This is a genomic window from Bacillus sp. EB106-08-02-XG196 (assembly GCF_013396335.1).
Classification (GTDB): Bacteria; Bacillota; Bacilli; order Bacillales; family Cytobacillaceae; genus Neobacillus.
In genome coordinates, this window is the sequence record NZ_JABWSY010000017.1 from 1 (window position 1) to 57,671 (window position 57,671).

45 protein-coding genes, 1 rRNA gene and 2 riboswitches (1 of these 48 running past the window's edge) are annotated in these 57,671 nt (G+C 39.0%); of the genes, 5 read left to right on the plus strand and 41 right to left on the minus strand.

All coding sequences use genetic code 11. From position 1 onward, the window contains the following. The 40 genes from MLOOGBEN_RS22930 to MLOOGBEN_RS23125 form a co-directional block, all read right to left on the minus strand. Positions 1-150, minus strand: a 16S ribosomal RNA gene (locus tag MLOOGBEN_RS22930); the annotation flags it as partial. Positions 151-751: 601 nt separating this feature from the next. Next, positions 752-2,821 (minus strand): glucose-specific PTS transporter subunit IIBC, encoded by a 2,070-nt coding sequence (gene ptsG / locus MLOOGBEN_RS22935; RefSeq protein WP_179160605.1) that lies wholly within the window; start codon positions 2,819-2,821, stop codon positions 752-754. 184 nt (positions 2,822-3,005) lie between these two features. Continuing rightward, the gene (gene glcT / locus MLOOGBEN_RS22940) at positions 3,006-3,848 is read right to left on the minus strand and encodes a glucose PTS transporter transcription antiterminator GlcT (protein WP_179160606.1); all 843 of its coding nucleotides are present in this window, start codon (positions 3,846-3,848) and stop codon (positions 3,006-3,008) included. Between the two features lie 88 nt (positions 3,849-3,936). After that, positions 3,937-5,064, minus strand: coding sequence for an ABC transporter permease (locus MLOOGBEN_RS22945; protein WP_179160607.1), 1,128 nt, complete (start codon positions 5,062-5,064; stop codon positions 3,937-3,939). Further along, positions 5,057-6,229: an ABC transporter permease gene (locus MLOOGBEN_RS22950; protein WP_179160608.1), complete on the minus strand. Its 1,173-nt coding sequence runs from the start codon at positions 6,227-6,229 to the stop codon at positions 5,057-5,059. Before MLOOGBEN_RS22950 ends, MLOOGBEN_RS22945 begins: the two co-directional genes overlap by 8 nt. A gap of 11 nt (positions 6,230-6,240) precedes the next feature. After that, the gene (locus tag MLOOGBEN_RS22955; protein WP_179160715.1) at positions 6,241-7,179 is read right to left on the minus strand and encodes an ABC transporter ATP-binding protein; all 939 of its coding nucleotides are present in this window, start codon (positions 7,177-7,179) and stop codon (positions 6,241-6,243) included. A 162-nt stretch (positions 7,180-7,341) separates the two neighbouring features. Continuing rightward, the gene (locus MLOOGBEN_RS22960) at positions 7,342-8,667 is read right to left on the minus strand and encodes an NCS2 family permease (protein WP_179160609.1); all 1,326 of its coding nucleotides are present in this window, start codon (positions 8,665-8,667) and stop codon (positions 7,342-7,344) included. Positions 8,668-8,772: 105 nt separating this feature from the next. Next, a riboswitch (purine riboswitch) is annotated at positions 8,773-8,874 on the minus strand. A 106-nt stretch (positions 8,875-8,980) separates the two neighbouring features. After that, positions 8,981-10,501: a glutamine-hydrolyzing GMP synthase gene (guaA, locus tag MLOOGBEN_RS22965; RefSeq protein WP_179160716.1), complete on the minus strand. Its 1,521-nt coding sequence runs from the start codon at positions 10,499-10,501 to the stop codon at positions 8,981-8,983. A 131-nt stretch (positions 10,502-10,632) separates the two neighbouring features. Continuing rightward, a riboswitch (purine riboswitch) is annotated at positions 10,633-10,733 on the minus strand. A gap of 37 nt (positions 10,734-10,770) precedes the next feature. Beyond that, complete coding sequence (locus MLOOGBEN_RS22970; protein ID WP_179160610.1) at positions 10,771-12,969, minus strand: transglutaminase TgpA family protein; 2,199 nt, start codon at positions 12,967-12,969, stop codon at positions 10,771-10,773. Next, positions 12,966-14,186, minus strand: a complete 1,221-nt coding sequence (locus MLOOGBEN_RS22975; protein WP_306430765.1) for a DUF58 domain-containing protein — start codon at positions 14,184-14,186, stop codon at positions 12,966-12,968. The genes MLOOGBEN_RS22970 and MLOOGBEN_RS22975 overlap by 4 nt, the downstream gene beginning before the upstream one ends. Then, positions 14,186-15,127 (minus strand): AAA family ATPase, encoded by a 942-nt coding sequence (locus MLOOGBEN_RS22980; protein ID WP_483296401.1) that lies wholly within the window; start codon positions 15,125-15,127, stop codon positions 14,186-14,188. Before MLOOGBEN_RS22980 ends, MLOOGBEN_RS22975 begins: the two co-directional genes overlap by 1 nt. A 270-nt stretch (positions 15,128-15,397) precedes the next feature. Beyond that, positions 15,398-20,284 (minus strand): Ig-like domain repeat protein, encoded by a 4,887-nt coding sequence (locus tag MLOOGBEN_RS22985; protein ID WP_179160612.1) that lies wholly within the window; start codon positions 20,282-20,284, stop codon positions 15,398-15,400. A 15-nt stretch (positions 20,285-20,299) separates the two neighbouring features. Beyond that, positions 20,300-20,743: a hypothetical protein gene (locus MLOOGBEN_RS22990; RefSeq protein ID WP_179160613.1), complete on the minus strand. Its 444-nt coding sequence runs from the start codon at positions 20,741-20,743 to the stop codon at positions 20,300-20,302. A gap of 14 nt (positions 20,744-20,757) precedes the next feature. Continuing rightward, a complete protein-coding gene (locus MLOOGBEN_RS22995; RefSeq protein WP_179160614.1) occupies positions 20,758-22,701 on the minus strand; it encodes a protein kinase domain-containing protein in 1,944 nt (647 codons plus the stop codon). A gap of 18 nt (positions 22,702-22,719) precedes the next feature. Continuing rightward, positions 22,720-23,487 carry a PP2C family protein-serine/threonine phosphatase gene (locus tag MLOOGBEN_RS23000; RefSeq protein ID WP_179160615.1) on the minus strand — a complete coding sequence of 256 codons (768 nt, stop codon included), beginning with the start codon at positions 23,485-23,487 and terminating at the stop codon, positions 22,720-22,722. Positions 23,488-23,501: 14 nt separating this feature from the next. Then, the gene (locus MLOOGBEN_RS23005) at positions 23,502-24,344 is read right to left on the minus strand and encodes a DUF6382 and FHA domain-containing protein (protein ID WP_179160616.1); all 843 of its coding nucleotides are present in this window, start codon (positions 24,342-24,344) and stop codon (positions 23,502-23,504) included. Between the two features lie 113 nt (positions 24,345-24,457). Then, on the minus strand, positions 24,458-24,760 hold the full coding sequence (locus MLOOGBEN_RS23010; protein ID WP_179160617.1) for a pore-forming ESAT-6 family protein: 303 nt from the start codon (positions 24,758-24,760) through the stop codon (positions 24,458-24,460). Between the two features lie 32 nt (positions 24,761-24,792). After that, a complete protein-coding gene (locus MLOOGBEN_RS23015; protein ID WP_179160618.1) occupies positions 24,793-25,095 on the minus strand; it encodes a WXG100 family type VII secretion target in 303 nt (100 codons plus the stop codon). 40 nt (positions 25,096-25,135) lie between these two features. Next, positions 25,136-25,327 carry a hypothetical protein gene (locus MLOOGBEN_RS23020; protein ID WP_179160619.1) on the minus strand — a complete coding sequence of 64 codons (192 nt, stop codon included), beginning with the start codon at positions 25,325-25,327 and terminating at the stop codon, positions 25,136-25,138. A 17-nt stretch (positions 25,328-25,344) separates the two neighbouring features. After that, positions 25,345-26,724 (minus strand): Mbeg1-like protein, encoded by a 1,380-nt coding sequence (locus MLOOGBEN_RS23025; protein WP_179160620.1) that lies wholly within the window; start codon positions 26,722-26,724, stop codon positions 25,345-25,347. A gap of 4 nt (positions 26,725-26,728) precedes the next feature. Beyond that, positions 26,729-27,484 (minus strand): hypothetical protein, encoded by a 756-nt coding sequence (locus tag MLOOGBEN_RS23030; protein WP_179160621.1) that lies wholly within the window; start codon positions 27,482-27,484, stop codon positions 26,729-26,731. A 66-nt stretch (positions 27,485-27,550) separates the two neighbouring features. Next, positions 27,551-27,802 carry a methyltransferase gene (locus MLOOGBEN_RS23035; protein WP_179160622.1) on the minus strand — a complete coding sequence of 84 codons (252 nt, stop codon included), beginning with the start codon at positions 27,800-27,802 and terminating at the stop codon, positions 27,551-27,553. Then, a complete protein-coding gene (essC, locus tag MLOOGBEN_RS23040; RefSeq protein ID WP_179160623.1) occupies positions 27,795-32,414 on the minus strand; it encodes a type VII secretion protein EssC in 4,620 nt (1,539 codons plus the stop codon). Before essC ends, MLOOGBEN_RS23035 begins: the two co-directional genes overlap by 8 nt. A 269-nt stretch (positions 32,415-32,683) precedes the next feature. After that, positions 32,684-33,487, minus strand: a complete 804-nt coding sequence (locus MLOOGBEN_RS23045; RefSeq protein ID WP_179160624.1) for a hypothetical protein — start codon at positions 33,485-33,487, stop codon at positions 32,684-32,686. 105 nt (positions 33,488-33,592) lie between these two features. Further along, on the minus strand, positions 33,593-33,928 hold the full coding sequence (locus MLOOGBEN_RS23050; protein WP_179160625.1) for a hypothetical protein: 336 nt from the start codon (positions 33,926-33,928) through the stop codon (positions 33,593-33,595). Between the two features lie 114 nt (positions 33,929-34,042). Then, entirely contained in the window at positions 34,043-35,209 is a 1,167-nt protein-coding gene (locus MLOOGBEN_RS23055; RefSeq protein ID WP_179160626.1) for a hypothetical protein, read from the minus strand. Between the two features lie 29 nt (positions 35,210-35,238). Beyond that, positions 35,239-35,640, minus strand: coding sequence for a hypothetical protein (locus tag MLOOGBEN_RS23060; RefSeq protein ID WP_179160627.1), 402 nt, complete (start codon positions 35,638-35,640; stop codon positions 35,239-35,241). Between the two features lie 285 nt (positions 35,641-35,925). Beyond that, complete coding sequence (locus tag MLOOGBEN_RS23065) at positions 35,926-37,242, minus strand: MmgE/PrpD family protein (RefSeq protein ID WP_179160628.1); 1,317 nt, start codon at positions 37,240-37,242, stop codon at positions 35,926-35,928. Further along, positions 37,235-38,368: an amidohydrolase gene (locus tag MLOOGBEN_RS23070; protein ID WP_179160718.1), complete on the minus strand. Its 1,134-nt coding sequence runs from the start codon at positions 38,366-38,368 to the stop codon at positions 37,235-37,237. Before MLOOGBEN_RS23070 ends, MLOOGBEN_RS23065 begins: the two co-directional genes overlap by 8 nt. 11 nt (positions 38,369-38,379) lie before the next feature. After that, on the minus strand, positions 38,380-39,120 hold the full coding sequence (locus MLOOGBEN_RS23075; RefSeq protein ID WP_179160629.1) for an amino acid ABC transporter ATP-binding protein: 741 nt from the start codon (positions 39,118-39,120) through the stop codon (positions 38,380-38,382). Positions 39,121-39,132: 12 nt separating this feature from the next. Next, a complete protein-coding gene (locus tag MLOOGBEN_RS23080; protein WP_179160630.1) occupies positions 39,133-39,810 on the minus strand; it encodes an amino acid ABC transporter permease in 678 nt (225 codons plus the stop codon). Positions 39,811-39,825: 15 nt separating this feature from the next. After that, the gene (locus tag MLOOGBEN_RS23085; protein WP_179160631.1) at positions 39,826-40,623 is read right to left on the minus strand and encodes an amino acid ABC transporter substrate-binding protein; all 798 of its coding nucleotides are present in this window, start codon (positions 40,621-40,623) and stop codon (positions 39,826-39,828) included. A 5-nt stretch (positions 40,624-40,628) separates the two neighbouring features. Continuing rightward, positions 40,629-41,141 (minus strand): GNAT family N-acetyltransferase, encoded by a 513-nt coding sequence (locus tag MLOOGBEN_RS23090; RefSeq protein ID WP_483296399.1) that lies wholly within the window; start codon positions 41,139-41,141, stop codon positions 40,629-40,631. Further along, positions 41,134-42,498: an adenylosuccinate lyase gene (gene purB, locus MLOOGBEN_RS23095; RefSeq protein WP_179160632.1), complete on the minus strand. Its 1,365-nt coding sequence runs from the start codon at positions 42,496-42,498 to the stop codon at positions 41,134-41,136. The genes MLOOGBEN_RS23090 and purB overlap by 8 nt, the downstream gene beginning before the upstream one ends. 264 nt (positions 42,499-42,762) lie before the next feature. Beyond that, entirely contained in the window at positions 42,763-44,094 is a 1,332-nt protein-coding gene (locus MLOOGBEN_RS23100) for an amidohydrolase (protein WP_218781305.1), read from the minus strand. Beyond that, the gene (locus MLOOGBEN_RS23105; RefSeq protein ID WP_179160633.1) at positions 44,091-45,803 is read right to left on the minus strand and encodes an adenine deaminase C-terminal domain-containing protein; all 1,713 of its coding nucleotides are present in this window, start codon (positions 45,801-45,803) and stop codon (positions 44,091-44,093) included. Before MLOOGBEN_RS23105 ends, MLOOGBEN_RS23100 begins: the two co-directional genes overlap by 4 nt. 82 nt (positions 45,804-45,885) lie before the next feature. Further along, the gene (locus tag MLOOGBEN_RS23110) at positions 45,886-46,941 is read right to left on the minus strand and encodes an ABC transporter substrate-binding protein (RefSeq protein ID WP_179160634.1); all 1,056 of its coding nucleotides are present in this window, start codon (positions 46,939-46,941) and stop codon (positions 45,886-45,888) included. 26 nt (positions 46,942-46,967) lie between these two features. Continuing rightward, on the minus strand, positions 46,968-48,008 hold the full coding sequence (locus MLOOGBEN_RS23115; protein WP_179160635.1) for an ABC transporter ATP-binding protein: 1,041 nt from the start codon (positions 48,006-48,008) through the stop codon (positions 46,968-46,970). Positions 48,009-48,050: 42 nt separating this feature from the next. Continuing rightward, positions 48,051-48,830 (minus strand): ABC transporter permease, encoded by a 780-nt coding sequence (locus MLOOGBEN_RS23120; protein WP_179160636.1) that lies wholly within the window; start codon positions 48,828-48,830, stop codon positions 48,051-48,053. Next, positions 48,823-49,659 (minus strand): ABC transporter permease, encoded by an 837-nt coding sequence (locus MLOOGBEN_RS23125; RefSeq protein ID WP_179160637.1) that lies wholly within the window; start codon positions 49,657-49,659, stop codon positions 48,823-48,825. The genes MLOOGBEN_RS23120 and MLOOGBEN_RS23125 overlap by 8 nt, the downstream gene beginning before the upstream one ends. A 1,223-nt stretch (positions 49,660-50,882) precedes the next feature. Here MLOOGBEN_RS23125 and MLOOGBEN_RS23130 point away from each other — a divergent pair. The 5 genes from MLOOGBEN_RS23130 (at position 50,883) to MLOOGBEN_RS23150 (ending at position 57,326) form a co-directional block, all read left to right on the plus strand. Further along, positions 50,883-51,530 carry a GntR family transcriptional regulator gene (locus tag MLOOGBEN_RS23130; RefSeq protein ID WP_179160638.1) on the plus strand — a complete coding sequence of 216 codons (648 nt, stop codon included), beginning with the start codon at positions 50,883-50,885 and terminating at the stop codon, positions 51,528-51,530. A gap of 213 nt (positions 51,531-51,743) precedes the next feature. Further along, entirely contained in the window at positions 51,744-52,859 is a 1,116-nt protein-coding gene (locus tag MLOOGBEN_RS23135) for a M20 metallopeptidase family protein (protein WP_179160639.1), read from the plus strand. 80 nt (positions 52,860-52,939) lie between these two features. Next, a complete protein-coding gene (locus MLOOGBEN_RS23140) occupies positions 52,940-54,208 on the plus strand; it encodes an MFS transporter (protein ID WP_179160640.1) in 1,269 nt (422 codons plus the stop codon). A gap of 81 nt (positions 54,209-54,289) precedes the next feature. After that, entirely contained in the window at positions 54,290-55,534 is a 1,245-nt protein-coding gene (locus tag MLOOGBEN_RS23145) for a M20 metallopeptidase family protein (protein ID WP_218781306.1), read from the plus strand. Between the two features lie 106 nt (positions 55,535-55,640). Further along, on the plus strand, positions 55,641-57,326 hold the full coding sequence (locus tag MLOOGBEN_RS23150; protein ID WP_179160641.1) for a beta-N-acetylhexosaminidase: 1,686 nt from the start codon (positions 55,641-55,643) through the stop codon (positions 57,324-57,326). A 139-nt stretch (positions 57,327-57,465) separates the two neighbouring features. On the opposite strand, the gene MLOOGBEN_RS23155 is transcribed toward MLOOGBEN_RS23150, so the two are convergent. Then, positions 57,466-57,671 carry the 3' portion of a 3-hydroxyacyl-CoA dehydrogenase family protein gene (locus MLOOGBEN_RS23155; protein ID WP_179160642.1) on the minus strand. 730 nt of this gene lie beyond the right edge of the window, so only the last 206 of its 936 coding nucleotides appear in the window; the start codon falls outside the window, past its right edge; its stop codon occupies positions 57,466-57,468.

Consider the following 57,671-nt stretch of genomic DNA (forward strand, 5'->3'; position numbering starts at 1 on the left):
GTTATCCCAGTCTTACAGGCAGGTTGCCCACGTGTTACTCACCCGTCCGCCGCTAACCAAGAGGTGCAAGCACCTCATGATTCGCTCGACTTGCATGTATTAGGCACGCCGCCAGCGTTCGTCCTGAGCCAGGATCAAACTCTCCAATAAAGTTGATTAGCTCAAAATGTTACGTTGGCTTAGCTTTTATATAAAGCTAAAAAATTGTTTGTTGACGTTCTTGTTTGTTTAGTTTTCAAAGAGCAATATTTCTTCGTTTACTTCGTGAACAACTTCGCTCAGAAGCAACTCTATTACTATATCATTTCGTTAACTTCGCGTCAATACTTTTTTTGAAAAGTTTTTAACGCCTGCGTGTTGTTAATCCGTTATTAACGACTGCTAAAATATAATAACACCATTACCAACTAACGTCAACAATATATTTAAATTAATTTCACCTCATTCGTTTAACTTCTTTATATAGAAGAAAGCCGACTCTCAAAATTGAGCTCCGGCTTTCTTTTGCTGAATACCGAGGAGTCAGAGCTAAAATCACCCTAATGAGTGACAACTTCTTCTCTTTTTATAAGGTTATGAGTTCTTATCACCCTTATGAATGACCGCTTCTTCCCTTTTTATAAGGTTACGGGCTCTCATCGCTCTTATGAATGACCGCTTTCTCCCTTTTTATAAGGTTACGGGTTCTCATCCTTTAAGATCTATATAACAAAAAATGCCGGCTCTCAAATCTCGAGAGCCGGCATTTTGCTTATTTCGTAATTTTAATAATCCCTGTTTGTTTCAGATCAACTTGACCTGGCTTTTCAATCACTACCTTTTCACCTTCTGCTAAGTTTGTGAAGACAATCGGCGTAATAATTGATGTTGCATGTTCTTTAATATAATCCAGATCAACTTTTAGTAATGGCTGACCTTGTTCAACAACGTCATTCTCAGCTACTAAGGTTTCAAAGCCTTGACCTTTTAGGTTTACGGTATCAATTCCAACATGGATGAGAATTTCGCGTCCTGTATCAGAGAGAATTCCAATGGCATGCTTAGTCGGGAACAGGTTAACGATTTTCCCATTTACAGGTGATACAATTGTACCCTCTACCGGAACAATCGCAAAGCCATCGCCCATCATTTTCCCAGCAAACACTTGGTCTGGAACTTCTGTGATTGGTTTTAGTTCACCTTTCAACGGTGCCATAAACCCTTCATCTTCTGTACTGCGTGCATTTTGAAGTGCATCTGGATTAATTTCCTCGATTTGCTGTTCCACACCCTTTTCTGGTGCTTTCACAGTGGTACGAGGTTTTTTACCATCCATAATGTCTTTCATTTGTCCTTTAATGGTTTCTGAACGCGGTCCAAAGATCGCTTGGATGTTGTTCCCTACTTCAAGCACACCCGCAGCGCCAAGCTTTTTAAGCTGTGCTTTATCAACTTCTTTAATATCATTAACAGAAACACGAAGGCGGGTAATACATGCATCTAAATGTGCAATATTTCCTTTACCGCCCATCGCATCTAAAATATTGGTAGCTAAATCACTTGACCCCGCTTTACCAGTTGGAGCTTGGTTTTCTTCTTCCTCTAATTCACGTCCTGGAGTTTTTAAATTAAAGGTACGAATCGCAAAACGGAAACCAAAGTAGTATACAACCGCAAAGACTAAACCTACAGGAATAACAATCCAAGCATTAGTTTGTGGGTTAATTAATCCGAATAGGATATAGTCAATTAATCCGCCAGAGAAAGTCATCCCGATTTTAACATCTAACATGTGCATAATCATAAAAGAGAAACCTGCAAAGATGGCGTGAATACCGAATAAAATTGGTGCTACGAATAAGAATGAGAATTCAATTGGTTCTGTAATACCTGTTAAGAACGATGTAAGGGCAGCTGACGCCATTAAACCTCCTACGAGAACTTTCTTTTCAGGCTTTGCTTCATGATAAATCGCTAAAGCTGCTGCTGGAAGTCCAAACATCATGAATGGGAACTTCCCTGTCATAAATGTTCCAGCTGTTAAATTTTGAACATTATCTGTGATTTGTGCCATGAAAATACGCTGATCTCCACGAACTACTTCTCCTGCTTTTGTAGTGTATTCTCCGAATTCATACCAGAAAGGAGAATAGAAAATATGGTGTAATCCGAATGGAATTAGTGAACGTTCAATGACTCCGAAAATAAAAGCAGAAATTGTTAAGTTTGCATGTACCATGTTTTGAGAGAACGCATTTAGACCATTTTGAATTGGCGGCCAAATGAATATCATCAACAGTCCTAAAAGTAGAGCAGTAGCTGCCGTAATAATTGGTACAAAACGTTTTCCTGCGAAGAATCCTAAATAAGATGGTAATTCAATTTCATAAAACTTATTGTACATTGCTGCTGCTAGTATACCAACGATAATACCGCCAAATACTCCTGTTTGGAGAGTAGGTATCCCTAGAACATTTGCATAGTTTAGTCCATTTACATCTTCTGGTGTAATCCCAAGGACCGTGCCCATCGTTACATTCATGATTAGGTAACCAATAATCGCTGCAAGACCAGCTGTACCTTCTCCTCCAGCTAAACCAACTGCTACCCCAACCGCAAACAAGAGCGGAAGGTTTCCAAAGATGATATCTCCAGCTTTTTGCATAACAGCTGCAATCATATCAACTGTGCTGTTATCTAAGAATGGAGCTAATTCTAGTAGTGCTGGGTTTCTAAGCGCTGCTCCCAAAGCAAGTAAGATACCTGCAGCAGGCAAAAGAGCAACCGGCAGCATTAACGCTTTACCGACTTTTTGCAAGACGCCAAAAGCTTTTTTAAACATAATATATACCTCCAATTTATTCATGGCTCATTAAGCGTTTTCATTTACCTGAGAAAAACAAAAAAAGGCATGAGTAAAAGTTCAATTGAATAAGGCTACGGGTATAGATTACCCAAAAACCTTTGTTTCAATTAATACTTTTCACTCATGCCTGATCGAATCAGTAACACGTAAAAAATAATAGCTATTTAAATTTTTTCTGTATTCGTTGCAAATGCATAGTTAAATATACCGCTTCTGCATCAAATACTTTCATTTTTAATGTTTGTTGCATCACTTTAATGAGCTTCCATGAGAGATTATAGCACACAGGATATTCTTGTTTCAATAGGGAATTTATTTTTTCTGGTTCTTCTACTTTTTCCCCTTTAATGACTCTCTCAATGGTAAATCGAAGGTGACGCACAAGCCTCATATAATCAATGCTTTCTTTATCAATATCAATTTCAAACTGCTCTTCGACCATCTTTACCAGCCTGCTGACGAGCTGGGAATGTTGATTTACGTCAGATAGGTTCCTTTTAGTCATTGCACTATGAATATGAAGCGCAATAAAACCAATTTCACCAATAGGCAGGTTCGCTCCGGTCTTTTCATTAATGAGCCGGACAACCTCTGTTGCAATTTCATATTCATGCCGATAAAGTGTTTTTGTTTCAACCAAAAATGGATTACTTATTTCCATTCCATTTCTTGCTCTTGAAATCGCAAACATTAAATGATCTGTTAATGCTACATGAATATGCTCATCTAGAAGCGTATTTGTTCTTTGCTTGATCAGACCAATAGCAGAGATAATTACTTCTAATAATTCATTATCTATAAAAGGAAGCAATTTAATATAATTTTGCTGTTCCTTTTCGTTTTTAAGTACAAATAGTTTTTCAACTGAATCCGTTTCAATAAATTCTCCATGTTTCCGATTGAAACCAATTCCTTTTCCGATCAAAACAACTTCCTCGTAGGAAGGGTGTTCAGCTATTAAAACATTGTTATTTAACACCTTATCAATCAACAGCTTTACCATAACCCTTCCCCCATTTCGTACCGATTATCTTTGTATTTCCATGTTATAAGAGACAAATCAAGAAGTCAACGACAATATTCGACAACCTTTATTTATACGTAATTCCCCTTATCGCTATTAAAAAGAATCCCACTGTAAATCCAAGCAACGCTAGTGTATCCTTTAGCAGTGTAGTGGGATGCAGGCTGCCACTGATGATTTCTTTAAACCCAGACATCGCCCAGCTTTGGGGTACAGCCAAAGAAATCTTTTGCATAAATTCGGGAACAAGGTCAATTGACCAATACACACCGCCAAGCATACATGTACTAACAATTAACACCGCTCCTATAGCGCCTGCTTGCTGTTTCGTTTTAACAATTCCAGCAATCATAAGACCAAAACCAACCACACATAATATCACCAATGAGGCAAAAGGTATCATGTAGGTTAAATTCCCCCAAGTGGTGTCAAACAACAGGTTCATAGCAGTCATTAATACAGCAAACTGAAACCAGCCCATTAAAAAATAAGCAATTAAATAACCTAAACTAATCTGCAGCTTACTTGCTGGGGTAACCATCAATCGACTCCACGTACCACCGATTCGTTCATCTAGAATAGTGGAAGCAGCACCCGAGAGACCAAACATCATAAACATGATAGCAAAACCAACAAACATTAAATTTATTTCCACTGTGTTGTTATCATCCCTTTGAATCGTTTGTTTTTCGATGGCAACTCCTTTACTGGATGCGACTTCTTCCAGTAAATCCGGTAAAGCAGCAGAATCGTTTTCCTCCGCAATCTTAAGGATGCGAATAATTAAGTTTGCTGTTCCTTGCAAATGGTGCTCTAAAGCAAGGTAATCTTCTGTTTTACTGCGAAGAATCACATCAAACAATTGTTGTTTTTCTATTAGTTTTTGTTGGATGTTAATGGGAATGACAATCGCAGCTACTGTATCCTGCTCTTCCACATGTTCTTTTGCTTCCTGCAATGTTACTTTATTCCACTGATAGTGTTCATTTTTCTTCAAAAGATTAAAGATTTCTGCACTATGTTCTTCTTCATTCATTACAACATCGACCACTGGTTTTGTTTGTTCTGACTCTATAGCAATTCCACCAAAAATCCAGCCAAATAAGCCCGGCAAAATAAACATCATAACCAAAGCTCCCGGTGATTTAAAAAGCCCCTTTAAATGAAGCCATGCAACTGCCCAAATTCTACGCATACTTCCCCCTCCTTTCAATTGAAAGGCGAAATAAGCCAATCGCAAAAAATAATAACCCTAAGCCAATCGAGCTCAATACGGCAGGTATAATTTCAAAAAACGATGACCCTGACATTAAATCTAAATAGGTTTGGAGCGCGAGACCATTCGGTAATATTTTAGAAACAGAAACAAACCAATCTGGGAATATATATAACGGCGCCATGCTCCCGCCTAAGGCAGCGAAAATCTGGGTTCCTAACATTCCAGCTGCATTAAAGGCTTTCTCTGTTTTGATAAAAGAGCCTGCCAATACACCCAAACCACAAGCACTTATGACAAAAGCAAATGTCATTATTACAACACCGGCGATTGAATTTCCCCAATCAACTCCAAATATAAACTTTGTGCCAATAATAATGACAAAAGCCTGTATTAAGGAAATAACGATTAAACCAATCATCTTTCCAGTAAGGTAGTTTATGTAGGTTAAATTTGATATCAACAAACGTTTAAAAACCTCTTGCTCTTTTTCGAGAATCATTGTCGAAACACCTTGAACGACGGTCATTAGCAGGAACATGACACCCATGGCTGCAGCATAGTACTGAAAAGAACTAACTGGATTCGCGTCTAAATCTATAGATGTTACATTGAGAAGATCATGACTAGGTTCTTCTAACGCGGCATTACCTTGAACAGGGAGTGCCATATTTGCTGAAATTGCTTCAATTGGTACCGTTTGAGCAAATTGTTCCATTACACTTGAAACGATGGTTGCTTTAATACCTGGATCAGGAACAGTGATTAGCTTTACACTCGCTTGTTCTCCCGTCATTAACGAAGCTGTAAATTCCTCATCGATAACAATTCCTACATCAAGTTTATGTTCCTTAATTTTTTCAACCATTTCTTCTTCTTGAAAATATTTGACCTTAATTTGATCAGATAGTTCCTTCTCGAAAACCTCTTCCGATAATACTCCGCCTAGCTGCCCTTGATCCAAATTAACAATTCCCAATGTAAATTTTTTAATTGTAACAACATCATTACCATCCATCATATCGCCAAATGCTGATCCTAAAATAGCAATTAACAAAAGAGGCATCGCGATTAATGTTAATAACGCCTGTTTATCACGAACAATAATCATTAAATCTTTCCACGCCAGCCACCAGGAAGTCATCATCATTCCCCCTAATCTCTTAAGCTTCTTCCAGTTAAATGCAAAAAGACACTTTCTAGGTTAGGTTCAACAATTTCCACAGATGAAACCTTCGTCCCGTTTTTTGTTATTAACTGGATTAATTCACTAAGAATCGCTTGCGGTTCTTTATGAAAAACGGTAAGCAAATTGTCTTTTATCAACACATCTTTTTCCAAAACAAGACTTTCTATTAAACCGCTTATCTCTAAATTGTTTGGCTTTTCATTATCCATAGTGATGATTATTCTTGACCGATCACCGATGGCCTCCCTCAACTCACGGAGGGTCCCGCAGGCAATTAACTCCCCGTGGTCGATTATCCCAATCCGTTCACAAAGGTATTCCACTTCCTCCATATAATGACTTGTATAGATAATGGTCATTCCATTTTGATTTAAGGATTTTACGGTATTGAGAATATGATTTCTTGACTGCGGATCGATTCCCACTGTCGGTTCATCCATGATTAATACTTCTGGTTTATGCAGGATTGCTGCACCAATATTTACCCGCCGCTTCATCCCGCCCGAAAAAGTACTGATTTTATCCTTAGCCCGGTCTTTCAGCCCAATGATTTCAAGGACTTCATCAACAGCTTTTTCAAGAGCATTTCCAGATAAATCATACATCCTCCCCCAAAACTTTAGATTCTCTCTTGCTGATAATGTCTCATAGAGTGCAATTTCCTGAGGGACCACACCTATCGACTTTTGGGCTTGTTTTGGATTTTTGATAACATCAACACCCGTTATTTGGATACTTCCTGAGGTCGGAGGGTATAACCCGGTGATCATGTTGATTGTAGTGGACTTTCCTGCACCATTTGGTCCAAGCAAACTGAAGGACTCGCCTTTCTCCACCGAAAAGGACACACCCTTCACTGCTTCTAACTTTCCAAAGCTTTTTCCCAGCTCCTGAACGTTTAGTATCTTCACTTTCGACACTCCCTTCCCATTCCCTTTCATATACCCCTATCATACAGCAGAAAATTGGAAAATTTTATCTATTTTTATGAAAAATAAAAATATTTTGTGAAATAGTTCACAGCACAAAAAAAGAGCCTGCGATCATCACAGACTCTTTCAACAACATTATAAAAATAAGAAGTAAAGAACGAAAATAACAAAGAAGAAGTACATGATTGGATGAATTTCTTTCTTACGCCCTTTAACAATCATTGTAATTGGGTAAAAGATAAACCCAATTGCAATCCCTGTTGCAATGCTATATGTCAAAGGCATAGCAATCATAGTAAGGAAGGCTGGTACAGCAACTTCAAATTTCGTCCATTCAATTTTCCCTAATGAACCTACCATCAGCGCCCCAACAATGATTAAGGCTGGTGCTGTTACGGCTGCTGTTACTACTGATAATAACGGGAAGAAGAACAATGATAGTATAAACAACGCTGCTGTCACAAGTGATGCAAAACCTGTTCTTGCACCTGCTGCTACCCCAGCAGATGATTCAATATAAGATGTTGTCGTTGAAGTACCTAGGACTGCACCAACCGTTGTTGCTACTGAGTCAGCAAGTAACGCTCTGCCTGCCCGTGGTAATTTATTGTCTTTGATCATTCCTGCTTGATTCGCCACCGCTACAAGTGTCCCAGCATTATCAAAGAAATCGACAAACAAAAGGGTCAAGATAACTCCAAGCATGGCCATTGAGTAAAACGAACTATCTGTTAAAGAAGAAAACGCAGCTCCAAATGTAGGTGCTATACTTGGAACGGAATCGACAATTTTATCTGGTGTATCAATTAAGTTAAAAATCATTCCTACGATAACAGTAATAATCATTCCGAAAAATACTGCACCATTAATTCCTCTAGTCATCATAATAACTGTTATAATTATCCCGAAAATAGCCAGCAAAGTTGGTCCAGCTGTCAAATCACCTAATCCAACAAGGGTTGCATCATTGTTTACTACAATACCTGCACTCTGCAATCCAATAAAAGTTATATATAACCCAATACCTGCTCCAACGGCATGCTTTAACTCAATCGGAATCGCATTGATTAATTTCTCACGTAAACCCGTAAGTGTTAATAAGAAGAAAAATACACCAGAAATGAATACTGCACCTAAAGCATGCTGCCATGGAACGCCGCTTCCTAGCACAACTGTATAAGCAAAAAAGGCGTTCAATCCCATACCTGGTGCTAAGGCAATCGGGAACTTTCCTAGAAGACCCATAATAATAGATCCAATCGCTGCAGCCAAAGCGGTTGCTACAAATACTGCTCCGTAATCCATTCTAAGGGCATCTGGTAAATCCGGTACACTTGATAGTGTTAATGTCAGCGGGTTAACAACTAATATATAGGCCATCGCCAAGAAGGTAGTCATTCCGCCAATAATCTCACGGCGATAATTCGTCCCTAATTCTTTAAACATAAAATACTTCTGCATTTTCTTTCCCCCTAAGAATCTATCTTTTATAAAAACAAAAAACGCTCCGATATCTCTACCGGAACGCTTGACTTGGGGCAAGTGTAAATAATAGAGGATTACCCTCTTTTTATAACACTGCCTCGTAGTCAAGCCATTTAAGGTGGCTCGGTAGAAACTTTTGGGCCATATTCCCAAGATTATACGAGATAAATCGACAAATTATTTACTTCCCATTTATCTTACCAAGGATTTTTCTCTTTGTAAACATAAAAAGCGAACGTTTTTTAAATAATATTTAAAAACGTTCGCTTTTAGAACTAATATATAAATTTTATTCCCATTCAATGGTTGCAGGCGGCTTACTCGTAATGTCGTAGACCACACGGTTAACATGAGGAACTTCATTCACAATCCGAGTTGATATAACCTCGAGCACATCCCATGGGATACGTGCCCAATCGGAAGTCATCCCATCTATAGAAGTGACTGCACGGATACCGATTGTATAATCATATGTGCGAGCATCGCCCATTACACCAACACTGCGAATGTCCGGCAGTACCGTAAAGTATTGCCATATTTCACGATCCAGTCCAGCCTTCTTTATTTCTTCCCTTAGGATCCAGTCAGATTCGCGAACAATTTCAAGTTTGTCATCAGAAATCGCTCCTAAAACACGAATTCCAAGCCCTGGTCCAGGGAAAGGCTGTCTCCAAACAATATCATCCGGAATTCCAAGCTCAGTGCCAAGTGCGCGAACCTCATCTTTAAAAAGGGTATTCAACGGTTCGATCAATTGAAATTGCATATCCTCAGGCAATCCGCCGACATTATGATGAGATTTAATCGTTTGTGCTGTTGCGGTTCCACTTTCGATGATATCGGTATACAGCGTTCCTTGTGCTAAAAAGTCAATACCTTCAAGCTTTGTTGCTTCGTCATCGAATACATAAATGAATTCATTGCCAATAATTTTTCGCTTTTTCTCAGGATCTGAGACACCTTCTAGCTTAGATAAGAAACGTTCTTTTGCATCCACTTTAATGACATTCATATGGAAGCCTTCTGCAAAGGTCTTCATGACACTTTCCGCTTCATTTTTACGAAGAAGCCCATGGTCAACAAAAATACAAGTTAATTGATCTCCGATTGCTTTATGAATGAGTACAGCAACAACAGAAGAATCTACTCCACCGCTAAGGGCACAAAGTACTTTCTTATTGCCAACCAGCTCACGAATCTTTGCCATTTCCACTTCAATGAAATTTCCCATCGACCAATCGCCTTTACATTCACACACATTAAACACAAAATTCTTAAGCAGCTCATTTCCATATACGGAGTGACGTACCTCTGGGTGGAATTGAACAGCGTATAATTTTCGCTCCTCATTACTCATCGCTGAAATGGGGCACGATGGGTTTGTTCCATCAACGGTAAAGCCAGCTGGTGCTTCGACAACCAAATCCCCATGGCTCATCCAAACCACTTGCTCCTCGGGCATATCATGGAAGAGCTTCGTTTGATTTTGAAGGTTCATTACTGCCTTCCCATATTCACGGTTCTTCGCTTTTTCAACTTTCCCATTAAAGTGAACAGTCATTAATTGCATGCCATAGCAAATTCCTAAGATAGGCAGACCCATTTCAAAAATTTCCTCATCGCAGCGGAAAGAGTTTTCATCATATACACTATTAGGACCACCGGAAAAAATAATCCCGCTAGGATTCATTTTTCTAATTTCCTCTGCAGTAATAGTATGCGGGTGCAGTTCACTGTATACACCAAACTCACGAATCCTCCGTGTAATCAACTGATTATATTGACTTCCAAAGTCTAAAACAACAATCATATCCTGCGTACCTGTCAAATTGGCCACCTCTTCCAAAATAATACTGTTAGTATTTACAAAAATAGAAAAAAAAACTAGAATTCTCCCTCCAAATACCAGGAAGGCAGAATTCTAGTTCTAATAATTACTATAACAGAAATTCCTGCCTTCATAGTCAGATCATTTACGGTGACCCGGTAGAGACTCTCGAACCAATTTTCGAGGATATATGAAGATAAGTTAAATGTATTAAATTCTTAACACATTGTAACAATAGGTTGTTTTTCTGGTCAAGCAATTGTCTTTTTAATTAAATTTTCCCACAATTCACGTGAATCCTTCCAGCTTCCCTTCGGGAGTTTCTGATGGTACAGATATTGCTCATAGCTGTCGGTCAGCTTTGACATCTCCCTAGATGCAAAGAAGGTATCGATGTATCGTGCATAATTTCTAAGTGTTTGATTTTCATTACGTTTTAGCCCGTAGCGTTCCAATTGCTCTAGAAGAATGGGGTAAGCCTTCCCAATGTTTTCATCTTTTTTTCTTAAGCGAAACTGAAGTAAATATAAATGCGGAATCCACTTTCCTCGTAATCGATATACCAGGCCAGCAGCCCCCACAATGATTGCAAAAGATAGCGAAATGAATTTCCAGTAATTATTAAAAAATATTTTTATACTCGACCAGATACCATTAAATGAAAAGGATTGTTTCTCACCCTTCGCACTGCTGCTATCTTCCTCCTGGTTCTGTTGTGGTTTTGGTGCCGGCGGAGCAGTTGTTTCCGCAGCCTCAGGTGTTCCATCTGGATTCGTAAAATCAATCGAAACGTCATTTGTAAAACCCTTAGTTGGTTCAAAAGGAACCCATCCTTGGTTAGGGAAATAAACTTCCACCCATGAATGTGCATTATTATTAGTGATTTCATAGATTGATTTCGAAGTATCACCTTCGCTATAATCCATAAACTCTCCACCGGTATACCCTTTCACCCAGCGAGTAGGAATGCCTACTGTTCGAAGCAGAACCGCCATCGAAGTGGAAAAATTATCACAATACCCTACCTTTGAATCAAATAAAAATTGATCGACATAATCATCATTTTCTCCTGGAACAGCGACATTTTTTTGATCATAACGGAACTCAGAGCCGCCAAAATGACGCTCAATTGCTTTTGCTTTATCAAACCAGTTTGTTTCTCCTTTTGTAATACTTTCTGCTAATTCCTTAATTCTTTCCGGAAGATTCTCTGGAAGCTGCGTATATTGGGCAAGGAATGCTGAATCAATCTGTACCGGGTCGACAACACTCGTCTCCCTTAAATCAATTGCTTCATATTGTGGTATTTTATATTCAACTGTATAGGCATCCGGAGCAATAGGCTTAGAATCAAAACCGAAGATAGAAATCTTTTCCTTTGTTGAATCTATTTCCAAGGTATAACTGCGTTCAAATTGCGCTCTTTGGATACCTGCAGGATAAATAAGGTGCTCATAATCCATAAATAAGAATAATCTTGCAGATGCATCCCTGGTTTCTACCGATGATGGAATAGAGCTAACAGGTATTACCTCATCCCCGCCTATTTGAATAGAAGTTGAACTTGAAGGAATCCAGCCTTTCCCCGTATAATGATCCTTTGTTTCTACCTTCCAATAATTCTTTTGCCTTGCTTCTGCCTTAAATACGATACTGTCATCCCCAATAAATGGGCCGCCTAATTGAGTATCGTCGGTGCCGTAACCAACTTTAGAAACACCTGTACCATTTGCATCATCTCCGCCTTTATTGCCAGCAGCCTGGAGATATGGAACAGGGTCGGGCCATATTGGTTCGAACTTAGGTGCAACAATCCCAATGATCACGCTAAACGCAATCATTAAAACTAATGGTCTCATCCATTTTCGCGTAATAATAGAATCTGTATTTACCTCTTCCTTAGCCAAGATTCTGTAATAGGTTAACATCCCCATGACAGCAAAACCCACAACAACGGTTCGAACAATCGCTGTTTTCGCGCTATAGAGCGTAAAAGTATCCAAAACCGTTATGTAAATAAGTGTCATAAAGAAGAAAATAAAAATCCTTTTTCGGTTTAAGAGCCAATAGTTGACTAAGTAAACCATTAACCAAAGCAAAATAAAAAACAAAAGTGTTCGAAATTCATTTGTTATCCCTAACCAATTAAGCGCTATAATGGTACTAAAATTACTAGTCAAATTACTTAAAAAGGAAGACAGCCAGTCTAATTGAAAGAATCCTGTATCATAATGGAACATATGAACAGAAAAGAGGATAAACCATATCTTTAAAATCATTTGCCAAATCCACTTTAATCTTAAAAAGGATACTGCAAATGAAACCAGAATAAAAATCACAAACATTTCAATATGGTCCGTTTGCGTTAATTGCTCCACCGGACGCAGCCATTCCCATAAAAGCAAAAATCCTAATAAATAAACAAGAAAAGCTTGAAGATTTCTTTTCATCGTAAATTCACCTCCGAAAAGGCAGAAGCAAATTCCCCTTCATGAACCATTAGAACCCGTACATTTCGTGCATTTGCAAGTGCGATAAGGGATCTTTCACTTTCAGCAGGAGATTCTTTTTCTCCTTTTATCAGAAAAAGTGTAATCTTTCCTTTCCTTTGTCCTAGAAAACCTGCTTTTTCTATTAAAGGCTTTGTTAATTGGGCTGTTACGAGTAAGAAGGATACCGATTGCTGGATAAACATTCCCTCCGTCTCTAACACCTTCTCAAACGAGGAAGAACTTTTTGCTTCTATCCTAGCAAGATGATAAAAGAGCTGATGCAGTTGATCTTCTCCGCCCCTAATAGGAAATGATGCTCTATCAGTGCTAATCGTTAATAGCCCCGTTTGTGCTCCCTTTTTTAGAACAGCTCGTAATAAAGAGGCAGTAAAGGAAACAACCCCCTCAAAGTGCTTATTAGGAGAACAGTCCATTACAACAAACACATCATGGGATTGGCGTTGTTCAAATTCCTTCGTCATGATTTCGTTCCGTTTTGCTGAGGCTTTCCAGTTTATCCATGAGAAGCGGTCCCCAGGCTGGTAATCCCTTACACCAATTGCCATTGTGGTATCCCGCTGGACCCGTTCTCGTGAGGCAGTCATCCCTTGGTCGAAATGAGTCTCAAATGGTCGGTAAACCAACTCCGTATAAGCTGGATAGGCGATGACTTTACTTTCCATAGAATATACTTTTTCTTTTTCAACTAAGCCTAGAAGGTCTCCTGTTCGAACGATAAAGCTATTGAATATATGCTCACCCCGCGGCAGACTATCAATCCTATATTCATAGGAAAATTCCTTCTTAAAACCAGGTAATACTAGTGCCTTTGATTTCTTCTTCTGAGAAGAACGAGAAAGTGTTTCCGATAATTTATCTTCAATAAGTAAATAGAAGATAGGAAAGATAGAGTTTCTCTTCACATTTACAGTAACCGTTAAAGACTCACCGGCATTATAGTCTGTTTGGGGAATTTCACGAGTAATTTCCAGCTCATTCAGTGAATAGAGTGATAGGCCTACACAATAGACAGCAAACGGTATGAAACTATAAAATAAAAACCAGCTTACAAATCCCCCTTGAAACATCGCATAGGAAAACGTAAGCACAATCAAAAATAGTAAGACAACAAACTTCCATACTTTTTTGAATGGACTCCACAATTTCTTCATCATTACTTCACAAGCCTTCGGACGGGCACCGGAATTCTAGCAATCACTCGGTTGACAATTTCTTCTGCTGTAATTCCTTCAAACCTTGCTTCTGATTTCAAAATAATTCGGTGCGATAATACAAATGGTGCTAAATACTGGATATCATCCGGAAGACAAAAGTCACGGCCGTACATGAAGGCATAAGCTTGTGCCGCTTTCATTAAAGCTATTGACCCCCTTGGACTGGCGCCAAGGTAAACCCCAGGAAAGTGTCTCGTCTGGTTAACGATATCCACAATATAGCGCTTTATCGTATCATCCACGTAAACTTCTTTTATTTCTTTTTGCAGCGCGATTAATCCTTCAAGGTCAATGACCGGATAAAGGTCTTCGATGGGTGGAACTTTCTGTGCCCTGTTAAGAACTTCTATCTCTTCATCTACTTCTGGGTAGCCCATTTTCATCTTCAACAAAAAGCGGTCAAGCTGTGCTTCTGGCAGTGGATAGGTTCCTTCGTACTCGATTGGATTTTGGGTGGCCATAACAAAGAATGGTTTTTGAAGTCGATGGGTAATGCCATCAATCGTTACACTTGCCTCCTCCATCCCTTCAAGTAAAGCCGACTGGGTTTTGGGTGAGGTTCGGTTAATTTCATCTGCGAGGATAATATTCCCCATCAACGGTCCTGGTCGAAATTCGAATTCCATTTCCTTTGGATTATAGATTGAAATTCCGGTCACATCTGAGGGTAATAGATCAGGAGTAAACTGGATCCTCCGGAAGTTAGCATTAACAGACTTCGCAAGTGCACGGACCATCATCGTCTTTCCCACACCTGGTACATCTTCCAGCAGTACATGCCCTTCTGCTAATAAGGCAATAAGGCTAAGCTCGGCTACATTTCTTTTTCCAATCATAACCTTTTCAATGTTTATAAGAATCTTCTCTATCGTTGGGTTCATTTGTTCACGGGCCAAGTTACATCCTCCTCATGGGTCTTTCCGTTTTAAGACATTATATCTGTATATTCTATTTTTTACTGTAAAATTCCTGTAAAAAGTTACGCAATACCAAAAATTCCAATAAATATTAGACGGATGAGCACCGCGAATGTTTCAACGATAATTTTCTTCCGCCAACATATGTAGTGAATTATTTATTTGCTCGATATGGAAAATAAAAAGAAAAAGGCTGTAAATGATATTTTCATCATTCACAGCCTTCCGCTGGCTTTATTCCTCAACTGCTGCTGTTTTCTTTCTTCTAACTAAAACAGTAATTCCCATTCCCATTAATCCGAATAGCCCAATTAACGAGCCTGCAAACAATGGTTTATTTTCGTAAAACTTCACTAAAGCTGTTTTCTCAACAATTTCAAACGGAATGACGGTAGTCGTTTCATTTTCCGCATCATCCACCGCTGTCACTTCCACTTTATACGAATTGATTTCTGAGAAAGTAGACGTAAAGACGGTAATACCATTTTCATCGGTTGACTTATCAAGGTTAGAAACCTTGCCATTTACCATTATTGATTTGATAGAATCGCTCGGATTATCAAGGCGAATTTCCGCTTTAACAGCCTCATAGTATTGCTCATTCTGCTGAATTCCATCGTAAATTACCTTTGGGGCCTTTTTATCAATAATAAACTCGACACTTAATTGCTTAATATTCCCTGCCTTATCCTTTACCTCAAAGAACAAAACATGTTTACCATCTGAGGTAATGGGATCGCCAAGATTATATTCCCTGCCGTCCAAAGTAAGGGCTATGATGTCATATTCGTTCAAATCCTCAATCAATAGTTCTGGTATTATATCCTTATTAAAATACCTATTTGAAACAGGTTCTTTAAACTTAATGACCGGTGACGTTTTATCAATCGTAAAGACGATTGTTCTCGCACTTACATTGTTCGCTAAATCTGTTACGGTTGCTTTGAATACATAGTCTTTTTCCAAGTCTAGTTTCGTTCCATTTTTGTAAGGAGCACCATTTAACGTTACAGAGGTTCTGCTTGAATCTAAATGAATATCAGAATACGTAACAACGGGTTCTAGATTCTCATTAAAGAATCCATCAAGGATACCGGTAATCGATAATGTTGGTTTGGTCGTATCTACGGTAAACCTTATTTCCAACGTCGTTTCATTTCCTGCTTTATCCCGGGCCAAAACGTTAAAGTGATAAGCCATTTCCTTCGATGCAGTCGGGGCTGTTCTGCCGGTATTCGCACCGTTTAAGGTAACGGAAACGATTGAATCATCTTTCTGATCTAAGGCAAATTCCGGCGTGAATATCTCATTAATATATTCTCCGTCTTTTATGACTCTATTTTGCCCTTTAAATTTAGGAGTGATAACTGGTTTCGTCTTATCAATCGTGAAGCTCACTTGCTGCGAGAAGCTATTTCCGGCTTTATCAGTCGCTTCTACCAAAACATCATAGTTGCCTTCACCGCTAAAATTGTGACTCAAGGATGCGGTGTTATGGCTGACAGAGAAAGCTCCCATATTGTAACGGGCACCATCTCTTGTTACTGTTACTTTGTTAAGGTCTATATTCACATCACGAATGGCGACATTCACCTGCTTATCCTCATTGTAAAACGCATCTTGATTGACACCCGTAATTTCGATAGCTGGTTTTGTTTTATCAATCGTGAATGTCCGGTTTACAGTGACTGGTCCATTGCCAGCCTTATCTATCGACTTAACAAGGATTGAATACAATCCATCTTGTGTAAAATGATGGCCAATTATAGAAAGCTGCTTTTGATTCGTGATGAAGTTACCCAAATCATAAGACTTGTTATCTTTTGTTACTGCCATTTCAACATTATTGGTTGAAAAATTCTTCTCATTAATTGATACGGTTACGTTTTTGTTCGCAGGGTTAAAAGAGTGATCCTCCACCCCTTCGACTTTTACAACAGGCTTGGTTGAATCAATAATAAAACGAATGGGTCCATGGATGCTTTTCCGCTTTGCTTTATCACTTGATTCTAAAGTCACTGTATAATTTCCTTCTTCTTTAAACGTATAGCTTAGTGCACCTTCTGTGTTATAACTTAATGCTATATCACCAATGCTATAAGGCTCCCCGTCTTTTAATACGTTCAACTTTGTATTGGAAATGTCGATGTTTGTATCTTTCACCCAAAATGATGCTTTCGTACTTTGGTAATTCCTATCATCTTCGATACCATCCGTGGCTAATAACGGATTAATCGTATCAATGGTAAAGGTTACGGATTTTTCGTCTGCTTTGTTTCCAGCTGCGTCTTCCGAAATCACCTTGATGGAATACTCATAGTCATCTTTAAAATTGTAGGTAAGGCTGGATATCTCAGCAAAGTTTCGCCAATCACCAATCCAAATACTTTTACTTTCATTCGTAACTGTATTTTTTTCTATTACCTCATACTGGACCTTGTTGTTAGCAAAATTATGTTCATTTACAAAGATTGAAACAGGTTTGCTCTCAGCGTCGTATGAATGATTCTTCACTGCTGCATTGGTATTCATATCGATTATATCGATTACAGGTTTAATACTATCGACCGTGAACATTAACTCCAAGTCGGAAGCTTCGGCTGTGGCTTTGTTTCCAGCCTTGTCTTCTGCACTTACTTTAATCTGATAATCCCCGTCTTCCGTGAATTTCAGTGCGAGGTCCGATATTTCACCTGAATTCACAAACGTTTCTTCTTTTTCGCTGTCATCCTTCCGAACCGTAACGGTTACATGGTTTGTTTCATAGTAGTATTCGTTAACCCCGATGACAACCTCGCCGCTTTTAACAAAGGCACCTTGATTAATTCCAGTGATTTCGACCTTTGGTGGTGTTCTATCAATGGTAAACTCTACGGTTTTCGAGCTCGTCTTTCCGAATCTGTCTTCTGCGGTGACTTTAAGTTGATAAACACCTTCCTCTGTGAAAGTCAGGTTCATTTCACCTTTATAAAGCCACTTTAAGTAATCATAGATATCCCAGCTGCCTGGTTTAAGTTCGGTGACCTGATCACCATTTGTTCTTGTCATTTCAAGGGTTGTTTTCTTTTTATCAAATGTGAAATCATTGACGCTTACGGTTACATCCACTGTTTCACTGTTGTAATGTTCCTGATGTTTAACCCCATTAAAATGAATATCAGGTTTGCCCGTATCAATCGTAATGGTTTTCGTTAAAATCGTCTCATTCCCAGCTTTATCTTTAGAATCTACTGATATTTCATAGACTCCATCTTCTTTCAATAAATGTTGTGTTACAACGTTTTCACCATCTTGAACGAATGGATCAATCACATATTCTTGTCCATTTTTCTTTACACTTACGTTGTAAAACTCATGATGTTTATCAGTTACCGTTATTTTTACCGTTTTCTCGCCATCAACCACTCGTTCATCTTCTGCCATTACCGTATCATCAAGGGTAACAACCGCTTTCGGATTGGTATTATCAATTGTAAAAGAAACTGATTTTGCTGGTGCAGCTTGTCCAAGTTTATCGGTTGAATTGAGGGTAATTCTATATTTTCCTTCAGCGGTAAAGGTGTGTCTCGCCACCGCTTTTGCGTCTGATACGCTATTCAACTGAATACTTTCTGAATAGGCCGCTCCATCCTTCTCTACCTTTAAAGCTGTTTGCTTTAAATCAAGAGTTAAATCTTCAACTGATACCGTTACTTCCTTTTTGTTTTTATCAGAGTTGTAAAATTCTCCCGCCTTTACTCCTGTGATTTCCAGTGTTGGGGCAGACTTATCAATAATAAACGTCACTTTTTTAGCTGCGGTATTCCCTGCTTTATCGGTGGCGCTTAAATCAAGGACATAAACACCTTCCTCGGTAAAAGAATGTGTTTTGTAGGCATCTTCACCCTTATAAGTAATTACTTGGTTTCCTGCCGTTATCTTAAGCTCTGTATTACTTTCATCGACATTGGCATCGGTCACACTGATTACTGCTTCTTTGGATTCACTGTATTCACCTTGATCATTAACACCGTTAATGGCTAGGCCCGGTGCTGTTTGATCAATCGTAAAACTCGTGACTCCTAACTGATGTCCTGGATCCATATTTTGTCGATCTTTTACTGTTACACTTACCTTGTAAGCACCATCCTCCGTCAAGGAAAGGACAGCATTTTTACCTTTACTCTCGAAACTCTTCACTTCTGTTGTCTTTTCTCCATTAATCATCTTCTCAATGGATGCCGTTGCCTCATAAATAAGAATGTCACTCTCAATTATCAGTTCAACATTTTTATACAAACCACTGTCGTTTTTATCTTTTATTGTTAATCGTGGACCTTGTTTCACGATACCAAAATTTACTTTTGTTGAATCACTTTTATTTCCTGCTTTATCAGCGGCAACAATCGTTACTTCATAAAACCCAGTATTTTCAAAGGTTAGGGACGTTTCATTCTCTTTCCAGACAGGTGCTTGTACAGGTTCGTAGGCAATCCCATCTTTTAAAATTGAAATCGTATCCTTCCCAGGAGTAAAGCTGCTGTCATTTACTTTAATACTCAAGGAGACTGGCTTGTTTGTAAACCCGCCTTCCTCAAATCTGCCATCTTCAAACATAGGAGTAACATTTACTATAGGTTTAGTGGCATCTCGATCAATTGTAAACGTGTTAGTTGAAACAGGGATATTCCATGCATTCTCCTCTGCAAATTCCACCGACACCTGTAAACGGCCATCGATGCTATCTGGCTGTAATGGAATTGTGACCAAATACTCCCCTAAAAAACCTAGCTCCGGATCCTTTATTTCCTCGACTTTTGCTGTTGGGACTTCACTGCCTAGGTAAGCAGCTTTAACAACAAACGGTGCTTCTGCTGTAACACCTTCACCCTGACTGTTATTCTCAAAGTCTTCCTTTAAATCTACCTTAAAGGTAATACTACTTTTATTCGTCATCCAGTCTGGCTGATCCATCGATTCCATATCCCATTTGTCTTCATTAAACACGATAAACCGCTTTGCCCCATCCAGCGAAAATGCATTTGTGCCAAATACAAACACTGAAATGAGCAAAAGGCTAATCGTTAAAGTCCAGATGACCTTCTTTTTACTTTTATACTTTCTAGCTATACTATCTGCCATTCTACTAAACTCCCCTTAGATAATCGTGTTGGAATGAACTACGATCACATCTACTTCTTTTTTGAAAAGGTCCTTTTCTTCTATTAACAATGAAGTTTCCTCCACATCCGCCGATAAAACCGTTGTTTCATCAAAGTCAGCTGTTAACAATGAGGTTTCTTCGATATATCCATCACCAAGTAAGGCTGTTTCCTCAACCCCGCCGCTCATAAGCTCCGTCTCTTGCCTAGCTGCAGCCTCCCTGGCATATTGCTTTTTTAACCTGATTCCTTTTGTCAGCACCTTTTCATTTGAATCTTCCTGGGCTTTTTTCTTTTTATGTAATCCTTTCCGAAGGCTTATACCTGTTAAGTCCTCGACCACTTGCGCAATACCCATTTTGACGTAGAGAATAATCGAGATGACCAGGGTAATCAGCGCACATGTCATTCCTCCGTAAAGCATAATCTGGTACTCCATTTCCCTTCCCCTTTCTAGTTAATACTAAGGTTATCAAACCTCCTTTTTAGCTTTTTAAAGGCTTCATCCTCTCCTGCTCCATCCAGTGCCTTTGCTTGTTCATAAACAAGCTTCACGGCTTGATATTTTCTGCTGCCTTCTTCCTTACTTTGTTCAATATCTAACAATAGATTTCCAAGTTTGACATACGCTTCGATACTTTTTGGATTGGCTTTTATCGCGTCTTGGAATTTCTCAACCGCACGGGCTGTGTCACCCATTTCTTGATAAATCACACCTATTTTGACTAAAATTTCTTCTTCATTACTTGCATTTAAGTCCAAAAGGTTCTGATAATGTTCGATTGCCTCTTCATAATCTTCCCTGGCAGCTAATCTATCCTTTGAATTTACACCTCTGCTATAGAAAGCCTGCGCTAATTTTTGTTCAAAATCCACTTCATACTTAATTAATAAGTTCTCATTTTGTACTAACCGCAGCACTTCGTACGCTTTTTCAACGATTTCAATAGCTTTTGTATTGGCATCGGAAATTTGTCCTTTATAGGAGATGTAAATATTCGTTAAAGAATTATAGTTATCAATTTTCTTTCGTTCATTTGGCAGCCTATCATTAAACGTTTCAAACTCTAGTAGATATTCGGAGAACCTTTTATAGTCAATATTCATCGAAATCATCGTTGTTGCCAATGCTTCATAATACTGGGCGTCTGGAATTTCCTTCGGATCGACCCGATTAAAATGCTTTAGTGCCTCCGAGTAGTTATGTTTGATATCGAAATACGTCATCCCCATCTTAAAGCGGACCTCATTATTCTCATGGATATTTCCGTACTCATCCTCGATATAGGCTTCTATCTTTGCTAGTCCCGTATCTGTTTCATTTCGATTGCTATATAAATCTAGTAAATTAATGTATGCCTCTGCCCGGTCTTTATCGACCGTTGTGATTGCTTTTTCTAACATTTCAATGGCTTTCTTATCCTCGCCATCCATTGCATAAACCGAGCTATCATTGACTAAGCTCATATAATCCTGGAACTGCGTATTTTTCACGCCTTTATAGCCAAACAGTGTTGTGGTCGTAAAGGCAAGGCACAGGACAACCGGAATAAGAAAGAGTGAGAGCTTCCTCTTCAGCTTGTTCTTATACCCTGCTGTCAGCTTGTTAATATTTTCAAGATCGTAGGATAGCTCACTGCAGCTTTGATAGCGGTTCGTTGGCTCCGATTGAGTGGCTTTGATAATAATATGTTCAAGACCTTCCGGCAGACTAGCATCCCAATGGCGGATTGGCTTAAGCTCAAATGGCGGCTCATTTATACTCTTACCGGTGACAAGATGATACAAGGTAACCCCTAAGCTATAAATATCCGTGCGCGCGTCGGTCTGTTTGCCTGACATTTGCTCGGGTGCCGCATAGGATTTCGTTCCTAAATTAGTCGTATCCGTAGAACTCTCAACCTTGAATTCCCTTGCAATCCCAAAGTCAATCAGCTTAATTTTCCCTTCAGGGGTAAGCATAATATTATCTGGTTTCATATCCCGATAAATAATCGGGTACGGTTTTCTTGTATGTAAGTACTCTAGAACTTCACTTAACTGCCTTGCCCAATCAATGACCTGATTCGCTGAAATAGTCTTTTCTCGTTTCAGCTTCTCTTTTAAAGACTCCCCTTCAATATAGTCCATGACCACATAGATATCGCCTTCAGATTCAATAATATCGTAGATTTTTGGCAGCGCTCCATGGTCAAGAACTTTAAGCATATTTGCCTCGACAATCAAACTGTTGATGAGAAGTTCGTTATTACTAGACGCCCTTTTCCGGATATCCTTTACCACTAAAGATTTGTTCAGCCTGTTATCCATTGCCAAATAAACGATACTCATTCCGCCGCGGCCAATTTCCTTTAATATTTCATATCTTTCATCGATTACCGACCCAATTTGTATCAAGTAAAACGCCCCCGCTGCTTACAAAACTTTTGCTGCTACAACCGAAATATTATCTACTTCTTTCCTTGCCTTGACTAACTCTACTAACTGAACAACTTTACCTTTCAATTGCTGATCATTCTTTATCGTTTCTGGTTTGAGATTCAGCGCTAACTCTTCCTCCGTAATTTGATGGTAAAATCCATCCGAACATAACATAAACACCGTGTTTGCCTGGACATCACCCGTGGAAAAAACCACTTCAATTTCCTTTGTTGCCCCAACACATTGCAGCAGCACATTTCTGCGAGGATCCACTTTCGCCTGCTCTTCTGTTATGTTCCCGCGAGCCACTTCCCTCGCCACTACTGTTTGATCATTTGTCAGTTGGTTAAGAGAATTAGAAATGCTATATGCCCGGCTATCCCCAATTTGTGCAATATAATATTTGTTGTGAACGATCAAAAGTGCAGTTAGAGTAGTCCCTAATTTCACTTTTGAGGTCTCACCGTAATGGAGGATTTTCTCATTCAATTGTTTAATGCACGTTTCTACTTCTGAATAGATTTCTTCCTCAATATGCTCTGAGTGCGACAGTCTTGGCATTTCCGCATCGAACCACTCTGCCATTCCTCTAATGACTGTCGCACTTGCCAGTTCACCGTGCGACAAGCCTCCCATCCCATCACAGACGATGAAGAGAGCGACCGGACCTTTCGGAGTTTTGGCTGTCTTTAGTAACAAGGCATCTTGATTGGTTTTCTTTTTAATACCAACATCCGTATGGTGCGCTGTTAAAAATGCCATTAGCTAACCTCCTTTTAAAACAATTTGAAAACAAATTCCTGATTAGCAAGCTTTATTCGATCTTCGTGTTTAATTTTGATCTTTTCATTTGGGGACAGTTTGACTCCGTTAAGATAGCTGCCATTTCTTGAATGTTTGTCAATTAAAAAATATTCGCCATCAAAGGTAATCAATTCTGCATGGATCCGCCCCACCACTTTATTGTTCGAAGCATAATCGGCTTGTTCAGGATCCCTTCCTAATTTAAAAACTTCTTTTGTTACAACAATTTTTTCACCTGTTGCCTCTTCAAGTAGAAATGGCTTTGGCAGCATACCATTGTCTACCCCTAATGCAGTTGTACCTTCTTCTTGGTCGTCCCGCTCAGTAAATGTTCCTAAAACCGTTGTCCCCTCATCCGCAAGTGCCAATGCACGCGTGATGAATCCCGGACTGTAAAAATTGGTGTTCGGTTCGGTAACAGCCTCTTTTTTATTTCCACTTCTGCCCGAAAACTCAATTAGTTTTTCTTTAAACTCCTGCAGCCGGAGTTCGGTGGTACAAGCAAGGTAATTATGAAGCTTGACGAAAAACTGCAAGTCGTCATTTTCATCATAGGAAGTCGAAGCAATTAATTCTTTAAAGAATTCACTCATTGATACCTTTTCAAAGACATTATCTTTTACGGGAAGGTACATAAATACTAATCTATTTGAAAAGTGATCAAGAAAAATATGTTTCTTGTCTAGCAAAATGTTACCGAAATTTTCACTGTTTTTCTGTAATTCAGCTAAATGATCGACGATGTTTACTAAATGAGTCATCAGCTGTTCTTTCGTTAGCATCCCTGAAAAAAGTTTTTCCAAATCGGTTTTCATCCTAATCGTCTCCATCCTTAGGGTTTCATGTACCCGTTATTCCTTGCTCTTCGAAATGGTGTTGTTCCTAACTCTCCTCTATAAAGAGAGTTAGGAACAATCAACCTGCAGGCTTATTTAAATGCACTCGCGTTGCTGTTGATCGCTGATTCTGTAGAGTTATAGGCATTTACCGTTTGATCTAAAAACTTTGCATAGCTGTCCACGATTTCACGGAAGTTATCAAACTTTGGTGTAAGGGCATTGAAATTATTTCGAATCGTATTCGATGCATCACTATTCCATGAATTTGCTAAAGCATTCATTTCTCTCTTCATTTCATCTAATCTGCCCGTTAATTGCTGGTTTAAATTACGGATTTGATTGGCTGTACTGCTAACTTCATTTAAGGATATTTTGATTCCTTCAACTGCCATGATTTCCACCTCACATTCACATTATGACTCTATTAGTTCGTTAAACGTCTTGCTCCATTAATGACTTCATTTTGAGTGTCACGATAAGTACGTGCACTTACTTTTAAGAACTCAGAGTATTGCTTCATTAAACTCGTCATCTGATTGAAATCATCCATAAATCCTTTAATCTGGTTTACATAAGCTAAATTATCAGTACCTTGCCAAGCAGCCTGCATCCCTTCAACCTCATTGAAAAGAGCTTTATAAACACGCTCATAATCAGCTGATTGCTGATCAATCTTCGCTGCAGCAGTGTCTAGCTTTGCTGGATCAACCGTGATTGTTCTTGCCATTCTTCTCACCTCCTTTAAAGTGCTGTCCGTGCTGGATCAACTATATTTTCCTTAACTCATGCGTCACATTACGATACTTATTCGCAGCTTGCTGCAGGCTTGAGGCACTCTTCATTGAGCCAATTCCTTTAAACTCTCGGCCAAGACTGTGTGAGATATCCTCTAACTCTCTAGCAATCTCATTTATATCTGCGATAATACTACTAACCTTGTTTTGAACATTCTTATCCATTTTGTTCCCCCGAACCACTACTGGATTGACCGTGCTTTATTCGCTAAAAGGGACTCGGTTCTTTCCAGCAGAGCTTTTACTTTATTCAAATAGGTAATATTTTGATTGATTGTGCCGTTAAACGTCGTTAAAATATCTGCTTTCAACACGTTGTCCAGCCCAAAGAGCCCTGCTTCAAAATACAAATCATCGATTCTATTATTCAAAGCACTCGTCTTTCGCTTTATAGCTTCTAATCTATCTGCATAATAGGACAATCTATGTAAATCCACCTTAAGATATGGTTCGACAGCGAAGCTGGTTCCCGTAAAGGCATTAACTGTCCTATTGAGAAGGCGGCGTTTCGCCATTTTTTTAACGGAACTGAAGAAACCTTTTAGATCATCGATTACCTTGGAGGTGACATTCTTCAATCCAGAGATGAACGCTACACAGCCATCGCCCACAAGTTTCGCAGCTGCTTCCATGCCTTTCCAAGTAGTATGGATAACCATTAATGCTGCGTTTGTAATGGCTAACGCTGCCTTATAGGCTTCTCTTACTTCATTTACGGCATATACAATTGCAAACTTAATTACCTCTGGATTAATATCATTAGGTGAAAAAATCGATCCTTGTCGGGACTTTTCAAATGAGCCATTTGCGAAGTTTACACTCGTTTCATAATGCGGATAAAATGGATCATCATAGTCCTCATTATTAATCGCAACTGTCTTATCTACATAAGGTGCAAACCCTAGATCATGTACAAAGTCACCTTCATAGGCAATAAAATCAAATTTATTACTTTTTAATGCTTCTTGTTGTTCCTCGGTTAAACTTGGCCAAAATAATGGAGCACCGTTGACCACATAGCCACTAGGGTGATCAGCTAAGTTATTTACAAAAACATATGAAGCTAAATTGCCACCCTTTGAATGACCAACGATTAACTTTTCTCCCGCTACACCCTTTACAAATTCCTCATAGAAGTGATTGGCTTCCTTTTGCTGCTCGATTTCATTTCCAATCCCCGCGGATCCATTTGATACCCAATCTGTTTTAAAATGGTCCCAATTTTTAAAATCCTCACTGCCTCGATAAACCGCTGCTGCATTACCTGCTTTATCACCCCATGCATAGCCAACAAAGCCTGATTCCGACTCGCCGCCCATCGTTGGATTGTTGTTCTGATACCCCTGGAGCGTAACCTCAGCCAACCCGGAGTTTTTGTATGTATCAGAAGTAAAATACCCCTCAAGCTTGATTCTTCTGGCCTCTCCGCCGTTATTGGGAGTTCGCATTGCTTCCTCCCATATTTCCTTAACCTTCAAGCCAGATAAATCTCCTGGTAAGTCAAAATAAGATAACTGGAGAAGAACATTTTTCTCTTCATCATTTAAGTTAGAAAGTGACATGGTATCACTCCTTAAACGCTTTATAATATTCTTCTATTTGACTTGCATCAGATATCGCAAAACGTTTGTCAACCATGATCGTCGCGTAAACTTTCGCATCCAAATTTGACCAAGGTGTATTGTTAACACTTGAGGTTCGAATATAATCGGAAATATCCGCTGCGCTGTCAACAAATCCTACTGAAACACGGCTTGATTTCACATCCATTTGTTTAACCACCTGTAATAGCTGATAAATCGATTCATTATACCCCGTTACATTTGGGTTCCCTGCACTTTTAATAGCTGCCTTTAACTCAATACTTACATCATTATTTACCTTTGCAAGATAATCATCGACTGACATATCCTTCATGGAGCTATCGTATTTTCCGTCCTCGACATATAACAAAACTCTATATTCAGTACCCTCTGGAAGAAGATTGCTAATTTCAGGTTTTAACCTTTTTGTCAGTTCATCTGACCATTTAGACAACACATAGTTATCGTAATATTCCCCTTCATGGTCTCTATCTTCACCTGCCAAAAAGACATGCTCAGGCTTACCCTTCGGATGAACGATCACTTTATCGGCACCGTACATGTTTTTAAAAATGGTGCTTCCTTCCTTAAAGGTTTCCACTTCAAAGGTTTCATTATAGGTCTCTTCTAAATATGTCAGTATCTCGTTCTCTGAAGATTTCTCACTCATACAGCCTGTCACTCCTATTAATAGAACGAATGGAAGAAGGATGGATCGTACCTTCTTTGTTATTTTCATTGTGCACCTTCCTTTAGCAGGACTTAAGTAGAGCAATCTCGCGCTGTGCCATTGCTCTTGATAAACTCACATTAACATCAGCTTGGATCCATTTTTCAAACCAATTTCTTCGATGGTTTTGTTGATATCAAATAGATCCCCTGTTTGCCGATCACATAGAATACTTTGCTCTGTTGCCTTGTAATGGCCTTGTGAAAGGTCGGAGATTGTATGTGTTAGCAAATAGACAACTTCATATACAGGACTATTCAGCGGGATAAATACGTCATAAGTGTTGTTTGAAGCCGGGTTATAAATCTCGACTAAAATCTTATGCATATTGGACAGCCCCCTCTTCACTTGCTGCAGTGGTCAGGAGTTTTACTAGCTTTACCTTTCCTTTGTTCACTACATAACCAAAGTCTTCTGCTAATTCACCATACATATCATTGGTAATTTTATTGATTTTGAGTGTGTATTGATCGGCAATACCCTTTCCCGCCCAAAGTGCGTCACTCATTGATACTTGTTTTTGGAACCAAGGTTCATATGTGTATGAGCTTAGTTTATCGATTGGCTCAGAGAAGATAATCGTCACATTCAGTCCATTTACTCGTTCTAAAAAGACTTTCAGTTTATCTTTTCCATCATCGGATAACTGTGCATTCAATTCTGTGAAAGAATGGATGATACAGGTGATATTTTCAAACACCGGTGCCGGCTTGCCTTCCTCCATTGCATCCTTTGTTGTGTTGTTGCGATATACCAATGTTGTAAATAAATAGACAATCCTCTCTTCTAACGCTTCTGGTCCGGTCACATATTGATACGTTCGGCCGCTGTCATATACAAAGCTGTCAGCTGCATCAAGGACAATCACCTCTCTGCTGTCTTGGATCCTGATAACTTCCGAGAGTCCCTGCATGAAAGCGGTGGATTCATCACCAGTAAGCGAGGTTACGAGATTAACCGGCGACGCAGTAAAATCATAAGTTGCGAGACTTAATGTGCTCTTCTCGATCCCAATCGGAATTCTCCCTGTTTGGTTATAGCGAATTTCATCCTGTAAGTAATGGATGTCCACCTTATCAGGAAGAATCGGAATCCGTTTCGCTGAATTCTTATTCCATTTCTGATGATAATCACGGCAATAGCCGATAACAAAGCTGTACAAGTCTGTAGCATCTTTGGAAATTTGAGCAATTTGGAATTCATAAACACTCTCTGTTTTAAAAATCCCTCTGCCCTTGAATTTCGAAGGATAGACACCATCCACATTGCCCAAGACACCTGAATATTCGGTTGTGTCATTCAGCTGCAGGACGAACATTTGCTTGAAGTTCTGCAGAAGCCGGTATCGAATCGCCCCCGTATTTAACGCCGTTACTAGAAAAAAGATTCCATATTTGATTCCTTCTCGGGTCAAAAATGAAATGGCTTCTTCATATTGTTCGTACATCTCGGAAAAAGCGGAGTAATTGTGAATCATCAGCACAATCGACGGTACTTTTTCGGGTGACTGCTGATTGAAGGTTTTAAAGTCTCCTCCATAATTTGCGAATTGTTTCTTTCTCACAGCGATTTCACTATTCATCATTTTAAAGAGATTGTCGATTTTTTCCCCTTCATGTGACAGCAATACATCGCCAACATGTGGTGATTCACGGTACCAGCTTAACGTTTCTGACCCAAAGTCTAGTAGGTAGAGATTTACTTCTTCAGGCGTGTGTTCCTCCATCATGGAGTAGATAAGCGAGGTCAAGAATGTTGTTTTCCCGCTGCCTGCTACACCATATACAACAGTATTTCCCTCTCGGGTGATAGGAAGCCTTAACAATGCCTGACGTTGATTTGCTGGGTCATCATACTCGCCAATGACCGGATTAAGTTCAAACACCTGTGAGTCCGATTCACAATACTTCTCTTTTAATTCATCCAGATAGATGTTTGCCGGGATGGGATCTAACCAAAGCTGTTTTACTTTAATATTTTCTTGGTTTGCAAGATTTGCTAGATAGTTGGTGATCTCATCAATTTGACTCGCTGGTTTTTTGACAGAATCTTTCCGCTTATCGATTCTTGCTGACTTCATCACGCGTCCTAAATTATCAATGACGGTAATCCCATCGTCTTTTGACTTTTCCACCTTATCTGCAGGGTAGTACGGTGCCCCTGCCCAGGCAGATTGACCAAGTTCAAACAATTCGTTATAGCCCACTTGCAAGTAGAAACGACCCGTCTGTGATAATTCTGCTGCATCCGGACGTTTAATGACTTCCATACTGTCCGCCTTTTCCTGAACCTTAAGACTGATACGGAATTTACTGTTACTCCAAATTTGATCATCAACAACCCCAGAAGGCTTTTGTGTCGCTAAGATTAAATGGACACCCAAGCTTCTTCCAATCCTAGCAGCACTGACCAGCTGCTCCATAAATTCAGGCTGCTGCGTTTTTAATTCAGCAAACTCATCGGAAATCATAAATAAGTGCTGTAATGGCTCTGCAACTTCACCTTCTCGGTATAACCTTTGGTACTTGTAAATATCAATATTGCTTTCATTCAACCTTCTGCTTGTTTCACTAAAAATAGCCTGGCGCCGTTTAAGTTCACTTTGAATACTAATCAGTGAACGTTTGACAGCTGCCCCATCAAGATTGGTAATCGTCCCCGCTAGATGCGGCAGGTTCAGGAAGGCATTGGCCATCCCCCCGCCCTTATAATCGATTAAAATAAAGGCCACTTCATCTGGGTGGTAGTTTACCGCTAAAGATAAGATGAAGGTCATAATAAACTCACTCTTACCAGAACCGGTCATTCCTGCAATCAATCCATGTGGTCCATGGTATTTCTCATGAAGATCAAGCTTGAAGGGCTCTCCATTCTGGTTAACACCAATCTGCGTTTCAATACTCTGGGTCGGATTATTTTCCTTCCATCGAGTCGGCGCATTTAAATGCTCCACTTTTCCAACGCCAAACATTTCTAAAAAGGTGATCATATCAGGAAGTGTGTAGGCTTTCACAGAAGATGCCAGCTGGATATTGGCCAACTCTACGGCAATGGGTTCTGCGTCCTGCTGTAAAAAAATATCGGCAGCAAAGTTTTGATACTTTCCTGAGATGTCGTCTTTATCGAAGATTTTGCTGATTTTGTCATTAAGCTCAACGACATTGGTGCATTCCTTCGGCAGCATTTCCAAACTGTCGTATAAGGTAATCAAGCTGAAGCCAATCTCTTTCTTTTCTTTTAAAAGTAAATTCACCATTTCAGCTTTTCCTGCTAACTCTTTGCTCATCGAAAAAACAACATAATGCTGCTTAATATCCGCTTCATTACTGTTAGCCAGGCTAGCTCGATGGGTGATTTCTTTTTCAAAATAAGCAGAAAGCTCCTTTACTTCATTCGCATCGGAGGCGATAAAGCGGACATTCCTGCCATCATCCCAGACATGCGGCAGCCACTTGACGAACTTCCAACACTCTTGTTCTTCTTTATCGTAAATAAACACGAATTTACATTCATCGTAACTATGTAAGGCCGCTAATTGAAAAATAATCCCCTTCGCGAACTCAACAACTAAATCCCTTTTTCCAATAATCCCGCTTACGCGCTCATCCGTAAGCGATAGGGTGACAGGCACCTGTCTTAAGATTTGAGGAGATTCTACCCACTGATACAATTCATCCTGGAGGTTGTCATCCTCAAGCGTAAATTTCTTCTCAGGATATTTGATTTCCGCATCTAAGGGCAAATCTCCTAAACCGACCCTTATTTTGAGAAAATCATTTTGTCCTAGTGTCCGTTCCCACAAATTACGTTCACGATTGCGAATCCTTTTTATAGAAAGGTAAAGGGGAATATGATTTTCATGCAAAATCTCACTCTGATACTTGCATTCATCCGCCACCACTTGTTTCATCTCTTCTATGTACTTGCTATATTTTTCCTGACGTATTTTCTCCTGCTCAATCCGCCTTTTCTTCTCATGCCTCTTTGTTAAAATCGGCCAAAGAATCATCCCAATCATCATACTGAATGACATGACAAGCGTAGGCATTGCATACATAATATCTCCATTTGTCCGCATCACATTTTGAACCGCAAATATTCCTGTAAACAGCGACGCCATCCCCATCGTAATCGACGGTCCAAGCATCAGCATTAACGGTGTTTCATCGGAATTATTTTGCTGTGGCGGCGGGTCAATTTTGATGGTCTTTCGTTCAATATCTCGTTTAAACCTCGGTGAACGAAAAAACAATTCATCCTGTTCCTCTTCGATTAAGAAATCATCGAGATCCTCATTCTCTTGGACAATTGGCTGGTCAATAACAAATGGTTTAAAAACATTTCGATTTAATAACACTAATTGATGAGGATTATTTAATGAGAGTAATCTTCCATTGTAAACAATCCGTAAGCCCATAATCGAAATCACATCGCCAATGTCTAGCACTTTTTCCATAATTCTTTCGCCATTGACATATGTACCATTTGAACTGTTATGGTCCCGGATTACAGCTTGACCTTTCCCATCGTATACAACCGAACAGTGTAAACTGGATACCAACTTGTCGGTAAAACAAATATCGTTATCCTTTGCCCGCCCAATCTTAATCACATCTGCTGAAACCATGTGTCTTGTAAACTCTTTCCGTCCTTCACTTGCTGGCTCCACATATAAAAGCGCCGACGAATCCCCATCACGATAGATCGTATACGTCATAAAAGGCTCTACCGGTATTTTTCCAACCTTTTCACCAGCAGCGCCCTTTAGGTAGGCATATTTATTTGATTTTACAAACCACTTACCTTCTTCCGCTTCAATCGCCATTAATTCAAGGGTATTACCATCTTTATTAACTGTCGTGAGAAGGTATCTTCCGGTTATTTTTTCAGGTAAAACCAAATTAAATGCTTTACCTCTATCAAACAGCGTTACTATCAAAATAATTCTCTCCCTATATCAAGCCAAAGTAGCTCTAGTAGAAACAATTTCCTATATTTGTTATTATAAAGCAATTTTCTACTTGGTCCGTCATACTTTAGACACAATTTGGCAAAAACCTCCCTCTTCCACACAACGACCGGTATAGAGCCATTCTAGCCTTTTATTCCTAGTACTTTTCGCAAGGTTACATGTGAATAAGGAACCATATAAGGAATTTTTTCATAACTAAAAAATCCATATGAGGCTGCTCACATGGATTTTCGTTTTCAACTATTCACACTTGAAGCTTCAAGCCCTACACCATCTAATAAATCACACCACTGCTCAAACGTATTTAATGCAACCTTTACTGGTGCAGTCGAATGGTCCGTATATTCGACGACCCATATCCCATTTGCAGAGGGAAGAAAGAAGACAATATTTTCAAGAATGGGGTCTCTTTCAATACTGGGATGATAAAACATTGAAATATTATAAAGAGACCAAGTCTGCGCTTCTAAATCATCGACAAACAATCGAAAGCTCTGTTCTTCTTCAGGGGAAAAACTACTTATTTTTCTTACTTTCTTTACGTTATGGTGTTCACTCAGCAAATCGAATGCCTGATCGGATAGATGGAACAGCTGGGCACCTTCAATACCCGCTTCCGAAAAAGAATAATAGTTTCGTATTATGTTTGGAATATCAGTACCTTTGATATAGGCAAATTCGTGGATAATGTCTCGATCAATGATATGAGTCATCCATGTATCCTTTTCAACATGATGAATCATTAGAATGTTCGATTGCCCTTTATTCGAGCAGCGAATCATCCATTTCGATTCGACATAGCTCTGAATAAATTGCTGAATTTCATCCCTTAATGGAATCTCTCCCTTTAACTCTCTTTCGTCATCCCAGAGCTGCTTTAGGATTAATTGGTGAGTCGTCACTTCCATAATGGCTTCCCATTCTTTTTGGCTCTTTTCTCCAACCGAAGCCTCCGCAATACCCTTTGCTACACCAGGATATCCACTTAGAGTGACTAAGAGCGCAAGCTCAGCTGATGTACAAGTCATAATATAATCCATTTATTTCACATTCCTTTTTGTACCATAGGTGTACCATAGGGACGGTTCTCGCGGTTATTCTTAAAGCAAGTTTTGCCACAAGAACCGTCCCCCTGGTCACTTGGTCTATAAAAAAATCGCCCGAAGTAGTTTTTTCAGCACATAATAAATAATAATAGAAGCAATAATTTGGACAACTATAGAAATCAACATAAAGAACTTTCTTTTTAAGAAAGAGTACTTTAAAAATTTCTTATTTAGATAGGGACCTATACCAAAAAAGGCATTAATCACATACGTAAACGTCTTTTGAAATACTGTTTTGGGATTTTCATAAACACCTGCCTCGTACACATCAAGCATGATCCTGTTAAGTAAAAATACTAAGATACTGAAAATTACTTGAACACCTAGAAAATAGATTAGTAATTCTTCGATTCGTTCCAATGTTTCTATAGTCATGTTTTCCTTATCCTTTTTTTTGAAATTTGCTGGAGAAAACCACCGGGACGGTTCCCGCGGCTTTTTGTAATGCGATTATTGCCACAAGAACCGTCCCCCTGGTCTCTCTGGTCTCTAGTTGAACCAGCTTCCAACGGATTTAAAGGTGTTATTAATCCCCTCACCAATATCTTTTATTCCTGTTTCAACTGCTCCTCCAAGCTTTTCGCCAACGTCTTTAATCTGGTCTTCAAAAACAATACTTCCGACTCCGCCGACTAAGGCACCAACGGCACCACCCACTACGATTCCAACTGGGCCGCCCACACTGCCAATCATTGCACCGACCTTAGCCCCTGCTCCGATTGCGACTAAATCGCTTGAAATTCCAGCAAATGTTCGTCCTAGTCTTTCTCCACGGGTCTTATCCGCATTGTCAGGATCCCAAATTTCCGCAGCGTTTGCAGCAACTGAAATTACCATGCCAGCCACTGGGACTTTCTTTGCCACTTTGGTCCAACCCTTGGCATCGATTAGGTGCTCAGCAATTTCCTTTGTGCCCGTCGTTATTCGTTTTTGGAATGTACCAGATAAGGTATCCGCTTTTAACAGATTCAAATTTTTTGGATAACCAGCAGCGTGCTTTAATAGAGCTGAAGGATTATTATAAGAAGCTGCTATCTTTTGAAGTTGCTTTACGATCGGATTCGCAGGGCTCGATTTTGAAAAATTGTAGATCGCACGTGCGAGTTTAGAATCATATCTTCCTCTTCCTCTACTCTTCCAGGACGGATGAGCTCCTACTGTAAATTTATAATCACCCTTAATTTTTTTCCAAAACGTTGGCTTCCCGCCTATGTAATTAATTTTCAGCTTTCGTGAAATCCCAGCACTAAGTGCAATTGTGAAAAGTTGGGTGCCAACTAAGGCGGCATCCCCGATACTAAGTTTTCCATTGATATAGTTAAAGACATTCAAGATACTAGCAATAGTTGATTTCTTAGATTCTGGGGTTATGGCAGATTCCGATTTTTTTGTTAACTCAGTCTCTGTCCGGCAATACTGATCCATGGATTGAGCAATAAAACGGTCCAAGTCTCTTATCCGCGTCTCTAATTGATGAGATGACGTGATGGCAGCATTGAATCTTGAACGTAAATTCCCCCGATTCATGATCTTATGATCAATCGCATACCTAAGCGCGCTTAGACCATCACTAACTTCTGATACTTTTTGTGACATAGGACCAATACTGGCACCAGTCCGTTTAACATAGTCTGTTTGAATTCTTATGGGCGGCAATGTATAGCACCTCCATTTACTCTACTAATTTAGTTTCCGGCAGTATTTGCCTTTTTTTCAGCCTCTGCTTTTGCCTTCGCTTCTGCCTCCGCCTTTGCTCTTGCCTCGGCTTCTTCTTGACGCTGAATTTGCTGTGCGCCTGAAAGAACATCTGATCCGATTGAATCCAGCTTAGAAGATAGTGCAGCAACTTCCCGATTTATACTGTCAATACTTTGGTTTATATAAATCATTTCTCGGGCGTTCCAGCCATTGTTGAGATTCCCTTTTACCCTATTTAAGTTGTTCTTAACCTCAAGTAGTTTAGAGGAATAATCGCTGATTTTATTTGCCTGTGAAGCGGCCAAATTAACGTTAATACTCACATCATCACCTGCTTTTTTATTGCCATGGGGACGGTTAATGGTCCAAATAAAGCTAGTTATTGCCACAAGAACCGTCCCCGCGGTCCCTTATTTTCATTTCCCTCTATTTTCCTATTTATTATAAAAGCTATTTTTTTATTATTCTATAAAAAAGAGGAAATTGGTTATTTTGTACCGGTCAACCACCAGAATTTATAAAAAGTCACGCCTGAAGACCCAGACATTTTCTATTGCACCTGCTCTATACCTTCTAATTCAACAAAAAAGAGGCTTCCCAAAAGTTCAAAGAACTAATGGAAAACCTCTAATTTGTAACCATATCAGAATAAAATATCCCTATAAAAGCTTTCCCTATGAATCCAATTCTGCAGAAAAAAGTTCAATAAAATAATCGGCCTGGTGACCTAATAAAGTAGTGGCTTTTTTTAATAGGTCTTCCATTTCTAGTGGATTTCCTGGTGAACCGGTTGGTGCGTCCACTCTGGAAACAAATTTTCGGCCGTCCTTTAGGAAAATCTCTGCTATACAATATCTCCCCTTTGGAAAACTAATTTCTGCCCTTGGGATATTTTCATCGTATTTTCGTTCTATCTTGCCCAAGACATCTCGGACTTCCTCAGAAATATTGTTTACTGTAAAATTTTCGATGGATAAATCATATCCCAGCACTAGCAGAGCCGTGCAATATTCAGCACTAAACCGCCCTTGTTCTCCAGTTTCAGGATATGTATAAACCAGAGCAGCATCTCCTCTTGGAGGAAAGTATAAATCGACAGAGGCAACTTCACTCGCTGTAAAACGATGCCTCGCTTTTATATCCTTCACAGCATCTATCACATGCGCATTGGCAGAGCAACATGGATATAATTTAAACCATAATCCAGGGGCATCAATCGCCCAAGGCTCTCCCCATTTTTCAAAAAACGTCCACGGATTCCTCTCGTTTTCATTGTACATGGAAAGCAATCCATTTTTTGAAAGAATTGTATTTCCATTACCGGTGACATTCTTCTTAACAAGATGGAGAATCTGCCATGCACTTTGAGCTGCCAAACCTGCATGCAGTGGTTTAATCAATGTTCCAAAATGACTTCTAGAACCGCTAATCTTAGAGACACATAAGTTAAGAGCTTGTGTCATTTGACCCGAGGAAAATTTCAAATAATGGGCCCCAGCAGCAACCGCACCATACACTCCCGCTGTTGCTGTTGTATGAAAACCTTTTTCATAATGCTCTGAGCCCAATAACTTAGCAAAGCGGGTCATGACTTCAATCCCAATCAAATAAGCTTGATAGATTGATTTCATATCCTTCTTATCCTCTACTAATGAGAATAATAAGCTTAAAATGACCGCAGAGGGATGTCCTCGTATCTCAGAATGGACATCATCCAAATCTAAGGCATGTGCTGAATACCCATTGATTAAGCACGCATCAAAAGGATGGACCTTCCATTCCGTTCCTAACACAGCAGCCTCATTACAGCCAGAGTAAATTGCGGTATTTACCACATTTCGGAAGTTCGGATCATACTTCACACTTGCAAAACAAGATATAAAATAATCTAAAACTCCCTTTCTCAAACTTTCTTTTGTCTCTGTTCCAAGCTGTTCATAATCTGGAGTTGTTTGAATCAGTTCCACAATCACTCTCGTTAAATCATTCATTTTTTAAAACATTCACCGCTAAATTAGCGAAAAACTCGGAAGCAACTTTAATCGCGTCTTCCTTTAAATCATACTGAGGATGGTGCCACTCTTGCGGTCCATCTACTCCCATCCAAACAAAAAAGCCTGGAATGTACGTTTGGTAAAACGCGAAGTCTTCCCCGCCTGCACTCGGTACTGCCTCCGCAACCTCATAACCACTTTCAACGACAGTCGCACGAATGATTTCTTCAAATTTAGAATCATTATTTACAACTGGCAAGTAATCTTCCCAATTAAATTCAACCGAACCACCATTTCCTTCTGCAATCGATTCAGCCAATTTCCTCATTAAACCTGGAATCGCTTCACGTGCCTTAGGCTGGAACGTACGAACCGTTCCTTCGAGTGTAACAACATCCGGAATTACATTCCATGTATTTCCACCATGAATACTAGTGATACTAACGACTGCATTATCAAACAGGTCCATTCTTCTGGCAACAATTGATTGTACGGCCGTTACATATTGACTCGCAATGACAATCGGATCAATTGCATTATGAGGTATCCCCGCATGACCGCCTACGCCAATAAACTTTATTTCAAACTTATCAACACTTGCCATGAGGCCCCCTGATTTCACACCAATGGTTCCCACAGGCAAATCTGGTTTATTATGCATACCGAATATAGAAGAGACGCCCTCTAAAGCACCCTTTTCAACAAACTTCTTCGCACCTTGGGCAACTTCCTCCGCAGCTTGGAAAATAAACCTTACTGTCCCATGTAACTTTTCTTTCTGGCTGTTTAAAAGAATGGCTGCCCCTAATATTGAAGTTGTATGAAAGTCATGACCACATGCATGCATTTTGCCTTCATATTTTGACTTAAATGGCACATCCGTTTGTTCCTTTATAGGCAAAGCATCAATATCCGCGCGAATCGCAATGGTTGGTCCATCAAATGAGCCTTTTACCTCTGCAACTATACCCGTTTCTAAATCAAGCGGCAGGATAGAAATATCGTGCTCCACTAACCACTTTTTAATATGTTCAGTCGTATTGAATTCCTCAAAAGCAAGTTCTGGATTCTCATGTAAATATCTTCGTTTTTCAATTAAATCACTTAATAGTTCATGAGACATATTCATGATTGCTATTCATCTCTTTTCAATGTTTTTAAGAATTGCTTCGTTCTTTCATTTTTCGGGTTATGAAAAATTTCTTTTGGTCCATTTTCTTCAACAATATTTCCGTCTGCCATAAAAATCACCCGATTGGCTACTTCTTCGGCAAATTTCATTTCATGTGTCACGATAATCATCGTTGTTTTTTGTTGGGCAATATCTTTTATTACTTGAAGAACTTCTGAGACCCACTCTGGATCCAGTGCCGATGTCGGTTCATCAAATAAAATGGCGTGCGGGTTCACAGCAAGTGCCCGAGCAATTCCGACACGCTGCTGCTGTCCGCCTGATAAAGTAGCAGGATACTGATGAAACTTATCCTCAAGCCCAACCTTGATTAGAAGCTCTTTTCCGATTCTTTCTGCTTCCCTTTTGTCCATGCCCTTCGCAACAATTAATGACTCTGTAACATTTTGCAAAGCGGTTTTATTTTTAAAAAGATTATAGTTTTGGAAAACCATTGCTGTTTCCTGTCTGAGCAGATGGGTTTCCTTTCTGCTCATTTTCGTTACATCAACTTTTGTATCGCCAATTTCAATGATGCCTTCGTCTGGCATTTCTAATAAATTTAGGCAGCGCAGTAACGTCGATTTCCCCGATCCAGATGGTCCGATAATGGCCAATACGTCGCCTCGATCAACATGTAGATCGACACCATTTAAAACAATATTGTCACCGAATCTCTTTTTCAGATTTGTAACAGTTATCATGGTAAAACTCCTTTACGATATATACGGTTTTTCCATTCGTTTTTCTAGCGCCTGTTGAATCATAGTAAATATGATAATCAAGAACCAATATAGTAACGCTAATGCTAAATAAGTTTCAAAGAAGTTAAGGGACGATGCCGCTATAATTTTTCCTTGTGCAAATAATTCAACGACCCCTAATGTAAATGCCAGTGAAGTTTCTTTTATCAGACCGATAAATACGTTGCTTGTCGCAGGTATCGCATTCCGCGTTGCTTGCGGCAGGACAATTCTGCGAAAGGCTTGTGCTCTTGTCATTCCAACAGAAAGACATGCTTCGACTTGTCCTTTATCAACAGAATTAAGAGCAGCACGGAAGATTTCCGCTAAAAACGCCGACTGTTTTAAGCTGAGCCCTAAGATGGCCGCCGTAATGGCTGTCATGGCAGTTAAAGCAGGAAAAATCTGCGGTAATCCGTAATAGATTAAAAACAACTGTACCAATGTTGGAATGGCACGGAAAAACGATATATATATCGTCGCTAACTGTTTAAGAACAGGAATATTGGACCTAATAATTAAGGCTAAAATCAACCCGCCGATAATTGAAAAAATCATTGATATTACAGCAAGAAATAAGGTAAGAGGTATAAATGTCAACAGCTCTGGGATAATTTCGACTAAGTACCCGAAATCTAGTTTTAATTCCATGTTGTCCCTCCAGAATTATTTCTTAACTGTGATGTCTTCATCGGAAAAATATTTCTTAGATAATTCTGTTAAAGTACCATCTTCACGTAATTTTTTAATTTCTGCATTAAACTCTTTACTTAATTTCTCGCCTTCTTCCGTTTTCACAAAAGGAAAAGCGATATCTTCATATATAAATGGGTCACCAACAAATTTCAATGGAAGATCACCTTTTGCAATTTCAGCAATTAAGGAAGATTTAGAGTTTACGTATCCATCCACACGTTTGTTGATAGCATCATTCATAGCTCCATCACGTGTTTCATACGTTTTTGGAATAATTTCAGGGTCATAATTTTCCAAGTTTTTCACATTATTAGAACCAAGGACACCGGAAACCGTTTTTCCTTTTAAATCCTCTAAACTATCATAATCATTGTCTTTATGCGTAACAATTGTAGCTCCTGCATATGCATATGGTTCTGAGAAATTGTATTTTTCTTTTCTTTCAGCTGTTACAGCAACAAAGTTGGCAACCGTATTAATTTTACCTGTTTCTAATTGACCCATTAAACCTGCAAAATCTGATTTAACCCATTCCACTTCATAGCCTAGGTTTGCTGCAACCTTTTCAAACACTTCTACATCAAATCCTACCAACTTACCATCTTCCTCATATCCATTTGGATAGCTTTGTGCCGTTGAACCTGCTCGAATTACCTTTTTCTCTTCACTTTTTTCACTATCTCCTGATGTTTCATTTGTACCGCCGCAAGCAGCTAAAAATAATAAAAGTGCCATGCTAATCATTAGTGCAAATTTTCTTTTCATCATGTTCCCTACCTTTTCTTATATGTTTTTGTTAATAGCAATTTTTCTAAATAAACGGTCATATGACCTTTTCCTAAATCTGCCTCGCCAACCTCTTTGTACCCACGTTTTAGATACATTTCAGCAAGCCAAGGATGTTCCTTCGCCGTTCCGAGAGATACAGATGGGCAATGAAGCTGATCTCTTAAAAAGTCATATTCGATATAATCTAACATCTTTGTTGCATAGCCTTTTCGTTTATACTCAGGCGCCACCGCTACCCACCAAATATGCGGGATTTCATATGGTCCATGATGGCTGCTCCAGGGCATTCGGATTGAAGCGGTCGCAACTATTTCGTCCCCATCTCTCATATAAAAACAAATATTCTCATTGATATTTTTTTTCACTAATTCTTCATCGGCAGTTGCCGCAGCAAAATGAATACCTAATTCACGAATGGCCGCATAACCTCGCAAGGATAAATCGAGTATTGCTGGGATATCCTCATTCGTCGCTTGATGAAAGGTCAAATTACTCACTTAAATTTCCTCCACTTTTAATAGAAGCAATGACCTCGTCTACCTTTTGACTAGCAAGCCCCGTATAACGGCTAGGATCCAAAAGTTGATTAATTTGATCCTCTGATAGGACTGCACTCACCTTCTCATTTTGAATAAGAAGCGTTTTAAATGGAACTTTTTGTTCAGATGACTCCATAGCTATTTCATAGACCAGATGGTGGGCCGTTTGTTTTCCTACCTTTTCAGATAGTGCAAACATGATACGTTCTGAAAGGATAAGCCCCCCCTGTAGTTCCAAGTTTTTCATCATATTTTCAGGTTTAACCACAAGACCCTGTAAAACAGTAATCGTGCTTTTTAGCTGTGAAGATAAATATAAACAAATCTCAGGTAATGCAATCCATTCACTTCGCCAGCTCATTGCATCTCTCTCATGTTCCATCACTAATGATTCATGCAGCAAGGCAACACTATGCAGGATTGGTTTGGTTAGACTTGCAATCCCTTCAAAAATAGCTGGATTTCGTTTATGAGGCATGGTTGTCGAACCAACATTACCTGCCGCAAACGGTTCTTCGACTTCATCAATCTCTGTTCGCATTAAATTATAGAATTCATTCCCCAATTTCCCTAGTGAACCACTAATTAATCCCAGCACTGAACCATACTCTGAAATACGATCCCTAGAAGAATGCCAACAAATATTTGGCGTGTTCAACTCTAGAATCTCCAAAGCTCTTTCTTCCACTTCTGGACCAACACTTCCTAATGCAGCATAGGTTCCTACTCCGCCAGCAAGGACACCTGTTAATACACGGCTTTCAGCAGCCTTCAGTCTTTCCAAATGGCGTTCAAACTCACTTAAAACGACCGCAAGCTTAAAGCCAAAGGTAGTGGGAAGCCCTTGCATTCCATGCGTTCTTCCAGGCATCGGAGTATCCTTATATTTTGAAGCAAGTCCAATTAAAAGCTCTGCAACCTTCTTCGTATCACGACGGAGAATTTCATTCGCTTCTTTGAGCTGGAGAATGGTACCGGTATCGGTCACATCCTGTGTTGTTACACCATAATGAACATATTCGCCATATTCACCTGATAAAGATTGCAAATGGTTGACTGTTGCCATTAATGAATGCTTGAGTTTCGCAGCCTCATTTGCAATGGTCTCAATATCAAAGTTTTCTATTTTAGCAGCGTTTTTAATCGCGCTTCCAGCCTTTTCTGGAATAACACCAAGCTCACTTTCTGCCAATGCTAATGCCGCTTCCACATCAAGTATCTTTTGCAATCTATTTTCATCGTTCCAAACAGATCGCATTTCTTCTGTACTAAAATTATTTTGAAGCATTCTTAAATCCAAAACATGAGATCCCATTCGCTGCCACCCCTTCAAGGAAAAATATAAATCTTTCTAATTTTCTCTCAAAATATAAATTCCTATAGTTTTACTATGAATAAGGAGTATTCTAACATAATTTATCAACCTATTAAACAAATTAGTTTTTAAATTTTTAAAAATTTTAGGATTGAAATTTCCATTCATCGAATAAGTCTTGATATGCCCACGTTCACAAACAAAAATGACTACCTCTTGTTAATAAGAAAGTAGTCATTCTGTAAAAGGTTATTTAATTACCAGTTATTTTCCTTCCAATGCTTTTAAGGCCTTTGCTTTAAATCCACATTGCTCCATGGCTTCAGCAAGCTCTGCTCTTAATTGAGTTTCATTAAAATCCACTAATTTTTTGTCTGCAACCACTTGTTTCCCAGCGATAAATACGTCTCTAACATTGCCAGCGTTGGCCGAGTACACTATCGCAGAATAGGGATCAAAAATAGGAAACATATTCACTGAATCGGTTTCAACTAGGATGAAATCTGCTTGTTTCCCTGCCTCAATCGAGCCAATTTGCTTCGCCATGCCTAAAACGTTTGCTCCCCCGATGGTTGCTAACTTTACAATTTCTTCAGCGGGAAAGGCACTGCGGTCCTTTAAATACGTTTTATGAAAATTTGCAAACAATCGCATTTGGCTGAATAAATCCAAGGTATTCCCGCTGCTTGGGCCATCTGTTCCCAGCCCAACCGATACGCCAGCAGCTAATAAATCCCGAATACGGGCTACACCTTTAGCCGATTTCGTATTAGCAGCGATGCAATGAGCTACTTTTACATCATACTTCTTCAATAACTCAATATCATGATCTGATAAATGAATACAGTGTGCAGCTACAAATCTTGGACTCAATACACCTATCTCTTCTAAAAATTCAATCGGAGTTTGATTATGTTCTTTTCGAAATTTATCCATTTCAAAGTCCATTTCACTCACATGCATCATCCATGGTACATTATATTTTTGAGACAAATCATCCGCTTGCTGGAGAACTTCAATCGTATTAGAGTAGGGGGCATGTGGTGCAACGGACGCTTGGATTCTCTTATTTCCCTGCCATTTAGGCAGAAAACGTTGAGCATACTGCAAGCCGCCCATTGGCTCTGATACATCTACCGTTACTAAATCGATGACAGTTTCAGCTAAAATACCGCGGCTATTCATTTCTTCCGCTGCTTCTGCCAATTGTTGTTCAAAATAATACATATCAAAGAATGTCGTTACACCAGCAAGCTGCATTTCAGCAATCGCATATTTTGCGCTCGTATACGCCAGCTGTTCATTCATACATTCATTTTCTAACGGAAGCAAGAAGCGCTGTAATCGGTCTGGATAGTCATCCCCTAATGAACGAAACGGAATCATGCCAATATGAGTATGTGTATTGACCATACCTGGTAACAAAATTGCCCCTTTGGCATCGATGCATTTATCATAAGCGATGTCATTTGGCAATGAATCCATCGCGCCAACAGCTAGAATTTTCTCCTCATCCGTTATTACATAACCTTTTGGAAACTGCTTCATTTGCTCATCTAGTGTTAAAATCCAAGCATTTTTGATGATGACTTTCAATATTGTTCACCCTCAACCAGCGGGATCATTATTTGAGAACGCACATTCATCATGCCTTTGTCTGTAATTTTGATAACAGGTGAAACCGGCAGGGACAAAGTCGAGAAAGACATTATTTCATTGCTGTTGCGATAGCCTAATCTTCTCATCGCTTGACGAACTTCCATCAATTGCGCACCTAGTTCTTGTATCGGTGCGTCACTGATAATACCGCCCACTGGCAATGGGCAAACGGCTTGAACCTCGCCGCCTTGTACCACGACATAACCGCCTTGCATGTCCAATAATTGCTTTTGCGCGGCTACTATATCCTCTGAGCTTGTTCCCATTACCATCAAATTATGATGATCATGGGCCCATGTAGTGGCAACAGCTCCTTTTTCATAAAGGGCTTTATCAACAAATCCATAGGCAATATCACCTGTTTTTCCATACCGCTCCATCACCACAATTAAGGCTAACCCGCTATTCTCCCAATCTAAAAATCCATCCACGACACTAACTTCATGCTGTACATGTTCAGTAAATGTACCCACTTCCGAAATTTTAATTACGTTGACTACAGCCTTTTCAGATACTGTCACCTTAAAACGTAAATCCTCTGCTGTTAATAGCCGGCAATTCAAGGATTTATAGAAGTGTTCTGGAAAATCAGGTTTCACAGCTGGATACCTGATATCCTCTCCCTGTGTATATACCAATTTTCCATCCTTATAGACCGCGCCAATTTCAAAGCCTTCAACATCCTTCAGCAATAGAAAATCAGCTTTAAAGCCCGGGATAATCGCACCGCGGTCCTGAAATCCCATTCTTCTTGCAGGCGTATAGGTAGCACAATATATAGCTTGTTCTGCTGGCATTCCACATGAAATGGCAAGTCGAACGTTGGCATCCAAATGGCCGCTCAATAAGTCATCCGCCATCACATCGTCCGTAATAATCGCCATATATTCATAGAAATGATTTTCAACCACCACGCTGATGTTTTCAGGGGTAATGGATTTCTTTTGAAATTCTAAAAACATTCCATGGGTGATTTTCTCATAAATAGATTCAGGCGATTGATGCGTATGGTCAGCCGTTATCCCTGCATATAAAAACTTTGATAATTCTAATCCCGAAACCCGGGGAACATGCCCTTCTAAAGGCATAAACGCCCTCTCGGTTTGAACTGTACGCAAAATCTGCCGAATCAAAGAATCTGGTTCATTGACAATGCCATTAAAGTTCATTGCTTCTCCTAATGCTATTACCTTTGGATGCTTCAAGAGCTGTTTAACTTCTTCCACACCAATAAAACCGCCCGTAGTTTCTAATTCTGGTGTTGTCGAAGGAACAGAGGAAGGAATCGCATAGAAAATATCCATGACACTTGGCTGAGAAAAGAACGCCTCCAGCCCTTCCATCCCAAACACATTCGCAATTTCATGGGCATCTGCGATAACGGTTGTTACTCCATGGGTTAACACCGCTTCTGAAAAAATAGAAGGAGACGTCATCGAACTTTCAATATGCATGTGAATATCCATCAATCCGGGAATCAAATACTGACTTTTTGCATCAACCACTTCATCTGCCTGATAATCCTCTATTTCTTCAGCCGTTATATAGTAAAATTTATCCTTAACAATAAATACATTTTTCTTTTCAAACCTTTTGGAAAATGTGTTAAAAACCTGGGCATTTATAATTGCTAAATCAGCCTTCATTGATGTTCCCCCGCCTTCTAAGTGCTTTTTAAAAGAGAAAAAGGCCAAGAATTATCCTTAGCCCCTCTCCTTACTATCATTTCTATTTATTCAAAATTCGATTCCATTGGTTAATCCAAGATTCCAGGTTTTGATTTACCAATAAAGAATCCACCTTTTTCGTTCTGTCTGCAATATCACCGTACGTTTTATTTTTAGCTGTTTCTTCGTTTAGTACTACATTTTTATTGGTTGGAGCTTCATTTAGGGACACTGCCGTTTTTTCCTGAACTTCCTGGCTTAATCTCCAGTCGATATATTTATAGGCCAAGTCCTTATTTTTGGAGTTTTTATTGATGTTGATCGTATTAAAGTTTGCGTATGTTCCAGATTCCGGTACAACATAGGCTATATCTGGATTGGATTCCGTGATAATCGGAACAGCAAAGTCACCGACAACAGCTGCTGCAATTTCTCCTGATTGGAACATGTTTGCTAAATCAGAAGATTTGCTATACGTTTTTACAACGTTTGGAGCTAAATTAGTGATTCCTTCAAATGCTGCTTTTCCATTATCAGTTGTAATGTCAACATTCTCGTGACCGCTTGCTACATATAGCATCGCTGGACCAAATGTTGTAGTAATATCAGGAATGGAGATTTTCCCTTTTAAAGAAGAGTCCCATAGGTCATCCCATTCCTTAATTTCTTTACCTGCTGTTTGTTTATTATAGACAATTCCAATACTGTTCAGCGTGTAGGCTGGCCCAGAACCATCTGCAGCTAAATCCTTTGCACTATCAATTAAGTTTTCCATATTGGGAGCTTTTGAGCTGTCGATTTTTTCAAATAAATCTGCTGATACACCATCAGCCGCATTTGATTGCGACAATTCAATCACATCAACCGTTGAATTTGGATTGCTTTTCAATTTGGTTAAACGCTCAGAACTTGTACCCGTTTCTAATACAATGTCTACATTGTATTTTTCTTCGAATGGTTTAAAGACATCTTCTTGCATTTTATCTTCTTCTAATCCAAACGTTGAGATGATCAATGTTTGTTTTTCCTTACTTGCCTCATTGTCTCCGCCGCCGCATGCAGCCAGGATACTAGCCGTAACTAAACCTAAGCTAACTAAACCTAATTTCTTTTTCATTTTGTTCTCCCTCTTTCTTAGTTGATTTAAACGATGATTAGTTTGTGAGTTGGAATAGATAATGTAACAGCGTCTCCAACTTGATAGACCTCATCATCTGCTTTATTTGCGAGTAATGTACCAATAGGTGTTTCAACTTCATATTGGTAAGACTTGCCTAGGAACGTGCGGACCTTTATAATCCCTGACACTGTATTATCTGTATTCTGTTTGGTTCCTGCCGTAATCTCAATATCATCTGGACGGATGGTTCCTTTATGCTTTCCTGGTTCCCATTTGCGAGTACTTTGGAAAACTGTTCCATCAACAGCTTTATACTGCCATTCTTCTGTTGGGGTTAAATCAAAGAAGTTCTCAAATCCGATAAAACGAGCCACAAACTCCGTCCTTGGATTTTTATAAATTTCTTCAGGTGTGTCGAACTGTTCGATTATCCCTTTATTCATAACCGCAACCCTGTCTGAAATGGAAAAACATTCCTCTTGATCATGCGTAACAAACACAGATGTTATGCCTAATTGCCTTTGAATCCGTTTAATTTCGATACGCATCGCCAAACGCAATTTAGCATCTAAGTTGCTTAATGGTTCATCTAATAACAATAATTTTGGTTCAATGACTAAGGCGCGCGCTAAAGCCACACGTTGTCTCTGCCCGCCTGAAAGTTGTTTCGGATAGCGATCACCAAGCTCTTCTAAGCCTGTAATCGCCAAAATATCTTTTACCTTCTTGTCGATAACATTCTTTTTTTCCTTGCGCAGTTTTAAGCCGAATGCGACATTTTCCTTAATCGTTAGATGTGGAAACAATGCATAGCTTTGGAATACCATTCCAAATTCACGTTTATGAACGGGCACCTTTGTTAAGTTTTGAGTATCAACAAGGAACTCGCCATCATTCGGCTCAATTAACCCGGCAATGACGCGTAAAGTGGTTGTTTTCCCGCATCCTGATGGACCCAACAAGGAAACCAATTCACCTTTTTCGATTGATAAATTTAAATCTTTTAAAATGTTGGCTTTATTGTCATAACTAACACGAATATCTTTTAATTCAACATAGGACATAATGCTGTTTTACCCCCTTCGATGTTAACATCCTGGTTGTTCCTATGAAATACTTGCTAATCCTAACGTTTTCTCAATAACATACATTAGAACAATCGTACCAAGCATTAAAATAACTGATAAAGCAGATACAGATGGATCATAGTTATATTCTATATAATTCATCAAGCTAGTTGGCAGCATACTTACACCTGGTCCTGATAAAAACTGTGATACAGGTATATTGTTGAAAGAATTAATGAATGCCAACATGAAGGAAGCAAAAATCCCAGAAGTAATGTTCGGTAATACCACTTTTATAAATGCTTGTAATTTTGTACATCCTAACGTCCACGAAACTTCTTCAATTGAAAAATCAAGCTGCTCAATTGTTGAACCAACCACCCGAATAATATAAGGCAGGCAAATCAAGAAATGTCCTAAAAACAATCCTTGGATAATAGGAAATTGAAACTTAATGACAATAAATTGATACATAGCATATCCAACTACCAAGCCTGGTACAATCGTAGGAGAAAGGAAAAAACTCTTTATCCACTTCCGTCCCAACACGCTGTGACGTGCCAAAGAATAAGCAGCTGGAACGCCAATAATTAATGCCAAGAGAGTCGCAAAAAAAGCTACTTGCAGACTAAGAAAAAAGCTGTCCATAAATGCTTCATTGTTAAATACTTTACTATACCATTCAAGAGTAAAACCTTTAATTGGGAATTGAATGGTTGAGTTTGTTCCAAAAGAGGTCACTATGATAATGAGCAAAGGAACTATCAGAAAGGCAAAAACTAGTCCAGCAAAGATTTTTAAACCGATTTTTTTACGCATTTGCCTCACCTCGTCTATCCATGCGTCCTGCAATCCAGCTGAATAACTTCATCACGATTAAAGTCACCACAATCATAATTAAGGCAATGACACTTGCACCTTGCCAGTTTCCTAATGCAGTTGCACTTTGATATAAGAAGGTAGCTAACATGATGTTTCGATTTCCGCCCAATAATTGCGGGGTTGTATAAGCTGTCAAGCTTCCTGTGAAAACTAAAATACTGCCAACAATAATCCCCGGTAAACTTAATGGCAGGATAACCTTCACAAAAGCAAGCAAGCGATTGGCACCTAATGTTTCCGCTGCTTCCATAATTTCAGAGTCAATATTCTCTAAAATTCCCACTAACGTAATGACCATTAATGGCAGGAAGAGATACACAGAGCCAATGATAATGGCGAATTCTGTATAAAGCATGGTTAGCGGTTTAGATAGCAGGCCAATATTCATCAAAGTATTATTTAAAATACCGTCTTGTCCCAAAATTGTAATCCACGCAAAACTCCTTACTACGGAATTCGTTAACAATGGAAACAATGTAATCGACATTAACAGGCCGCGCCATTTTTTCGGACTTTGAGAAATGTAGTAGGCAGTCGGAACTCCCAGCACTACACAAATCACAGTGGCAATTAGTGAAATCTTTATCGTCCGCCAAAAAATACCAAAATTATATTCATCCAAGAAGAACGAAGTATAATTCGAAAAGGTGAACCCTCCATTAAAGAACGTTGGAAAAATGATGGAAATAAGGGGTAACACCAAAAATAAAATCAAAAGAATTAATCCTGGAGCCAAGATGAGATAAGGTACTCTTCGCTGCGTCATATCTGGCCTCACTTTCCAATTCAAAAAGTATTATTGAATGATAATTAACACCAGACAAGAATCCGGTTTTATCTATCACTCACAAGTTAAGATTATAATAAATAATTATCTATTTGGCAACGCAAAAGACGAATAATATTTCACCCTTTTGATTAAACGTTCGCAAACTATCAAGAAATAGTAGATAAGTACGTAATTTCAAGTTGTGTTGAATGCGTTTTCACGAACAATGATACAAAAGAACAAATGTAGTTAGGGCGTCATATATAATATTTCCTAATTTAAGTATTTGTATCATCTTTGTCTAAAAAAATAACTCCGGTTACCAATACCGGAGTCAGGCTGTCGAGAAACTCTCGACAGTCTTTTATTTTGGCTCTTCTCTAATAGAATGTTGTTTTTTGTATACAAACGGACCGTTCCTTTCCTCTACATCCCGCAGGAGTCAAGCACCTTTCGCTCCAATCCACTCCTTGCTATCAATATTGATAATGGCACAATCTTTCAGAAAAGAAGACTTTATTTTCATTTACGATTCACCGCGTTAATTCGGTATAATATAATTAATATTAATTGGACGGTGGATTAAATGTTTAAGCCGAAAAAAGAGATACAAAATGAAGCAGAATTTGTTTTTATTGATGATTTGGTGCCACAAGATCATCTTCTGAGAAAAGTTGATAAATACATAGACATTTCTTTTATTCCTTCGCTCTTGTAGGTTACGGGGGTTGCATAATGCGAGTGAACAAGTGTTGCTCACCGCAGCATGCCAAAACATGAAAAAATTGCCACACACTTAACGAGACTAGAGAAAGTGTGTGGCAATTCTAATTTAATGCTCCCCTGTTGATTGGAGCGGAAGGTGCGAAGACTCCTGCGGGAGTACGGGGCAGGGGGAGACCCCGCAGGCGCTTCAGCGCCGAGGAGGCTCCCCGGCACGCCCGCGGAAAGCGAAGCACCTGGAGTGGAAATCAACAGGCCATTAAGCAGGCACGAATTTTTTTAAAAATCGTAGGTTAGACTCTGATAAAATATAAAATTGCCGAGAAAAATACCCTTTCTCGACAATCTGACTCCGGTTACCAATACCGGAGTCACTTTATTAAACAACTATAGTTACTGTATACATAGCTCTGTCATTTGAAGCTTTTATAAAAAATATTATATATAATTTAATGACTTGTATTAAAATTATATATAAAAAGTATTGGGGTTATTGTATGAATGACTATTTATCGTTAAAAGATCATGTATATAAATACATCGTTGAGCAGATTAATAACGGGAATCTGATTGCTGGCAGCAAGGTCAATGAAAATGCGATTGGTGAAAGTTTGAAAGTCAGCAGGACACCCGTAAGAGAGGCGCTCATACAGCTTTCTTCAGAGGGGATATTAGAAAATGTCCCAAGAAAGGGCTTCGTGATAAAAAAGCTTTCAACGGAAGAAGCAAAAGAAAACTATTTTATCATTGGTGCATTGGATGGCTTGGCTGCTACATTAGCCGCTCCGCTTTTAACGGAGAAACACATAAGAGAAATGGAGTTCTATATTCAGAGTATTGATCTAGCAATAAATACAGAGAATTTCGAAATGTATCATAAAATGCAGGAAGCTTTCCATGGTGTCTATCTATCGGTCTGTCCCAACAAAAACCTCGTAGACCTGCTGTTACAATATAAAAAGAAGTTTTTAAAAAACTTTGTTGCTGCTGATCAGACGGAATGGTTAAAGAAGGCGCTTTTAGAAACAAATAATGAGCACAGAAAGATGATGGAACTATTAAGAAACGGCGACTTTGCTGATTTAGAAAGGTTCATGAGAGACGTGCATTGGAATATTAACAAAGGAGAAGTAATACCTTTGTAGGATTAGAAATATTAACTAACGCAATGAAGAATTATTCTGTCTTATTGAAGACAGAATATTTTTTTTATTGAAAACAATAAAATATATAATATATAATATACATTATTCACAAAAAATTAATAATTTCAGTTTTAAAAAATCAAAATTAGATAACTGAGGAAAAATAGATCAGTAAAGTAAGACAACGAATTTATATATAGGGAGTTAGATTGTATGGAAAATAAAAACTTTGAATTAGCGAAACAATTACGTCATGAATTGCATCAACATCCAGAACTCTCAAATGAGGAAGTATGGACAAAACAACATTTAATGAACTTTTTGAAAACGAATACAAAATTAGAAATTATTGACAAGGGCACTTGGTTCTACGCTGCCTACCGTACAGGTCAAGATAAAAAGAACCTAGCGTTCCGTGCGGATTATGATGCTCTTCCGATGGATGAAAGCATTGACCTCCCACATGGTTCCCAATTCACTGGAAAGGCCCATAAATGCGGGCATGATGGCCACGCAGCAACATTAGCCGGATTTGCTCTTGAAATCGATCAAAAAGGCGCCGATAAAAACATCTTTTTCCTCTTCCAGCCAGCTGAGGAAACGGGAGATGGTGCTATCCAATGTATCGATCTAATCAAGGAAGAGAACATCGACGAAATTTTCGGATACCACAACATGAGCGGCTTCCCTTTTAAGTCTGTAAATGTCATTGATGGAACAGCTCACTTTGCATCTAAAGGAATGACCATTCATCTAGAAGGTGCTCCTGCTCATGCCAGTCAGCCTGAGGATGGGAGAAATCCCTCTTTTGCGATTGCAAACGTGATTAGTGCTATTCCTGAATTCATTTCTCCTTCTAAAAACAAGGGGCTAGTACTTTGCACGGTAGTTCAGGTTGCCATTGGAGAAAGAGCCTTCGGTTTATCCGCAAGCAAAGGGGACTTACGCTTAACCATTCGTGCTTTATATGAAGCTGAATTGGAAAGGCTTCAAAAAAATCTCGAAGATTTCGCTAAAGCTCAAGCACAGGAATATGGTTTGGAGGTCAGCTTCTCTTACAACGATGAGTTCCCTGAAACGGTAAACCATAAAGAGAGCTCGGATAAGATCCGCCAGGTTGCTAGAGCAAAGGGAATGCAGTTACTTGAAATGAAAGAAGCATTACGTGGCTCCGAGGACTACGGCCACTATACGAAGTTGACAAAGGGTTCATACTTCTATATGGGTAATGGGGAAAACTATCCCCAAGTCCATACGTATGAATACGACTTCCGTGATGAACTCATTGAAACTGGAGTTGAGCTTTTCAAAGGACTCGCTGAACTGTAGGAAGAACTCTATTCTTCTATTCAGTGAATTGATTAGGGAAGTTAGTCATTAAAACAAAAGAAAACGGGGGATGGTGTAATATGAAGAAACAAGGTGGTATTTTTTACGGATGGTGGATATTGGTAGCAGGCTTCATGATTATGACTTTTTTATATGCTCCTATTGCAAACTTAATCTCACTATTTACTAAGCCTGTTACAGAAGAACTTGGATTTGGACGAGCAGAGTTTACCTCGTATTACACGATAATGGCTACAACGGCAATGATTACAGCTCCAATAGCTGGCAGATTAATGAAAAAAATGAATATTAAATTGTATATGACTATATTTACCATTATCGGTGCAGGGGCATATGTAGGGTTTTCATTTGCAACCGAACTCACTCATTTTCTAATATTTGCAGTACCAATGGGTATGGCCCTAGCAGGGGCTGGATTAATTCCTGTCTCCGTTCTTATAACAAATTGGTTTAATGCAAAACGCGGCTTAAGCTTAGGGATCGCCTTATCGGGAACTGGTTTTGGCGCGATGATTCTCAGTCCTTTAGTTACTTGGATCATAACAGCATATGGATGGAGAACGGCTTACTTAACTATTGGGATATTAATAGCGGTCGTTCTCGTTCCATTGATCATCTTTGTTATAAAATTAAGCCCAGCTGATAAAGGTCTATTACCACTAGGCGAAGAAAAAACTTCAAGTAATAATGCACCTAAGAAAGCATTAGTCGGATTAACTCAAAAGGAAGCTTTCAAGTCAGTATCATTTTGGGCTCTTTGCTTAGGGATTGTTGTAGGGGGAATTGTTGTTAATAGTATGATTCTTCACTTGGTCCCTTATTTAACGGATATTGGCACCCCGCCCCAACGAGCTGCATTACTATTATCTTTGGCTGCATCGATGGTAATCGTTGCCAAACTATTAGTCGGAAGACTGTATGACAAGTTAGGATTAATTAAAACACTGACCTTTATCGTTGCATCAGATATCATATGTTTTCTATTTTTAATGAAAGGAAACTTATTAATCCCTGGCATCCTTTATACCGTATTTGCTGCATTAGGCTCAACAGCTGTTACGGTAACACCCGCCTATCTTACAGCAGCCCTTTTTGGGGAGAAAGATTACAGCGCAAAATATGGAATAGTTGCTTTATTTACATCATTAGGTGCGGCTATAGCCCCAATAGTATCAGGATTAATTTATAATATTAATCATTCCTATGGATTACTTATAAACATATTAATTGGACTTGCAATCGTGGAGTTTTTATTATTATTCATTGCAATTAAAACGAAACCAAAGGCTTCTTCGGATATGGATATTGAACAAAAGGAAGCCGTGTAACATCGATGATATTCTAAAATGATAACGATACTCTGCCTTTATGGCAGGGTATTTCTTCAAATGAAAGGAAGGAGCAGTATAATGACTACTACTGTAACAAATATGGTTAATTTTTTTGAGGAATCAAAGAAGTATGAAGAACAAATCATTAAAGATCGCCGTTATTTACACCAATACCCAGAGATTGGTTTTGATCTTCCCAACACTCAAAAGTACATTCGAGAACGTTTGGATGAAATGGGGATTGAAAATAAGCCATGCGGTGTTGTTCCTGAAGAAATTACAAAGAAATATGTGAAAGCAGGATTTTCCGAACAAAAAAATTGTACAGGCGTTGTGGCTACTATTGGCACTGGTGAGCCTTGTATCCTCCTTCGTGCCGATATGGATGCCCTGCCGCTGGAAGAAGAATATGAATCCGAATATAAATCGAAGAATCTTGGAAAAATGCATGCCTGCGGTCATGACTCCCATGTGGCCATGCTATTAGGCGCTGCCCAAATGTTAAAGGATCATGAAGATAAACTACAAGGAACCGTTAAATTAATGTTTCAACCCGGTGAAGAATGGGGCTATGGTTCTAAATTAATGATTGATGATGGGTTACTAGAAAATCCTAAGGTGGATGCAGGGTTTGGTATACACATTATGCCTGACCAAGAAGCTGGCATGTTATCCGTACACAAAGGAACATTAACTCAAGCCATGGATACGTATATTGTCGAGATTCAAGGGAATGGCGGGCATAGTTCACAACCACATAAAACCATTGATGCGAATATGATTATGAATCAATTATATACAAGTTTAAACTTATTATATACGCGTGAAGTGGATCCACGAGCCAACGTGACCTTCTCAATCGGGGCAATGAGCGGTGGTACTGTGACAAATATTATCCCTGATAAAGCAGTTTTACAAGGAAATATGCGCAGCTTTGACCAACAATCCAGAGATCATATGTGCAGCCGAATTCCAGAAATGATTGATCATGTAGTGAAAGCATGGCGTGGAGAATATAATATTGTTGATTTCCATACACCCACTACCCATAATGACGCAGAATTTATTGATGAAATTATGCCTGCATTAGAAGCGGTTATGGGGAAAGAAAATATTACCGATTATGGGGCATTAAGCGGTTCAGAAGATTTCTCTCATATCTCTCAAGCCGTTCCTTCTGCATTTGTTGTTTTAGGCACTGGTAAAGAAGGAGAGCCGCCTGTTCACAATCCTCGCATGTACCAGAATGAAGATATTTTCAAATATGGTGCTGCCTTACACGCCAATGTTGCGATGGAATGGCTAAAAGCTCAAAGTAAATAAAAGTTATACCAACAAGTACAGAATCAAGTTAAACTAAGTAAAGAGCGAAGTATTTATACTTCATTCTTTACTTTTTATATTTTTATGAAAGAGGAGAGGTGTCGAAATGGAAAGGGAAAATCCTAATATTCAAAAGGAATCTAATTTAACAGGTGAGGAATTAGCCATTCTAGCATTACCCATCATTCAATCATATAAAGTAGACTCAAAACCTTATCTATGGACTATGGATGAATCAACGAGATTTGTTATTCCAAATACAGAAGAATACTTAAAGAATTCAAGACTTAAAGAGGTTGTAGAATTGGTATCGGCTGAGTTTTTAGAAAAGAATATCCCTGCCAATTTAGAAATTAATAAACTATATGCCGAAAAAGCAGAAATAGGGCCTCAAGATATCGTTATCACTTTAGATAAAAACAGTTCAATTTCAAAAAATAGTAATAGTGAAGAAGCTTACAAAATTGAAATTGGGGCTGAGGGAGTAAAAATAGTTGCTGCATCAGAAAATGCTGCTATGTATGCATTACGGACAATACAACATCTCATGATTACGAATAAAAATAGTTTAGTTTATGGAACGGTCATTGATTATCCCGATTTACCAGAACGGCGTGTTCATGTTGATATCGGTAGAAAATTTATGTCAAAGGATTGGATTATTCAACATATAAGAGAACTATCTTACATAAAAATGAATACCTTGCAGCTTCACTTTTCAGAAAACCTCGGATTTAGGATTGAAAGTGATGTGGATCCGACAATTGTTTCACAAAATGGGTATTTGAAAAAGGCAGAAATAAAGGAAATTCTAACCGAAGCAAAAAAATATGGAATAAATATCATACCTTCTTTAGATACACCGGGACATGTTGAACATATATTAAAAGTCCATCCAGAATTTGGACAAGTGGATAAAAACGGCAATAAAAGTAAAGTAGCAATAGACGTAATAAATCCTGATGCTATTGATTATATAAAAAGCCTTTATAATGAGTATATGGAACTATTTGAAGGTTCTACAGATTTTCATATAGGCGCTGACGAATATATGGAATTCGATAGACCACCATTTACCGCTGATTATAAGGAAGTTTTAAATGACTATGCACATGAAACACTTGGAGAAGGCTTTACATGGAAAGATGTAATAGCTACTTATATTAACATAATAGCAGCCCATGTATATGATGGTGGGTTTAAACCAAGAATTTTTAATGATGGCATTTATTATGGAGAAAATGATTTAGATGAGCCAAAGCAGCAAATAAAAATGCATGATTACATTGGTATAGATTTCTGGTCGCAAATGAGTTGGAATCCAAGTATTGCAAACCTTCATACATTTATAGAAAAAGGACATAAAGATATTTATAATCTAAATGCAGGTTATTTTTATTACGTATTGAGAAATGATATGCCAATGGATGGACGTAAACAACATTCATTTGATTTTTTAGATCAGGATGAAAGAATTTACAATGATTGGACACCAGGAAAATTTGATCAAAATACAGTTGACGATCATTCAGATTTTATTAAAGGAGCATCTTTAGCTATCTGGAATGATAATCCAGACCTAGTGGGAGAAGACCTGATAACTGAAGATATCGCTAAAGAATTACGTTCCTTAGCAACAAAATCTTGGAATACTAAAAGTAATGAAGTAACTAACTTTCATACATTTGTAGAAAACCACCAAAGGTTAGGAAATGTGGCTGGATTTGAAAAAGGTAGTGAATTACCTGAAATCCAACCTGCATCACTTATAGGTGACGTTAGCATTAAGTGACAATACGTGGACATGGTGGACATGGGGACGGTTCTTATGGTTTAAATAAAGCTATTTGTTGCCACAAGAACCGTCCCCGCGGTCCCAAGACACAACAGGATACAACCGCCCAATGGGTTAGTTGCCTTCTTTTAAAGATTTAAGTGTTCTTAATTTTAGCTAATCGAACAAAGTTTTCATCTCTTCGTTTAATTTTCTGTTGAACTTCTTCATGGTCTGCATATGTAAATAACCCACTACCTGTTTTGGTTCCTAGATTTCCACTTTGAACTTTTTCCTCAACAAATGCTGGAACCTTTACCTCTTGTGATAATTCTGGGGCAAGATTCTCCACTACACTCTTCC

What these genes read in the sequence shown, in the direction of transcription:
- ptsG (WP_179160605.1), bottom strand. Translation starts at nt 2,821, where the DNA reads ATGTTTAAAAAAGCTTTTGGCGTCTTGCAAAAAGTCGGTAAAGCGTTA.
- glcT (WP_179160606.1), bottom strand. Translation starts at nt 3,848, where the DNA reads ATGGTAAAGCTGTTGATTGATAAGGTGTTAAATAACAATGTTTTAATA.
- MLOOGBEN_RS22945 (WP_179160607.1), bottom strand. Translation starts at nt 5,064, where the DNA reads ATGCGTAGAATTTGGGCAGTTGCATGGCTTCATTTAAAGGGGCTTTTT.
- MLOOGBEN_RS22950 (WP_179160608.1), bottom strand. Translation starts at nt 6,229, where the DNA reads ATGACTTCCTGGTGGCTGGCGTGGAAAGATTTAATGATTATTGTTCGT.
- MLOOGBEN_RS22960 (WP_179160609.1), bottom strand. Translation starts at nt 8,667, where the DNA reads ATGCAGAAGTATTTTATGTTTAAAGAATTAGGGACGAATTATCGCCGT.
- guaA (WP_179160716.1), bottom strand. Translation starts at nt 10,501, where the DNA reads ATGATTGTTGTTTTAGACTTTGGAAGTCAATATAATCAGTTGATTACA.
- MLOOGBEN_RS22970 (WP_179160610.1), bottom strand. Translation starts at nt 12,969, where the DNA reads ATGAAAAGAAATCTTCAAGCTTTTCTTGTTTATTTATTAGGATTTTTG.
- MLOOGBEN_RS22975 (WP_306430765.1), bottom strand. Translation starts at nt 14,186, where the DNA reads ATGATGAAGAAATTGTGGAGTCCATTCAAAAAAGTATGGAAGTTTGTT.
- MLOOGBEN_RS22980 (WP_483296401.1), bottom strand. Translation starts at nt 15,127, where the DNA reads ATGAACCCAACGATAGAGAAGATTCTTATAAACATTGAAAAGGTTATG.
- MLOOGBEN_RS22985 (WP_179160612.1), bottom strand. Translation starts at nt 20,284, where the DNA reads ATGGCAGATAGTATAGCTAGAAAGTATAAAAGTAAAAAGAAGGTCATC.
- MLOOGBEN_RS22990 (WP_179160613.1), bottom strand. Translation starts at nt 20,743, where the DNA reads ATGGAGTACCAGATTATGCTTTACGGAGGAATGACATGTGCGCTGATT.
- MLOOGBEN_RS23000 (WP_179160615.1), bottom strand. Translation starts at nt 23,487, where the DNA reads ATGGCATTTTTAACAGCGCACCATACGGATGTTGGTATTAAAAAGAAA.
- MLOOGBEN_RS23005 (WP_179160616.1), bottom strand. Translation starts at nt 24,344, where the DNA reads ATGAAAACCGATTTGGAAAAACTTTTTTCAGGGATGCTAACGAAAGAA.
- MLOOGBEN_RS23010 (WP_179160617.1), bottom strand. Translation starts at nt 24,760, where the DNA reads ATGGCAGTTGAAGGAATCAAAATATCCTTAAATGAAGTTAGCAGTACA.
- MLOOGBEN_RS23015 (WP_179160618.1), bottom strand. Translation starts at nt 25,095, where the DNA reads ATGGCAAGAACAATCACGGTTGATCCAGCAAAGCTAGACACTGCTGCA.
- MLOOGBEN_RS23020 (WP_179160619.1), bottom strand. Translation starts at nt 25,327, where the DNA reads ATGGATAAGAATGTTCAAAACAAGGTTAGTAGTATTATCGCAGATATA.
- MLOOGBEN_RS23025 (WP_179160620.1), bottom strand. Translation starts at nt 26,724, where the DNA reads ATGTCACTTTCTAACTTAAATGATGAAGAGAAAAATGTTCTTCTCCAG.
- MLOOGBEN_RS23030 (WP_179160621.1), bottom strand. Translation starts at nt 27,484, where the DNA reads ATGAAAATAACAAAGAAGGTACGATCCATCCTTCTTCCATTCGTTCTA.
- MLOOGBEN_RS23035 (WP_179160622.1), bottom strand. Translation starts at nt 27,802, where the DNA reads ATGCATAAGATTTTAGTCGAGATTTATAACCCGGCTTCAAACAACACT.
- MLOOGBEN_RS23045 (WP_179160624.1), bottom strand. Translation starts at nt 33,487, where the DNA reads ATGGATTATATTATGACTTGTACATCAGCTGAGCTTGCGCTCTTAGTC.
- MLOOGBEN_RS23050 (WP_179160625.1), bottom strand. Translation starts at nt 33,928, where the DNA reads ATGACTATAGAAACATTGGAACGAATCGAAGAATTACTAATCTATTTT.
- MLOOGBEN_RS23065 (WP_179160628.1), bottom strand. Translation starts at nt 37,242, where the DNA reads ATGAATGATTTAACGAGAGTGATTGTGGAACTGATTCAAACAACTCCA.
- MLOOGBEN_RS23070 (WP_179160718.1), bottom strand. Translation starts at nt 38,368, where the DNA reads ATGTCTCATGAACTATTAAGTGATTTAATTGAAAAACGAAGATATTTA.
- MLOOGBEN_RS23075 (WP_179160629.1), bottom strand. Translation starts at nt 39,120, where the DNA reads ATGATAACTGTTACAAATCTGAAAAAGAGATTCGGTGACAATATTGTT.
- MLOOGBEN_RS23080 (WP_179160630.1), bottom strand. Translation starts at nt 39,810, where the DNA reads ATGGAATTAAAACTAGATTTCGGGTACTTAGTCGAAATTATCCCAGAG.
- MLOOGBEN_RS23085 (WP_179160631.1), bottom strand. Translation starts at nt 40,623, where the DNA reads ATGATGAAAAGAAAATTTGCACTAATGATTAGCATGGCACTTTTATTA.
- purB (WP_179160632.1), bottom strand. Translation starts at nt 42,498, where the DNA reads ATGGGATCTCATGTTTTGGATTTAAGAATGCTTCAAAATAATTTTAGT.
- MLOOGBEN_RS23105 (WP_179160633.1), bottom strand. Translation starts at nt 45,803, where the DNA reads ATGAAGGCTGATTTAGCAATTATAAATGCCCAGGTTTTTAACACATTT.
- MLOOGBEN_RS23110 (WP_179160634.1), bottom strand. Translation starts at nt 46,941, where the DNA reads ATGAAAAAGAAATTAGGTTTAGTTAGCTTAGGTTTAGTTACGGCTAGT.
- MLOOGBEN_RS23115 (WP_179160635.1), bottom strand. Translation starts at nt 48,008, where the DNA reads ATGTCCTATGTTGAATTAAAAGATATTCGTGTTAGTTATGACAATAAA.
- MLOOGBEN_RS23120 (WP_179160636.1), bottom strand. Translation starts at nt 48,830, where the DNA reads ATGCGTAAAAAAATCGGTTTAAAAATCTTTGCTGGACTAGTTTTTGCC.
- MLOOGBEN_RS23125 (WP_179160637.1), bottom strand. Translation starts at nt 49,659, where the DNA reads ATGACGCAGCGAAGAGTACCTTATCTCATCTTGGCTCCAGGATTAATT.
- MLOOGBEN_RS23130 (WP_179160638.1), top strand. Translation starts at nt 50,883, where the DNA reads ATGAATGACTATTTATCGTTAAAAGATCATGTATATAAATACATCGTT.
- MLOOGBEN_RS23135 (WP_179160639.1), top strand. Translation starts at nt 51,744, where the DNA reads ATGGAAAATAAAAACTTTGAATTAGCGAAACAATTACGTCATGAATTG.
- MLOOGBEN_RS23140 (WP_179160640.1), top strand. Translation starts at nt 52,940, where the DNA reads ATGAAGAAACAAGGTGGTATTTTTTACGGATGGTGGATATTGGTAGCA.
- MLOOGBEN_RS23145 (WP_218781306.1), top strand. Translation starts at nt 54,290, where the DNA reads ATGACTACTACTGTAACAAATATGGTTAATTTTTTTGAGGAATCAAAG.
- MLOOGBEN_RS23150 (WP_179160641.1), top strand. Translation starts at nt 55,641, where the DNA reads ATGGAAAGGGAAAATCCTAATATTCAAAAGGAATCTAATTTAACAGGT.